Here is a 55,757-nt window from a genome sequence, read left to right as displayed (position 1 = left end):
TCGGCCTTGGCGTCCGCCTTGGCCTTGGCGTCAGCGTCGGCCTTGGGCTTGGCGGGGTCCGGCCTGGTGGTGTCGATGGCGGCCACTGCCGGAGCGGCCACGGCGGCCGGCTTGGCCGCCGGTTTTACGTCCTCGACGATTTCTTCCTTGCTATCCAGTGCAGCGTTGGCCGGCACGGCGGACACCGGCGCAGGCGCCGGGGCGGCCTCGGCCACCGGCTTGTCCTTGGAGGGGATCTTGATCTCGATATCGCTGGCCAGCGGCTTGGGCTCGGAATCGAGCAGCATCGGCAGGCCGACGGCCACGCCCAGCGCCAGCAGGATGGCGCCGACCAGGCGGCGGCGCGCGCGTTTCTTTTCCGGCAACACCGGATCGTCCTCCTCGCGGTCGCGCGAGCGGCGCTTGGGGCCATCGGCCGACGAGGCGCGCTTGGAGCGGGCGCGCTCCGTCATCGCCTGGTCATCCGCGCTGGTGTAATAGCCGCTGTCCTGGCTGGCGTCTTGCTTGTTTTTACCGGATTTCGAGAACAAGCCCATGCGTGATTTCAGTCCTGTGCGTTCAATGGAGTGAGGATTTTCGTGCCGCCATGACACCGGCCACGGTCAGGAAAGATCCAAAGACCACAATTCTATCATTCTCCCCGGCCCGGCTGATGGCATTTGCGTACGCGGCAGCGGGATCGTCGAACACATTGATGGTGCGTTCGTCGCGCTCCGGCTGCACCGCCAGCACCTTGGCGGCCAGCTCGGCGGCGCTGGCCGACCGCGGCGACGGCAGCGTCGCCAGGCACCAGTGGTCGACGTGCTCGGACATGGCGGCGATCACGCCATCGATGTCCTTGTCGTGCATGGAACCGAACACGGCGAAGGTGTAGCGGTGGAAACCCATGTTGCCCAGGTTCTGGTTCAGCGCCGCGGCGGCATGCGGGTTGTGGGCGACATCGAGGATGATGGTCGGCCGGCCCGGCAGCACCTGGAAGCGGCCTGGCAGCTCCACCGTGACCAGGCCGGTGCGCACTTCCTGCGCGCCCACCGGCAGTTCCAGCTTCAGCGCCTCCAGCGCGGCCAGCGCGGCGCAGGCGTTGAGGATCTGGTTGGCGCCGCGCAGGCTCGGGTAGGCCAGCGAGTTGCGGCGCTGGCTGCGGCCGCCGTAGCTCCACTGCTGCTTGTCGCCGGAGTAATTGAAATCGCGGCCCATCAGCCACAGGTCGGCGCCGATGGCGTTGGCGTGGTCGATCAGCGACTGCGGCGGCACCGGGTCCGAGCAGATCGCGGTCTTGCCGGCGCGGAAGATGCCGGCTTTTTCGAAGCCGATCTTCTCGCGCGTGTCGCCCAGGTAGTCGGTGTGGTCGATGTCGACGCTGGTGACGATGGAGACGTCGGCGTCAACGATGTTGACCGCGTCCAGGCGGCCGCCCAGGCCCACCTCCAGGATGACCACGTCCATGCCGGCTTGCGACAGCAGCTTCATGATGGCCAGCGTGGTGAATTCGAAGTAGGTCAGCGCCGTGTCGCCACGGGCGGCTTCAACCGCGTTGAAGGCGGCCACCAGCGTGTCGTCGCTGGCCATGTCGCCGTTGATGCGGGCGCGCTCGTTGAAGTCGAGGAAATGCGGCTTGATGTACAGGCCGACCTTGTAGCCGGCGCGCATCAGGATCGATTCCAGCATGGCGCAGGTCGACCCCTTGCCGTTGGTGCCGGCCACCATGATGACCGGGCAACTGAAGCTCAGCTGCAAGCGTTCCTTGACGGCCAGAACGCGGTCCAGGCCCATGTTGATGACGGTTTCGGCGTGGCGCGATTCCAGCAGCGCAAGCCAGGCGGGCAAAGTAGTTGGGAGGTTCGACATGATGAGACTCTGAAATGAAAACGGCGCGCAGGCCGGATGATATCCGATTGCGCGCCGTCGCGTGGGGCACCGTCATTCCGGCGAAAGGCGGTATCCATGCTGAACAAGCGTTCTATGGGTTCCGGCTTTCGCCGGAACGACGGCGCTGGTTTAAGCCAGCACTTCCACTGGCTGATTTTGCAACAGGGCCAGCAGGCGGGCGATTTCCTCGCGCATCTTGCGGCGGTCGACGATCATGTCGACGGCGCCCTTCTGCACCAGGAACTCGGCGCGCTGGAAGCCTTCCGGCAGCTTCTCGCGCACGGTGTTTTCGATCACGCGCGGGCCGGCGAAGCCGATCAGCGCCTTCGGCTCGGCGATCACCACATCGCCCATGAAGGCGAACGAGGCCGACACGCCGCCCATGGTCGGGTCGGTCAGCACACTGATGAACGGCAGTTTCTTTTCCGACAACTTGGTCAGCATGGCCGTGGTCTTGGCCATCTGCATCAGCGACAGCAGGCCTTCCTGCATGCGGGCGCCGCCGGTGGCGGTGATGCAAATGAACGGCACTTTCTGCTCCAGCGCCACCTGGGCGCCGCGCACGAAGCGCTCGCCGACCACGGAGCCCATCGAGCCACCCATGAATTCGAATTCGAAGCAGGCCACCACGGCCGGCAGGCTCATGATCGAGCCGCCCATGACGATCAGCGCGTCGGTCTCACCGGTGGCTTCCATCGCCTGCTTGAGGCGGTCCGGGTATTTCTTGCTGTCCTTGAACTTCAGCGTGTCGACTGGCAGGGTGTCCATGCCAATTTCATAACGGCCGCCGGCGTCCAGCAGGTTGTCGAGGCGTTCGCGGGCGCGGATGCGCATATGGTGGTCGCATTTCGGGCAGACGTGCTGGTTCGATTCCAGGTCGGTGCGGTACAGCACGGCCTCGCACGAAGGGCATTTGACCCACAGGCCTTCCGGCATGGTCTTGCGGGCGCCGGCGTCGGACCGCTGGATGCGGGGGGGCAGCAGTTTTTCCAACCAACTCATAAATTCTCCTTGCAGCTTACTCGTGGCCCGAAGTGTAGCCGTTTCCGCGCCCCCTGTCGAACTTTAGAGTACATCCACTAGGCCGCCAGAGGGAGCTTGCCCTCCTTTCAACATAGCGAATAGTTATCTATGTATCAAGGTGAGCAGCCGGGGTGTGCGTGACGTCAGGCGTCGAGGGCGGTGCGGATGGACGTGGTGAAGGCTTGCACGGCGGCGACCGCGCCGTCTTTGCCGGCGGTTTCGATTTCCTGGATGATGCGGCTGCCGATGACCACGGCATCCGCCACCTCGGCCACGGCGCGCGCGGTGGCGCCGTCGCGGATGCCGAAGCCCACGCCCACCGGCAACTTCACATGCTTGCGGATCGCCTGCAGGCGCTTGGCCACGTCCACCGTGTCGATATGGCCGGCGCCGGTCACGCCCTTCAGCGAAACATAGTAGCTGAAGCCGCCGCCAACCTTGGCCACCTGCTGAATACGCTGCTCGGTCGAGGTCGGCGCGAGCAGGAAGATCAGGTCCAGTCCGGCCGCGCGCATGGCCGCGGCGAACTCCTCGCACTCCTCCGGCGGATAGTCGACCACGATCGCGCCATCCGCGCCCACCGCCTTCGACTGCGCAATGAACGCGGCCGCGCCGATGCGCTCGATCGGATTGGCATAGCCCATCAGCACCACCGGCGTGGTCTGGTTGGTCTTGCGGAACTCGGCCACGTAGCCAAACACATCATGGATGCCGACGCCGTTGGCCAGCGCCCGCTCGCAGGCGCGCTGAATCACCGGCCCCTCGGCCATCGGATCGGAAAACGGCACGCCCAGTTCGATGATGTCGGCGCCGCCGGCCACCAGCGCGTGCATCAGCGGCACGGTCGATTCCCGGCCCGGATCGCCGGCGGTGATGAAGGTGACCAGCGCGGTCTTGTTGTGCGCCTTCAAGGCGCTGAAGGTTGCTGCAATCTTGGACATGGTCGGTTTCCTTAGTTGAAGTTCAGACCCATACGCTCAGCGACCGTATGCATGTCCTTGTCACCCCGGCCCGACAGGTTGGCCAATACAATCTGATCCTTCGGCAGCGTGGCCGCCAGCTTGGCCGCGTAGGCCAGCGCGTGCGACGACTCCAGCGCCGGAATGATGCCCTCGATGTGGCAGCAATCATGGAAGGCCTGCAACGCCTCCTGGTCGGTAATCGACACGTACTCGGCGCGGCCGCTGTCCTTCAGATACGCGTGCTCCGGCCCCACGCCCGGATAATCCAGGCCGGCCGACACCGAATGCGTCTCGATGATCTGGCCGTTCTGGTCTTGCAGCAGATAGGTGCGGTTGCCGTGCAAAACGCCTGGATAACCCTTGGTCAGCGAGGCCGCGTGCTTGTCGCCATCCAGCCCCTCGCCCGCCGCCTCGACGCCGACCAGGCGCGTGGCCGTCTCATCGATGTACGGGTAGAAAATGCCCATGGCGTTCGAGCCGCCGCCGATGCAGGCCACCACGTAATCCGGCTGGCGGCCAGTCATCTCCGGCATCTGCACCAGGCACTCCTCGCCGATCACCGACTGGAAATCGCGCACCAGCATCGGATACGGGTGCGGGCCGGCCACGGTGCCGATGATGTAGAAGGTGTTTTCAATATTGGTGACCCAGTCGCGCATGGCCTCGTTGAGCGCGTCCTTGAGCGTCTTGGAGCCGGACTCCACCGGCACCACGGTCGCGCCCAGCAGCTTCATGCGGTAGACATTCTGCGCCTGGCGCTTGACGTCCTCGCTGCCCATGTACACCACGCACTCCAGGCCGAAGCGCGCGCAGATGGTGGCGGTGGCCACGCCGTGCTGGCCGGCGCCGGTCTCGGCGATGATGCGCGGCTTGCCCATGCGCTTGGCCAGCAGCGCCTGGCCAATGACGTTGTTGATCTTGTGCGCGCCGGTGTGGTTCAGGTCTTCGCGCTTGAAGTAGATCTGCGCGCCGCCGGCCAGCGCGGACCAGCGCTTGGCGTGATAAATCGGCGATGGCCGGCCGACAAAGTGCTTGAGCTCGTAGCGGAACTCTTCGAGGAATGCGGGGTCTTTGCTGTATTTCGCGTAGGCCTCGTTGAGTTCGGACAGCGCGTAGGTCAGGGTTTCGGCGACGAAGCTGCCGCCGTAAGGACCGAAGTGGCCTTTGGCGTCAGGAAGTTGGTAATCCTTGGCGTGAAACAGCGGTTTCATGATGGTTGGGGCTTTCTAAAATGGCATCTCCGGCCCGCACCGCCGCGACAAAGTCGGCGATCTTGCGGGCATCCTTGATCCCCTTGGACGCTTCGACACCAGAGCTGATGTCCACAGCGTAGGGGCGTACACCGGCCACCGCGTCAGTCGCGTTGTGTACGCTCAAGCCACCACTCAAAACGACCCGAGGCGCGAGATCTTTTGGAACGAGAGACCAATCAAAACCCTTTCCTGCACCACCGTAGGCGTCCACATACGTATCCAGCAACAGGCTGGTGAACAGGGGACTGGCGGCGCGGTTTGCCTGTTCGTATTCTAGCAGTTCATCCGCGCGCGTGTCAGGTTTGACGCGGAAGACTTTGATGAACTGGCGGTGGGCGGCGGCGGCGATGGCGGCGGCGGCGGCGATCGTTTCATCGCCGTGCAGTTGCAATAGGGACACCGGCGCGCTGCGCGTGATGGCCGCCACCTCGTCCGGCGTGTGGTTGACGAACAGGCCAACGGTGGTGATGAACGGCGGCACGACGCGCAGCAGTTCGGCCGCGCGCTCGGGCGTGACGTAGCGCGGACTTTTAGGGTAGAACACGAAGCCGATGGCATCGGCGCCGGCGGCCACCACGGCCTGGATGTCTTGCTCACGGGTTAAACCGCAGATTTTGATACGGGTACGCATAAATATCCTTTCGGGCGCGGATGGCACCGCCGAAACCCGCACACCGCTGCGCCCAGGGTCAGACCCCGTACGGGGTCTGACCCTTCCGTTCGGGGTGCTTTTTCAGAACCAGGGCAGCTGGCTGCCGGGTTCCTGCGGCAGCGCCCACTTGTCATCGTAATCGATTTTGGCCAGGTATAACCCGTCCGGCATGAACGTCGGCGCGGCCAGCTGGCGGTTTTTCGCGGCCAGCAGTTCGCCCATCCAGCCGACGTCTTCCCTGCCCTGGCCGATGTACACCAGCGAACCGACCAGGTTGCGCACCATGTGGTGCAGGAAGGCGCTGGCCTTCAGCGTGAAAATGATCAGGTCGCCCTGGCGGCGGATCTGGATGTCATGCATCAGCTTGACCGGCGACTTGGCCTGGCAATGCGCGGCACGGAAGGTCGTAAAGTCATGCTCGCCGATCAGCGGCTTGACCGCCTCGCGCATGCGCTCCACGTCCAGCGCGTGATGGTAAAACCCGGCGCGGCCGTTCAGCAGCGCGGAGCGCACCTGGTGGTTGTACAGCACGTAATGGTAAGTGCGGGCGCGCGCGCTGAAGCGGGCGTGGAAGAAGTTCTCTGCGGTCGGATCGCCTTCCAGTTCCTTGGCCCAGCGCACGCCGATCGACGGCGGCAGGAAGGCGTTCACGCCGCGCACCCACGCATGCGGCAGGCGAGTCAGGTCGGTATCGAAATGGACAACTTGCTCCGAGGCGTGCACGCCGGCGTCGGTGCGGCCGGCGCAGGTGGTGGCCAGCGGCACGGTGGCGAACTCCTGCAGCGCCTGCTCCAGCTTGTCCTGCACCGTGAGGCCGTGGTCCTGTTTCTGGTAGCCGTGCCAGGCCTGGCCGTCGTACTGGAGCCCGATTGCGATCCGTTTCAATTGCTGCCCAATCTAAATGTCTGAGTCAGCCATTATATAACGGCGCGATGCCTATCCCAGCTGGGCCTTCATGGCGTTGGCCTTGGCCACCTGCTCGTCGTTACCACCGCGCAGCACCTCGTCCAGCAGCTCGCGCGCGCCTTCCTTGTCGCCGATTTCCTGGTAGGCGACGGCCAGGTCCAGCTTGGTGTCCATCTCCATGTGCAGCGCCGACAGCGGTTCGCTGCTGGCGGGCGCGGCGGCGGTGGCGGTGGCGGTATCGTCGGCAAAGCTGCCCAGGTCGAGGTCGATGCTCGACAGGTCGAATTCCTGCGCGCCCGGCGCTGGCGCCGGCGTGATGGTTTCCACATCGCCCGGCAGGTCCAGCGCGGTTTCAAAGTCCTGCGGCGTGGCGTCCTTCGGCGGTTCGGTGAAGGCCGGCACTTCCGGAATGTCGAAGCCGGCCAGGTCCAGATCCAGCGGATCGACGGCGGTGAGGTCGTTGGCGGCCGGCGCCGGCGCCGGCTCGGCGGGCGCCGGCGCCGGGGACGGCAGGTCGAGGCCGAAGTCCATGCTCATGTCGTCGGCAGGCGCGGACGGCGCCGCTTCGGCAGCCGGGGCCGGCATGTCGATGGCCGGCGATGGCGCGGACACGGGCTCGAAATTCAGGCCCCCCAGGTCGAAGTCCATCAGGTTGTCGGCCGCGACCGAGGCGGGCGAGACGGAGGCGTCGGCGGCTTGCGGCAACGCGGTTTCCAGATCGTCGATCACCGGATCGGCGCCAAAGTCCGGGCTGTGCGACACCGGCGCCGACCGCACCGCATCCTGGCTCAGGTCGAAGTCCAGCGGCGACGCGGCCACGTCCGGTGCTGGCGCCGGCGCCTCGGCGGCGAAGGTGTTGCCAAAGTCGCTGCCGAAGTCCGGCGCCGCAGCGGCGGCGGCAGCGGCTGCGGCAACCCCGGCTACGGCGGCGGTCGCCACCGGCGCGGCCGCGAAGCCGCCCTCGTCCTTGCCGGCGCTGTACAGCGGATTCGACGGGTCCAGCACCTTGCCCAGCGCGGCCGCGTGTTCCCACTCGTCGCCCTGGCCGCGCGTTTGCGCGTACAACTCGGTGGCCTGGGTCTCGAAGGCGCGCGCGTCCTTGCGGGCCGAATAGATTTCCAGCAGTTTCAGGCGCACGGCGTGGCGTTCCGGATGGGTGCGCAGCGCTTCCTTCAAAATCTCTTCCGCCTGGGCGTCGCGGCCGTAGGCGATGTAGACGTCGGCTTCCGCCACCGGATCGACCTCATTGGTATCCAGCTGGCTGGCCGACGGCGCGAAGTTCGAGTTAAACACGCTGTTGTTGGTGTCGATGCTCTGGCCGCCCGCTTCGTCGATCAGCGGCTGCGGCGCCGGCGCGGCCGGCTCGCCCAGGATCGATGGCTCGTCCTGCGGCACCACGAACTTCTTGCGGCGGCGCGAGGCCATGATGGCCAGCGCGCCGGCCAGCACGGCGGCGGCCGCCACGCCGACGTAGGTGATGTTGTCCATCAGCGTTTCGAACAGGCTCGGCTCGGCGATCTTCTTCGGCGGCAGCACCAGCGTGCGCTTGGGCTTGGGCTCGGCCGGCGCCTCGGCCGGCGCGGCAGCGGAAGCCGACGCGGCCGGCTTGACGTCCGCCGCCGTCTTGCTCTTCACCGCCATCAGCTTTTCCAGATCGTTGACGTTCTTTTCCAGCTCCTTGACGCGGGCGGCGGCTTCGTCCACCTGCTTCTGCTTGGCGATCTTGTCCTCTTCCGCCGCCACGCCGGTCTTGCCGGCTTGCGGCTTGTCGGTGGTGGCCTTGGACAGGGTCAGCTTGTCCTGCGCGGTGTTGGTGGCGTTGGGCTTTTCTTCGACCTTGGCGCTGATCTTGCCGGCGGCATTCTGCGACGGTTCGGTTTCCTTGGCGGCCGAGCTGGCAGCCACCTGGCCGGCCAGCTTGGCGCGGTAGGCGTTGAAGTCGGCCGCGTGGGCCACCACCACGCCATGCGCGTCGCCCTCGCTGCCGACGGCGCGGATCTGTTCGGCGTCCGGCACCGCCAGGATCTGGCCCGACTTCAGGCGGTTCATGTTCTTGCCGGCGAAGGCTTCCGGATTGGCGCGGTACAGCGCTACCAGCATGGTGTCCAGCGAGACGTCGACCGGCTTGACCTGGTTGGCGATGCGGGTCAGGTTGTCGCCCTGCTTGACGGTGTACTCGGCAACGGCGGCCTTGGCCGGCTTGTCGGCGCGCTGCGGCCGGGCCGGTTCCGCGCGCGCTGGCGCAGCTGTCGCGGATGGCGTAGATGGCGCGGCGGCGGGCGCCTGCGCCTGCGTTTGTGCTTGCGCGCTGCGGTTGGCCACGTCGACCGGCGCGGTCACCTGCGGCGCCTGGGTCGAACGCATGTCCGGCGGATCAAGCAGGAAGGTGTATTCACGCACCATGCGGCCGCCGTTCCAGCTCAGCTCCAGCAGCATGTCGACGAACGGTTCGTTGATGGCCTGCGACGAGCTGACCTTGATGATCTGGCGGCCGTTGCGCGGTTCGATTTCAAACCGCAGCGAGCTCAACGCCGGGTTGAAGTCGATATTCGCCTGGCGGAAGGCATCGGTCGGCGCCAGCTTGGCCACCAGCGCGCTGGCTTCGTCGGCCGAGACGGCCGTCAGTTCGATTTCCGCCCGCAGCGGCTGGCCCAGCGCCGACAGCACCGTCAGCTTGCCCAACCCCGCCGCATTGGCCGTGGCGGCCACTAGCACCGCGCTGGCGACAGCGCTGGTGAGCGTTTTCAACGCAAACGAAACAATGCGGGGGCGATTTTGTACAGGCATAGTGGGCGGGTTTTTATGGTTGTCAGTTGGAAAATGTTACTTTCCCAGATATGTCAACATAACATCATGCTTTTGACTGTGCAAGTTTAAACGAGAAAAAGGGGTTTCTCCTATGAGAACACATAGGAAAAACCCCTTCTCTTGTGACCTTGCACCCCACAGCCGGCCGCACGACGCGGCGTGCGCGGAGATAGGGTCAGACCCCGTACCGGGTCTGCCCCTGCCTGGCGGTGCGGGTTTACTGGTCCAGCACAATGCGCAGCATGCGGCGCAGCGGCTCGGCCGCGCCCCACAGCAGCTGGTCGCCCACCGTGAAAGCCGACAGGTAGTCCGGCCCCATGCTCATCTTGCGCAGACGGCCCACTGGAATCGTCAGGCCGCCGGTCACCGCGGCCGGCGACAGGTCCTTCATCGACGCCTCGCGGGTGTTCGGCACCACCTTGGCCCACTGGTTGGCCGAGGCGATGATGTCGGTGAGCTCGTCCAGCGGCACATCCTTGGTCAGCTTGATGGTCAGCGCCTGCGAGTGGCAGCGCATGGCGCCGATGCGCACGCACAGGCCATCGACTGGAATCGGCTTCGAGCCGAAGTCTGCGCCCAGGCCCAGGATCTTGTTGGTCTCGGCGCCGCCCTTCCACTCTTCCTTCGACTGGCCGTTGCCCAGATCCTTGTCGATCCACGGGATCAGGTTGCCGGCCAGCGGCACGCCGAACTGCCTGGTTTCCTCGGCCGACAGGCCGTGCTGGGTCGCCAGCACCTGGCGGTCGATTTCCAGAATGGCCGAGGCCGGATCATCCAGCAGCGGCTTGACCGCGCCGTTGATGGTGCCGAACTGGGTCAGCAGCTCGCGCATGTGCTGCGCGCCGCCGCCCGAGGCCGCCTGATAAGTCATCGACGTCATCCACTCGACCAGGCCCTGCTGGAACAGGCCGCCCAGGCCGATCAGCATGCACGACACGGTGCAGTTACCGCCGATGAAGTTCTTCACGCCCTTGCCCAGCGCATCCTTGATGACGTGCATGTTGACCGGGTCCAGCACGATGACCGCGTCCTTTTCCATGCGCAGGGTCGACGCGGCGTCGATCCAGTAGCCGTTCCAGCCGGCCGCGCGCAGCTTGGGGAACACTTCGGTGGTGTAGTCGCCGCCCTGGCACGAGATGATGATCTCGCACTTTTTCAGTGCGTCGATGTCGGTGGCGCTTTTCAGCTTGGTTTCATTCTTCGCCATGGCCGGCGCGTTGCCGCCGGGATTGGACGTGGTGAAGAACACCGGTTCGATGTGGGCGAAGTCGCCCTCTTCCTGCATGCGTTGCATCAGGACCGAACCGACCATGCCGCGCCAACCTACCAGACCTACGAGTTTCATTTTGCTCTTTCCTTGTAAATTATCTATCCCATCGTCATTCCGGCGAAAGCCGGAATCCATAGAACGCTTGCTCAGCATGGGTCCCGGCCTGCGCCGGGACGACGCGTATCAGCCGAGGGCTTGGACCACCGCGTTGCCCATCTCTTCGGTGCCCACCTTGGTGGTGCCTGCCTCGTAGATGTCGGCGGTGCGCAGGCCCTGGGCCAGCACTTTCTTGACGGCGGCCTCGATGCGGTCGGCCTGCTCTGCCTTGTTCAGCGAGTAGCGCAGCATCATGGCGGCCGACAGGATCGTCGCCAGTGGATTGGCGATGCCCTTGCCGGCAATGTCCGGCGCCGAGCCGTGCGAAGGTTCGTACAGGCCCTTGTTGTTGGCGTCCAGCGAGGCCGACGGCAGCATGCCGATCGACCCGGTCAGCATGGCGGCGGCGTCGCTCAGGATGTCGCCGAACATATTGCCGGTGACGATGACGTCGAACTTCTTCGGCGCGCGCACCAACTGCATGGCCGCGTTGTCGACGTACATGTGGTCGAGCGCCACGTCCGCATATTCCTTGTGGACGTCGGTAACGATGTCCTTCCAGAACTGGAAGGTTTCCAGCACATTGGCCTTGTCCACCGAGGTCAGGCGCTTGCCGCGCTTTTGCGCGGCCTGGAACGCCACGTGGGCGATGCGGCGGATTTCGCCTTCCGCGTAGCGCATGGTGTCGAAGCCCTCGCGCTGGCCCTTGAACGGACCGTCCGGGCACTCGCGCACGCCGCGCGGCTGGCCGAAGTAGATGTCGCCGGTCAGTTCGCGCACGATCAGGATGTCCAGGCCCGACACCACTTCCGGCTTCAGCGTCGAGGCGCCGGCCAGTTCCGGATACAGGATGGCCGGCCGCAGGTTGCCAAACAGGCCGAGGTTCTTGCGCAGGCCCAGGATGGCCTGCTCGGGACGCAGCGGACGGTCCAGCGTGTCGTACTTCCAGTCGCCGACGGCGCCGAACAGCACGGCGTCGGCGTCCTTGGCCAGCTTGAGCGTGGCCTCGGGCAGCGGGTGGCCGCTGGCCTCGTAGCCGGCGCCGCCGACCGGCGCGGTTTCCATCTCGAAGGATTCACCCAGCGCGTTCAATACCTTGACCGCTTGGGTGACGATTTCCGGGCCGATGCCATCGCCCGGGAGGATTGCGATTTTCATGTGGTTTCTTTAGATGACGTTAGCCAACCAGGGTTGGTTTGCCAGATGGCGTTCTTCGAAGCCGCGGATGGCGTCGGCGTGACGCAGCGTCAGGCCGATATCGTCGAGCCCGTTCATCAGGCAGTATTTGCGGAAGGCGTCGATCTCGAATGGGTAGGAGACGCTGCCATTGCTGGTGGAAATGCGCTGCTGCTCAAGGTCGACCACCAGCTTGTATCCGGGGAAGGCCTTGACTTCGTTGAACAGATGATCGATCTGCGCTTCAGTTAACACGATGGGCAGCAAGCCGCTCTTGAAACAGTTGTTGAAGAAGATGTCGGCAAACGATGGCGCCAGGATCGCGCGGAAGCCGTACTGGTCCAGCGCCCACGGCGCGTGCTCGCGCGAGGAGCCGCAGCCGAAGTTCTTGCGGGTCAGCAGGATCGAGGCGCCCTGGTAGCGCGGCTCGTTGAGCACGAAGTCCGGATTCAGCGGACGCTTGCTGTTGTCCATGCCCGGCTCGCCGTGGTCGAGGTAGCGCCACTCGTCGAACAGGTTGGGGCCGAAGCCGGTGCGGTGGATGGACTTGAGAAACTGCTTCGGGATGATGGCGTCGGTGTCGACGTTGGCGCGATCCAGCGGTGCCACCAGGCCTTCGTAAATCGTAAATTTTTCCATGATTTATTCTGTAGATGATCGGCGCCGCCCGGTCATTCCGGCGCAAGCCGGAATCCATGCACCGAGCGCATGACCGCACACTCGGCATGGGTCCCGGCGTGCGCCGGGACGACGGGGGCGCGCGGGTTTAATGGCCTGAGGCGCCTTGCACCGCCTGCCCCGCGCGCTGGATGTCCTTGCCCATGCCGGAAATGGTGTTGCAGCCGGTCAGCACAAAGGTAGCGATAATGGTCAGAGCGAAGATCTTTTTCATGATGGTTCCTAACGAGTTTTGGTGCGGCGCCTCAGCCGCGTTTTTATAATCAGTGCAGTGCGCGCACGTCGACAAAGTGGCCGGCGATCCCGGCCGCCGCGGCCATCGCCGGCGACACCAGGTGGGTGCGGCCACCCTGGCCCTGGCGTCCCTCGAAGTTGCGGTTGGAGGTCGACGCGCAGCGCTCGCCCGGCTCCAGGCGGTCGGCGTTCATCGCCAGGCACATCGAGCAGCCCGGTTCGCGCCACTCGAAGCCGGCATCCTTGAAGATGCGGTCCAGCCCCTCGCGCTCGGCCTGCTCCTTGACCAGGCCCGAGCCCGGCACGACCAGCGCCAGCTTGACGTTGGACGCGCGCTGCTTGCCGCGCACCACCGCCGCCGCCGCGCGCAGGTCCTCGATGCGCGAGTTGGTGCAGGAGCCGATGAACACCTTGTCGATGCGGATGTCCTGGATGGCCGTGTTCGGCTTCAGGTCCATGTACACCAGCGCCTTTTCCATGGCGTTGCGCTTGACGCTGTCCTTCTCGTGGTCCGGGTCCGGCACGCGGCCATCGACCGGCAGCACCATTTCCGGCGACGTCCCCCAGGTCACCTGCGGCTTGATCTCGGCGGCGTCCAGCGTCACCACCAGGTCGAACCTGGCGCCCGGGTCGGTGTGCAGCGTGCGCCAGTAGGCCACGGCCTGCTCCCACTGCGGCCCGACCGGCGAGAACGGCCGGCCCTTGACGTAGTTGATGGTGGTGTCGTCAACGCCGATGATGCCGGCGCGCGCGCCGGCCTCGATCGCCATGTTGCAGACCGTCATCCGGCCTTCCATCGACAGCGCGCGGATGGCCGAGCCGCCGAACTCCATGCAGTAGCCGGTGCCGCCGGCGGTGCCGATCTTGCCGATGATGGCCAGCACGATGTCCTTGGCGGTGACGCCGGCCGGCAGCACGCCGTTGACTTCCACCAGCATGGCCTTGGATTTTTTCTGCAGCAGCGTTTGCGTGGCCAGCACGTGCTCCACTTCCGAGGTGCCGATGCCGTGCGCCAGCGCGCCGAAGGCACCGTGGGTCGAGGTGTGCGAGTCGCCGCACACCACCGTCATGCCGGGCAGCGTGGCGCCCTGCTCGGGGCCGATCACGTGGACGATGCCTTGGCGCTTGTCGTTCATGTTGAAGTAGGTCAGGCCGTAGGACTTGGCGTTCTTGTCCAGCGTTTCGACCTGCAGGCGCGACACCGGGTCGGCGATGCCCTCGGCGCGCGAGGTGGTCGGCACGTTGTGGTCGGCCACGGCCAGGTTGGCCGACAGGCGCCACGGCTGGCGATTGGCGGCGCGCAGGCCGTCAAATGCCTGCGGGCTGGTTACTTCGTGGACCAGGTGGCGGTCGATGTAGAGGATGGTGGTGCCGTCGTCTTCGGTGCGCACCACGTGGGATTCCCAGAGTTTGTCGTAAAGCGTCTTCATGATGTCTTTTTGGTACTGCTACTTTGGTCCTACTTGATTATGCCATATTGTGCAATGCAATAGCAGCCACCGCGGTCCAGCCTCTTGAGCCCGACGCTTTCTGCATACCGATCCACGTGGTATGACCCCTTTGATACTTTTGCCCCGCCGCAGCTCGCCGTGCGGGATACTGACTGTGCCAACAAAAAAAAAGCCTGCGTGGGACGCAGGCTTTGGTTCCTTCCAACCCGGTCTTCCGACTCAGGCCGCCATGCGTACACTGCCCCTGCAACCGTCCATTAGGAACGATAGGCCAACCACTAGCACCAGCTCGCCCTCGGCAGAGCGCGCCGTGCCGGTAATGCCCTCGACGGTAATCGCGGTCATCGGCTTGATCACCAGGTCGGCCGTGCCGTCCACCGCTTCCACCGCCAGGATGTATGGCTGTGGTGCCGAGACAACAATGCCCACCTTCTCGCGGCAGCTTTCGTAACCCAGCGAGTCGGCCAGCGAGCGCACCGGCAGCGGACGGCCCTGGTCTTTCAGCACCGGGGCGCCGCCCACTTCCATGAACACTTCCGGCAGCTCGACCACGCGCTGTACCACCGCCATCGGCAGCGCCAGCGCGGCGCCCGAGGTCGACACCAGCATGGTCGGCACGATCGACAGCTCGATCGGCAGGCGGATCGAGAACTTGGTGCCCTTGCCCAGCTCGGACTCGATGTGGATCGCGCCGCGGTTCTTTTCCACGGCGGTCTTCACCACGTCCATGCCGACGCCGCGGCCAGACACGCTGGACGCCACTTCCTTGGTCGAGAAACCTGGCAAGAATACCAGCTGATAGCAATCATCGGCGGTCAGCGCGGTCGATTCCGAGATCAGGCCCTTCTGCAAGGCCTTCTGGCGCAGCTTGACCGGGTCCATGCCCTTGCCGTCATCCTGCAGCACGATCATGACGCTGTTGGCTTCCTGCCACGCTTTCAGCTGGATGTAGGAACGGATCGGCTTGCCGGCGGCGGCGCGTTCTTCCGGCGTCTCGACGCCATGGTCCAGCGCGTTGCGCAGCATGTGCACCAGCGGATCGTACAGCGAATCGACCACCACGCGGTCAACCTCGGTTTCCGCGCCCTCGATGTTCAGGTCGACTTCCTTGCCCAGGTCCTTGGCCAGCTCGCGCACCAGGCGCGGGAACTTCTGGAACAGGCGGCCGACCGGCTGCATGCGGGTGGCCAGCGTGGCGCGCTGCAGTTCGGTCGAGTAGCGCGACGCGCGTTCCAGCGTCTCGGCCAGCGTCGACATCAGCGTCTGCGCCTGGCCCTCGAACTTGAACTGCATCAGGCGTTCCAGCAGCACGGCGGCCTGGTTGGCGGCCTGTACCGATTCGCCGGCCACTTCCAGCAGCGCGTCCAGCTTGACGGCGTCGATACGGATCGATTCTTCCTTGGCCGGCGCGGCGTGCGGACGTTCGTCCTTCTTTTCGGCGACCTCGCGGCGCGCGGCCGGCGCGGCCTTGACCTCGGCCGCCACGGCGGCGATTTCAGCGGCGTTGGGCGGCGTCGCCGCGGCCGGGGCGGCGGCCACGGCCGGCGCGGCAGCGGCCACCGGCGCCGGCGCCGAGCGGGTGTAGGAGCCCGGCGGCATCACGGCTTCGTACATGCCTTCCCAGTCCAGGCCGTCGGCCGACGGCGCAGCGGCCGGGGCTGCGGCTACCGGCGCCGGTGCGGCAGCGGCTGGGGCCGGCGCGGGTGCCGGTGCTGGCGCGGCGGCGGCCGGCTTGGCGCCGCCGGAGTCGGTCTTGCCGGCAATGGCGTCATTCAGCAGTTGTTCCAGGTCGCCCGGCAGCGCCGGCAGGCTGCCCGGCTCGGCGCCGTCGTTCAGTTCGGCCAGCTGGTCGGCAACAAAGCCGGACGCCTGCAGCGCCGCTTCGATCGACAGCGGCGTCACCGGCGCGGCGCCGGTGCGCAGCGCGTCGAACAGGTTCTCGGTCAGGTGGCAAGCCGTCACCATGGCCGGCAGGCCCATGAAACCGGCGCCGCCCTTGATGGTGTGGAACGAGCGGAACACCGCGTTCAGCGTTTCTTTGTTGTCAGGGTCACGTTCGAGCCGCAGCAGGTGCTCTTCCACGTTGACCGCAAGATCCATCGCCTCGACGACGAAATCCCTCAGCATATCGTCCATTAGAACCCCAGATCGGCAAGAAGATCGTCAACACTGTCCTGGCTCAGGGCCACGGTCGGAGCCGACGGACCCTGCATCAGAGACACTTCTTTCTGTGCGATTTTCTCGCGCACGCCGGCCGGCGCGTTGTCCTTCAACAGCTGCGCCAGTTCCTGTTCAACCGTCTTGGTGATGTTGACCACTTTCTTGATCAGCTGGCCGGTGATGTCCTGGAAGTCCTGGGCCATCATGATGTCCAGCAGGCGCGCCTTCTCGGCCTCGGTGGCGGCCGACACGGCCACGGCGAATTTTTGCGAGTCGCCGGCCAGTTGCTTGAACTGCTCCAGGCTCAGCTTGCCGGCGAACAGGTCGGCCCAGCGGGTTTCCATGTCTTTCGACTGCTTGGACAGCACGTCCTGCTCGGGCATGCCCTCGTCCAGCGTGTTCAGCACCTTGTTGGCGGCCTGCTCGGTCAGCGTGGCCACGTATTCCAGGCGGTCCTGGGCGTCATTGATCTGGGTGGCGGCCTCGGTCAGCGCCTTGTCGTAACCGAGTTCACGCAGCGAGTCGTGCAGCAGGCGCACGATGCCGCCCAGGCGCTCGAACATCACCTCCTTGCCGTCGCCGGCTTCGCCCTCGGCGTCCCCGGCGGGCTCGGCGGCGGCGGCAGCAGGCGCCGGCGTGGCCGCCACATCGGGCGGACGGGCGGCCGCGACTTCTTCAAACAAGCTTTCCAGGTCATCTTCTGCGCTGGCGGCCGGGGCTGGCGCAGGCGCTGGAGCGGGCGCTGCTGTCTTGCTCTGAGCGGACACTTCTTCAAATAAGGCGTCGAAATCGTCAGCGGCGTTAGTCATAATCCCTGCTTCTCCATATTGAAAAATTTACTGCTTAAACAGCTGTATTTGGAGATACTAACATCGGATAGATCGGCGAGGTATGCCGCAAGACACAAAAGTAGTGCTTTAGTGCAAAAAAAACGTGGCAGACGCATAAAAGCCCACACCCGGCGCCGCTGGATAAAGCGATTTTATTTGATAAACATCAAGTCTTTCCATCCTGTTAATAATGTAAATCGGGACTACAATAAAGCTGTGCGTTGAGAGATAAGGAGGTTCATCATGTACCGCAAAATCCTGATCACCACCGACGGCTCGGCCGTCTCCAGCAAAACCGCCTGCGCTGGCGTGCAGTTTGCCGAGCAGCTGGGGGCCGAGGTGCTGGCCGTGTTCGTGGCGCCCGAGTACCAGTACCCGATCTACGTGGAAATCATTCCGCCCAGCTATCCGAGCGAGGCCGATTACCGCGCCGCCATGGAGCGCGCCGGCACCGAGCATACCCAGGACGTGGCGGCCTCCTGTGCCAAACGCGGCGTGCGCTGCGCAACGCTGACCGCCTTCCACGAAAGCGCGGCGCTGAAAATCGTCGACGTGGCGCAACAACATGGCTGCGACCTGATTTTCATGGGCTCGCACGGCCGCAGCGGCTGGGGCCAGTTGCTACTGGGCAGTGTAACCAACAAGGTGTTGCAGCACTCCAAAATCCCGGTGCTGGTGCACCGCCTGATCCAGGAACCGGGCGGCAAATAACATCCCACGGGCGGCGGTTTGTAGTAAGATCACAAGCTTGATTCAAGAATAATAAAACTTACTATTAATCACTGATAAGCGGCCCTGCCATGATTCGTATAGTGATTGCGGACGACCACACCATCATGCGCGAAGGGCTCAAGCGCATTCTCGACGGCGCGCCGGACATCGACATCGTCGGCGAGGCCATCGACGGTTTCGAAGTGCTGGGCCACGTGCGCCAGGGCGGCTTCGACCTGCTGCTGCTGGACCTGTCCATGCCCGGCCGCAGCGGCGTCGACCTGATCCGCCAGATCAAGGCCGAGGCGCCCAAGCTGGCCATCCTCATCCTCACCATGCACGAGGAGGAACAGTACGCGGTGCGCGCCATCCGCGCCGGCGCCCAGGGCTATCTGACCAAGGAAAGCGCCGGCACCCAGCTGGTGGGGGCGATCCGCAAGGTGGCCTCCGGCCGCCCCTACATCTCCACCGAGGTGGCCGAGCAGCTGGCGCTCAACATCATGATGCCGCACGAGTCGCTGCTGCACAAACAGCTGTCGGACCGCGAGTTCGAGGTGTTCTCGCTGCTGGTGGCCGGGCGCTCGATCACTGAAATCGCCAACAGCCTGCACCTGAGCGTCAAAACCGTCAGCACCCACAAGACCCGCATCATGCAGAAGATGGGTATGAGTTCGCTGTCGGAGATGGTGCAATATGCAGTCGCGCACCGGTTGCTGTCACCGTTCAAGACCTGACTGGCAAGCTCCTCAGTAGGACTAGTCCTACAAATATCAGCCCTACTCCTACCTGTAGATTCAGCCATTGCTGATATCTATCGCACGCTTGTGTTGGCATACTGAAACCATACCGCTCAGATACCTGCCCACAGGAGACCACCATGCTGTCTACGCAAACGTCTGAAATTCGTCCGGCCACGACGGCGCTGCAATCGTCGTCGATGGAAGCGGGCCGCCAGCGGCAAGGGCGGCTCTGGTCGAACCTCAAGGAAGTCTGCGACCTGCTGCACATCCCGGCCGCCAGCTCGATGGTCAACGAGGAGCTGCTGTTCCAGCACGTGCAGTTCAAGACCGGGCAGCGCATCCACACCATCGGCCAGCCGTTCGACACGCTGTACATCGTCAACTCCGGCTTCCTCAAAACCGTGCTGATCGACGAATACGGCAACGAGCAGGTGCTCAGTTTCCCGATGAAGGGCGACATGCTGGGCGTGGACGGCATCCACACCCGCCACTACTCGTCGGAGGCGGTGGCGCTGTCCGACTGCGACCTGATCCTGCTGCCGTTCAAGAAGCTGACCGCGCTCGGCCGCATCCACCTGGAACTGGAAAACATGATGTACGGCGTCATGAGCCGCGAGCTGGTGCGCGAGCAGGCCATGATCGGCATGCTGGGCGCGCTCAGCGCCGAGGCGCGCGTGGCGCGTTTCCTGGTGGCGCTGGCCGAGCGCTTCGCACAGATGGGCTACTCCAGCAAGCTGTTCAACCTGCGCATGACGCGCCACGAAATCGGCAGCTACCTGGGCCTGACGCTGGAAACCGTCAGCCGCACGCTGTCGGCCTTCAACGAGATCGGCCTGATCAGCGTGGACCAGCGCACCATCGGCATCAAGGATCCCGAGGCCCTGAAAACCTTGCGCCGCCTGCCGCCATCGCGCACGCGGGGCAAGCCCGCCACCGCCAAGACCAAGGGTGGCGATACCGTACCGTCCGGCCAGTTGCTGGCGGCTTTGTAGCACCGCAGTGTTTCAAGTACTACCTCCCGCATTACCCAGCCTTGGGCCCGGTCGCTGACCGGGCCGTTTTTTTATCGTCCTGGTAAGCAAAACCGCAAAAACGCTTGCATTCCTGCGCGCCTTCCTGAATAATGAATGCAAATACGAATCATTCTTATTAAGGAGAAGCGAAGATGATGACGACCACCCCCGCGCTGCCCGCCGCCGCCCATTCCGTCACCGCCGCCGCCGCTACGCAAGCAGCCAAGCCGGTCAAGCGCGTCAGCAGCGCCGGCCTGATGGACGGTGGCCGCGAGCTGGAGATTGAACACGGCGGCCGCGTCTACCGCCTGCGCATCACCCAACTGAACAAGCTGATCCTGACCGCTTGATCTCTGCTTTCATTGTGCGTGACAGGGCGCGCCGCCGCGCGCCCGCTTCCCTCCGAGTCGCCAGCCCTCGCCAGCCACACTCTCTTTCCACACCAGGAGCGTCTGATGGCCATCGACTATAGCAACCCGATTTTCCTCGCCCCATCGCATGGCGGCCACAATCCCGAACTGATGCTGTCCGCCGTGCTGCATCTGATGTCGCACTACACCGCCGGCCGCGACGACGCTGGCGGCTGCGTCAAGCTGGCCTCGGTGATCGAGCGCCACCTGAAGGCGCTGGCCAGCCTGCCGGACCTGGCGCCGGTGCTGAGCGCGACCTGCGCCCAGCTGTCGGAGCAATGGGCCGGCGAGGTGGAGCGCAATATGCACGAGCAGGACAAGACAAACTTCCTGCGCCGCATCATGGCGCGCGCGCGCACCGCGCCGTCGGTCGCGTGAACGGAGTCCGCTGACATGTGCGAGAAACACGATCCGCTGGCGGCCATCATCGGTGCCGCCATGCCGCAGGCGGCGGGACCGGTGGCGCAGCCAGGCCCGGTCATCCACAATGTCCTCACGGCGCTGAGCGCGGAGCCGGAAGCGCAGGCCTCGCGCCGCCGCCGCTTGTGGGAACTGGGCCATGCCTGCCACTGCCCGCTGGTGGGCGTCGGCTTTCCGCTGGGGGTGCTGCGCAAGCTGGTGGACAAGGCCAGCAGCGGCAAGGTGGTGGCCGACGATTACGAGGTGCACGTTGGCGCCGTGACCGAATGCGCCACGCGCAACCGCCTGTCGGAGGCGCTGCAGAAGGAACTGGAGCGCCGCTATGCCGCCGTGCTGCTGCGCTTTCGCGGCGCCAAGAGCACCGCGCAGGTGGCCGCGCTGTGGCGCGCCGCCGTCGGCAATGGCGATGTGGCCGGCGCGTTCTGGGCCGGCCTGACGCATCCGCGCTGCACGCCGGAGCTGGAGGAGCAGATGTGCCGCGACCTGCACATGGTGCAGCATCAGGCCGGCGCCTGCGTGCGCGCGGACCTGAACAAGTTCAACGCCACGCTGGACGAGAACAGGCGTTTGACGCATGAGCTGGCCAAAGCCCAGCAGCGCGCCACGGCCTTGCTGGCCGAGAAGACCACCGACGCCGAGCGCCACGCGGCCCAGCTGATGCAGCTGCGCGCGCAGGTGGTGGGCAAGGACAGCATGATCGATTCGGTGCGGATGGAGCTGGAGCAGCTGCGCGCATCGATTCCGGGCCTGGAGACGCGCGCCAGGCTGGCCGAGCGGTTGGGGCAGATGGAGGAGCGCGAGCGGGCGATGCGTCAACAGATCGCCGAACTGAAGCTGGAGCTGGCGCGCGCGCAGGAGGCGCCGGCGCCGCTGCAGGCGGAGGCGCGCCAGGTGGTGGAGCATGTGATGAAGATGCCGCTGAGTTTGCGTGAGCGCGCGGTGTTGTGCGTGGGCGGACGGAATGGGAATGTGGCCAGCTATCGCGAGCTGATCGAGCGCGAGGGGGCGCTGTTCAGTCATCATGATGGCGGGCTGGAGGACAATGCCAACCGGCTGGAGGCGAGCCTGGCGGCGGCGGACCTGGTGATTTGCCAGACCGGCTGCATCAGCCACAGCGCGTACTGGCGGGTGAAGGATTATTGCAAGCGCAACGGCAAGCGCTGCGTGTTTATCGATAATCCGTCCATTTCCAGCCTGGCGCGGGGATTGGAACAGGCTGGCGCGGATTAGGCCTTAACCCGCAACCCCAGAGCATGGGTCTGACCCCGTACGGGGTCAGACCCCGGTGTGCGAAGTGCGGGGTAGTTTTCAATACACATCGCGGCGGTAGCGGCCTGCGGCCGCCAGTTGCTCCACCCCGTCGTCTCCCAGCACGTGACGCAGGGTGCGGTCCACGCCCGCCGCCATCCCTTCCAGACTGCCGCAGATGTAGATGGCCGCGCCTTGCGCTATCCACGCGCGTACCGCTTCGGCCTGCTCCCCCAGCCGATCCTGCACATAACGGCGTTCGCCCTGGTCGCGCGAGAACACCATGTCCAGCTTGTCCAGCACGCCTTCGCGCTGCCAGCCGTCCAGCTCGGCGCGGTAGTGGTAATCGTGCGCGGCGTTGCGCTCGCCGAACAGCAGCCAGTTGCGCCCCTGCCCCGCCAGCGCGCGCGCTTTCAGGTGGCCGCGCAGGCCGGCGATGCCGCTGCCATTGCCGATCAGGATCAGGGGCCGCTCGGCATTCCCTTCCAGCCGGAAGCGCCGGTGCTGTCGCAGCCGCAATGGCACCACCTCCCCCAGCGACGCTTGCTGCGTCAGCCAGCCGGACGCCGCGCCGTGGCGCCCGTCCTCGTGCGTGTGCAACCGCACCAGCAGGTGCACGCGCCCATCGGCCGGTATCGACGCGATCGAGTACTCGCGCGCGCGCGACGGGTCGGCCGGCGCGGCCACCTGCACCAGGTCGCCCGACTGCCATGCCGGCAGCGCGCCGTTGGCCGGCTCCAGCTCCAGGTGGTAGATCGGCGCGCCGGCGCTGCCGGCGTTTAGCCGCACGCGCTCGCGCAGGCGCCATTCCTCGAACGCCGGCGCGCTCCAGTCCGGCGCGTCGCTGGTGCCGGCCAGATGGCTCAGTTGCTGGCGCCAGAGGCCGATGGCCTCGTCCGCGCTGCGGTTCACTTCCACGCGCGGGAACAGGCTCTGCGCGCCTTGCGCCTGCAGCCACTGGTCCAGCGCGCGGCCGAAGCCGCAGAAGTGCGTGTAAGCGCTGTCGCCCAGCGCCAGCACCGCGTAGTGCAGTTGCGGCAGCGGCAGCGCGGTCGTCATCAGACGGCCGGCGAACCCGGCCGCGGCGTCCGGCGCGTCGCCTTCGCCGTAGGTGCTGACCAGGAACAGGATGCGCTCGGCGCCCTGCAAATCTGCGGCGCCCAGCTCGGACAGCTCGCACAGCCGCGCCGGAATGCCGGCCAGCTTCAGCGTGGCCGCCGTCTGTTGCGCCAGTTCCTCGGCGTTGCCGGTCTGGCTGGCGTAGCTGACGATCCAGCCGGGCGACGCCGCCGCTTCGGCCCGCGCGCGCGCGGCGGCCAGGCGCTTGCGGCGCACGCGCAGGTACGGCGCCAGGCACACCAGCGCGTAGCCCACGCTCATGCCGGCCACCATCATCCATCGGGTCGGGTCGTTGGTCCAGATCATTCGTCTAACATCCCGCGTAAATGCGTGCTCAGGTATTCGGTGAAGCCGCCGTCCGGCTGGCGCACGACAAAGCGCGCGGCCAGGCCTTGCAGCTCGGCCAGATGCAGGCCGTCGCGCCAGCCCAGCACAGTCAGCGCGGTGGACCAGGCGTCGGCCGCCATGCACTGCGCGTGCACCACCGTGACCGAGGCCAGGTCGTTGGCGATCGGCATGCCGCTGCGCGGGTCGATGGTGTGCGAGTAGCGCCGGCCGTGCAGCTCAAAGTAGCGGCGGTAGTCGCCCGAGGTGGCAACCGCCAGGCCGTGCAGCGCCAGCACCAGCTGGTCCGGCACGGCGGCGCCCGGCGCGGCGTCGCTGACCTGCTCCAGCATCACCCACCACGGTTGCCCGTCCGGCTTGACGCCGGCGCCGCGCAGCTCGCCGCCGACCTCGACCAGGTGGTGCGCGAAGCCCTGCGTTTTCAGATAGTAGGACAGCCGGTCGACGCTGTAGCCCTTGGCCACCGCCGACAAATCCAGCTGCACGCCGCCCGGCTGCAAGGCCTTGCGGCTGTCGCGCTGCAAGCGCAGCGGCCGCGCCGCCAGTTGCGCGCGGGCGACGGTGATTTCATCGGCCGCCGGCGGCACGAAGTCGGGCTGGTCGAAGCGCCCCCACGGGCCAAAGCCCCACAGGTTGACCAGCGAGCCGGCGGTCGGGTCGTAGGCGCCGCCCGAGGCGCGCGCCACGTCCATGGCGAAGGACAGCACATCGAAAAACGCCGGCGGCAGGCGGTGCCAGCTGTCGGCGGGCGCGCGGTTGAAGCGGCCCAGGTCGGACCCGGTTTCCCAGTGGCTCATTTCGGCCACGATGGCGTCGAGCTGCTGTTGCAGCCCGTCCTGCAAATGCGCGCAGGGCGCGTCCGGCGCCGCCACCAGCCGCACCGACCAGCTGGTGCCCATGCTGCGGCCGGCGTAGTCACGGAGCACGCCGCCTTCCGGCGCCGGGTCGTCGGCGATGGTGTGCGGCAAAAGAACCCGGCGCATGCCAGCCTTATTCCGGCAGGATCTCGACCACGGCCGAGTAGCTCAGGCGGCGCGGCGGCATCTGCGGCGGCTGGCCTTCGACCCGCTTCACTTCCGGCCAGCTACTGCTGATCATGTACTGGCCGGCGGCCGGCAGCGTCAATGTCAGTTCGCCCTTGTCGTTGGTGGTCTGGCGGATCTCGCCCAGCGTGCCACGGAACTTCACGCCGCCCTGGAACAGGCTGACGCCCAGGTTGGCGGCCGGCTTGCCGTCCACCAGGAAGCGCCAGGTCACCTTGTCGCCGCTGTGCAGCTCGGTCGGATTGGTGGCCGGCACCAGCTCCAGACCCTTGCCGGTCGGCTTGAACACGTTCATGTCGGTCTTGCCGGTGGAGACGAAGGTTTCCAGGCGGCTTTCCTGGCGCGACACTTTGACCTCGGTGGCGTCGGCCGGCACTTCCTTCGCCAGCGTTTCCTCGGTGGCGCGGAAGCGCTTCATATTGCCTTCCTTGTCCTTGTAGCTGCCCATCACGCTGGTGTTGACCAGCGCCACCTTGTAAGTACCCGGCTTCGGCAGGTTGAGGTCGAAGGTGCTGCGCAGCTTGCCGCTGTTGACGTTCTGCGGCTGCAAGGAGCCGCCGTCCGGCGCGCTGATCTGCAGCCCGTCCAGCTTCAGCGAGAAATCGATGGTGAACAGGTTCTCGGCCACGGCGGCGTCAAACGTCACCCAGGCCGAGCCGTCGCGGCCCGGCTCGACTTCGGTGGTCGACGGCAGGATGTAAGGCTTGTGCGCCTGCGCGCTCAGCGACACCACCGACAAGCCGGCCAGCGCCAGCGCGATCAACGATTTTTTCAATGTACGCATATCCCGTCCGTTGTTATGGTTTGACCTGCACGACCACCGCGCCCAGCTCTTCCTTGCCCTGGCCGCTCACGTTCTGCGCCGACTTCGGTGGCCACTGCAGCGGCACCTTGACCACTTCGCGGCCGCCGGCCTCGCGCGCGGCCTCCACCAGCACCGTGTACTGGCCGGCCGGCAGCTTGTCCAGCGCGCCCTTCGGCGCGTTCAGCGTGAGCTCGCCCGGCGCCTTGGTGGCGCCCGACACGCCATCCATCGGCATCGTCAGCTCGCGGCCGGTCTTGCGCCACCACTGGCGCATGTCCTTGAGCCACTTGGTGCCGGCGTTGTCGCGCTTCTTGGTGTCGTACAGCACGGCCAGGTTGGCCACCACCTGCTGGTCGGCGTTCTCCACCCAGGCGGCGATGTACGGGCGGTGGTATTCCGCCACATTCAGTTGCGGCACGTCGAGTTTCAGCGCCAGATCGGCGGCCATGGTCGAAGCACTGGCAAGCGGCAAACTCAGGGCGATGGAGTAGCGTAATTTCATGGAGATCCTGTCCTCAGATTAATGGATAAACAGCAGTGCGATTACTACGGGTATCAGCACACCCAGGCCCACCATCGGCCAGGTGAACGGCCGGTTGGCCGCGTGGAACTTCAAAATCAATAAACCGGTGACGCAGAACACCAGGCACAGCACGGCAAAGATGTCGATGAACCAGTTCCACGCCGGGCCGGTGTTGCGGCCCTTGTGGACGTCGTTCAGCCATGAGATCCAGCCGCGGTCGGTGTTTTCGAATTCGGCCGCGCCATCCTCCAGGCCGATGCGCACCCAGGCGTCGCCGCCGGCCTTGGGCATGGGCAGATAGACTTCGTCGGTGGCCCACTCGGCGCTGCGCCCGCCCGGCTGCACCTGGAAGGTGTCGGCCAGCCATTGCTCAACCGGCGCCGGCAGCGGCTGCTTGGCGCCGTCGTGCTGTTCGGCGTAGCCGCGCAGCTGCGCCGTCAGCGGCGCCGGCAATTGCGCCTGCTTGCGGGTGATGACCGGCTTGGCCTCGATCTGCGACGCGTGGTTGAGCGTGATGCCGGTGACCGAGAACAGGAACATGCACAGCAGGCACATGGCCGAGCTGATCCAATGCCACTGGTGCAACTGCTTCAGCCAGACAGCGCGGCTGGCATTGCGGGCGGAACTGGCGCTGGGTACGCTCACGGTGATTCCTTGACGAAAAACATAAATGATAATGATTATCATTTGATGGGTCAAGCCGACTTGTGTATCTATTATGTAAAGCTGCGCACAGTGTGCGCGGGAGGGGCGCGTTATCGTGGGGACAATTTGACCTTTATCATGGGAGGCGCATCATGCCGCTGTATTCGCAGGACCAAATCAACACCATCGCCGCCAAGATCAAGGACGTGCGCTTCGGCATGTTCACCACGGTGGACGGCGATAACGTGCTGACCAGCCGGCCACTGACCACGCAGCAGATCGACAACGAGGGGAATATGTGGTTCTTCACCTCGGACGAGGCGGCGTTCACGCACGATCTGGCCGCGCACCCGGAAGTGAATGTGAGCTTTTCCAATCCGGAGGAGCAGATGTATTTGTCGGTGACCGGGCAGGCGTATTTGCTGAAGGACCGCGCCAAGGCGCGCGAGTTGTGGAGCCCGCTGGTGCGGGCGTGGTTTCCCGGCGGGCTGGATGACCCGCATCTGGCCATGATACGGGTGCGCATCCAGAGCGCGGAGTACTGGGATGCCAGCGCCAGCAAGATGAAGCAGCTGGTGCAGCTGGCCAAGAGCGCGCTGACCGGCCGCGCGCCGGTGGACATGGGCAAGCACACCACGATCTGTCTTTGAACCCCTGACGGCAAGGGGTCAGACCCCGTACGGGGTCTGACCCCGGCAGTTCGCCGTGCGGGGTAAAAGGTATGCTACTTCGACTTGCCCGAACCCCGTCCCCCCTTGGCGTTGTCCTGGCCCTGGTCGTCCTCCGGCTTGGCGCCGCCCTTGTTGCCGCCGCTGGCGCTTTGCTTATTGCGGCTGGCGTCGTTCTTGTGGCTCATCGCGCCGGCGCGGCGCGCTTCTTCCGACGTGAACTCGTGCGCCGTGCCCTTTTCATGCGCGGCGCGCCCGCCTTCAGCGGCGATCTCGCGCTGCTGTTCCGGGTCCATCGATGCGAAGCCGCGTTTGCTGGTGTTGCCTTTGTCACTGGTTGCCATGATGCTCTCCTGAAGTCAGTCGTTGCTCCCGCACGTCACGCGGGAGCAGTCATCCTAGTTCAGGGACCCCACAACCGCAGTAGGACGCCTTCAGCCTTCGATGTAGGAGCTTTGCGCTCACGCATCAGGGAATTTCCAGCACCGCCTCGCCGCTGCTGACGTACACCCGCTCGTCCGGCTGCGCCAGCACCGGATGGCCGCCGGTAAAGGCGCCAAACGATGGCAGCACCATGCGCTGCGGCCCCACCAGAAAACACGGCAGCAATAGCGAGTCCCAGCCCGAGCGCAGCCGGTACACCGGGTGCACATGGCCGGCCAGCACATACGACGGCACCAGCACGTCCGGATGGTGGCAGAACGCGAACGGCCCGACCACGTGCGGCTCGTCCACCAGGGCGATGCCCAGCGCGTCCGGCGGGTCGCCGGCGTGCTTGTCGTGGTTGCCGCGCACCAGCGTCAGCTGCAGCCCCGGATGGCGCTGGCGCCATCCCAGCATCGCCGCCAGCGTGGCCGGCGCGTGGGCCGCGCGCGCGTGCAGAAAATCGCCAAGGAACATGATGTGTCGCACCTCGTATTGCGCCAGCAGCATGTCCAGTGCCGCCAGGTTGGCGCTGGTGGTGCCGCCCGGCACCGGCACGCCCAGCGCGCGGAAGGCGGCAGCCTTGCCGAAGTGGATGTCGGCAATAATCAGCATGCCCTCGCGCGGCCAGTAGGCGGCCTTTTGCGGCAACAGCAGCAGGGTTTCGTTGGCCAGGGTGATCCTCATGGTCCGGCGGCTTTCTCCAGTTCGCGCACCAGGCGGGCGACGCGGTCCGACAGTTTTTCTGTCGTCAGTTTTTCACGGAAGCGCTCGACCATCAAGGCAAAGCCGAACGGTGTGGCCCGCTTGATCGCGTGGAAACGCACGCTGCGCGCCTGCAATTCCAGCAGCGTCGCGCGCAGGCGGCCGAGTTCGAGTTCCTGCTCCAGCACCTCGCGCTGCGCCTGTGTCAGCAACAGGTTGCCGGCGTCATGCTGGCGGAACACGGCAAAGAACAACGAGGACGAGGCCTGCAGCTGGCGCGCGCTCTTGCCCTGCCCCGGATAGCCCTGGAACACCAGGCCGGCGATGCGGGCGATTTCGCGGAAGCGCCGCTGCGACATTTCGGTGGCGTTGAGGCTGGCCAGCACGTCCTCCAGCAGATGCTCGGTGCTGAACAGGCCGACATCGGCGCCGCGCGCCGCGTCCAGCAGCGGCGCCCATTCCAGCGCCTGCGCGGACAGCAGCTCGAAGCCGTAGTCGTTGACGGCGATCGAAAACGTCACCGGCGTCATGCGGCCGACGCGGTAGGCCAGCAGCGAGGCCAGCCCCACATGCACCGAGCGGCCGGCAAACGGGAACATGAACAGGTGCCGCCCCTCGCGGCTGTGCATGGTTTCGATGACGGTGGCGTCCGGCGTTGGCAGCGACGACCAGCGCTGCTGGATGGCCAGCAGCGGCGCCAGCGCGCGCATCTCCGGCCCGTCGTAGCGGCCCTGCGTGGCCAGCCGCAGCTGCTCCAGCGCGGCGTGCGCCAGTTCCGACGACATCGGCATGCGCCCGCCCTGCCAGCGCGGCACCGCGCCCCTGGCGCCGGTGGCGCGGCGCACGTAGGCGGTCATCTCGTGCAGCCGCACAAATTCCAGGATGCGGCCGGCGAACAAAAAGTGGTCGCCCTTGCGCAGGCGCGCGATGAACGATTCCTCCACGCTGCCGAGCCGCCCGCCGCTGACGTATTTCACCTGCAGCGACGAGTCGGACACGATGGTGCCGATGCCCATGCGGTGGCGGCGGCCGAGCGCGGCGTCCGGCACCCGGTAGACGCCCTCCGCGTCCGGCAGCACGCGCCGGTATTCGGGATAAACGGCCAGCGTCTGCCCGCCGCGCGCGACAAAGTCCAGCGCCCATTGCCATTCGTCGTCGCTCAGGTGGCGGAACGACCAGGCGCTGCGCACCTCGGCCAGCAATGCATCCGAGCGGAAGCCGCCGCCCAGCGCGATCGTCACCAGGTGCTGCACCAGCACGTCCAGCGGCTTGTCCGGCACCGGCCGCGCCTCGATGTCGCGCGCGGCGACCGCGTGGATGGCGCCGGCCGCCTCCAGCAGTTCCAGGCTTTGCGTCGGCACCAGCGTCAGGCGCGACACCCGGCCCGGCGCGTGGCCGCTGCGGCCGGCGCGTTGCAGCAGCCGGGCGATGCCCTTGGCGCTGCCGATCTGCAGCACGCGCTCGACCGGCAGGAAGTCGACGCCGAGGTCCAGGCTGGAAGTGCACACCACCGCCTTGAGCTGGCCCTGCTTGAGGCCCTGCTCGACCCAGTCGCGCACTTCCTTGTCCAGCGAGCCGTGGTGCAGCGCGATTAGGCCGGCCCAGTCGGGGCGCGCGTCCAGCATGTGCTGATACCACAGCTCGGCCTGGGAACGCGTATTGGTGAACACCAGCGTGGTGGCGTGCTGGTCAATTTCAGCGATCACCGGCTGCAGCATCTGCACGCCGAGGTGGCCGCCCCACGGGAAGCGCGACGGCTGCTCGGGGATCAGCGTGTCCACCACGATCTGCTTGCCGACGTGGCCCTCGATGATGACACCGTCCGGCATCAGCACCTCGCGCGCGCGCTCCAGGTTGCCCAGCGTGGCGGACAGGCCCCACACCAGCAGCGCCGGGTTCCAATGGCGCAGCCGCGCCAGCGCCAGCTGGGTCTGCACGCCGCGCTTGTTGCCCATCAGCTCGTGCCATTCGTCGATGATGATCATCTGCAGGTGCTTGAAGCGCTCGGCGGCGTCCGGGTGGCTGAGCAGCAGCGTCAGGCTTTCCGGCGTGGTGATCAGCGCGTCCGGCAGGTGCTTGTTCTGGCGCGCGCGCTGGGCCGAGCTGGTGTCGCCGGTGCGCGCCTCGACCTGCCAGTCGGGCGCGGCGGCCTGCAGCGCGCGCAGCGTGTCGGCGGCCAGTGCGCGCATCGGCGTGATCCACAGCACGCGCAGGCCGGTCTTGGCGGCGCCGGCCTCGGACGGCAAACGCCGCACGCGGGCGCGCAAGGCGTTGGCGCGGCCGGGCGGACGTTCGCCGTAGCCGGCCCGTTGCAGCGCGGCGAACCAGACGGCGTAGGTCTTGCCGGCGCCGGTGGTGGCGTGCAGCAGGCCCGAGCGGCCGGCCGCGGCCGCCTCCCACACGGCGCGCTGGAACGGGAATACCGTCCAGCCGCGTTCGGCAAACCAGTCGTCCGCGTTCATGAGGCCACAAGCAGGCTTTTCAGCGACTCCAGCGTGTCGGCCTCGTCCACCGATTTATCTTCGCGCCGCCGCAGGATGCGCGGGAAGCGCACGGCGATGCCCGACTTGTGGCGCGGCGAACTGGCGATGCCCTCGAAGCCGATCTCGAACACCATGCTCGGCGTGACGCTGCGCACCGGGCCGAATTTCTCGATGGTGGTCTTGCGGATCGCCTGGTCCACCTGGGCGATCTCGGCGTCGGTCAGGCCCGAGTAGGCCTTGGCGAACGGCACCAGCTTGCGCTCCTCGTCCCACACGGCGAAGGTGTAGTCGGTGTACAGCGAGGCGCGGCGGCCGTGGCCGGCCTGGGCGTAGATCAGCACCGCGTCCACGCTGTAGGGGTCGATCTTCCACTTCCACCACGTGCCCACGCTCTTGGTGCGGCCGACGCCGTAGCGCGCGTCCACCGCCTTCAGCATCATGCCCTCGACGCCGCGCTCGCGCGACTGGTTGCGGATCTCGGCCAGCTGGGCCCAGCTGTCGGCCACGATCAGCGGCGACAGGCGCAGTTGCGGCGCGCCCTGCAGGCTGCCGATCAGCTGCTCCAGCAGCATGCGCCGCTCGGCTTGCGGCAGGTCGCGCAGGTCGCGGCCGTCCAGCTCCAGCAGATCGTAGGCCACCATCACCGCCGGCAATTCGCCCAGCAGCCGCGCCGACACCTGCTTGCGGCCCATGCGCTTCTGCAGGTCGGCAAACGGCGCTGGCGCGTTGCCGCCATGCCAGATCAGGATTTCGCCGTCGATCACCACGCCGTCCGGCAGGCGCAGCGAGGCCAGTTCCGGGAAGCGTTCGGTGATCAGGTCCTCGCCGCGCGACCACAGCCAGTTCTTGCCCTCGCGCCGCACCAGCTGGGCACGCATGCCGTCGTACTTCCATTCCACCTGCCAGCCGGTCAGCTCGCCCAGCGACGACGGCGCCCGCTCCAGCTGGTGCGCCAGGAAGAACGGGTAGGGCTGGCCGCCGCGCTGCGCCAGCTCTGCCGGCGCGTGGGCGGCGGTCAGCTGCTGGAAGCCGGCGGCGGTCGGGCTGACGCTGCCGTCGGTCCAGCCCATCAGGCGCTGGGCGATCAGTTTGCTGTCGAGGCCGGCGATGGCGCTCAGCGCGCGCGTCACCAGCAGCCGCGAGACGCCGACGCGGAAGCCGCCGCCGATCAGCTTGGTCAGCAGGAAGCGCTCGCGCGTGTCGAGCTGATCCCAGTAGGTGAACAAGGCGGTGCGCACGGTGTCTGGCGCGGCGCCGCGCAAGGGAGCGATGCCCAGTTCGATCCAGTCGGCCAGGCCGATCTCGCTCGGATGCTGGGGCGGCGGCAGCACCAGCGCGATGGTCTCGGCCAGGTCGCCCACCGCGTGGTAGCACTCGTCGAACAGCCAGTCGTCGAGGCCGGCGTATTCCATCGCGTACTGGCGCAGCAGCTTGGTCGGCACCGCCTGGCGCGGCTTGCCGCCGGCCAGGAAGTACACGGCCCAGGCGGCGTCCTGCGGCGCGGCGGTGGTGAAATAGGTTTGCAGCGCCGCCAGCTTGCGGCTGGTGGACGTGGTCTCGTCCAGCGCGGCGTACAGGCGGGCGAAGTCACGCATGTTCGGCGCCCTCCGAGGCCGGGAAGGTGGGGCCGGCGGCGGCATTGGCGTTGGCGTCCTCGGCCTCGTCGTCGCCGTATTCGGTATCGAAGCCGCTGGCCTGCAAGCCCTGCGCCTGCAGCCAGCGCACCAGCACCGCGATCGCGCCGTGGGTGACGATGACGCGCTGGGCGCCGGTGGCGCTGATCGCCTCCAGCAGGCCCGGCCAGTCGGCGTGGTCGGACAGCACGAAGCCGCGGTCGACGCCACGGCGCCGGCGGGCGCCGCGCAGCTGCATCCAGCCGCTGGCAAAGCCATCGCTGAAATCGCCAAAGCGCTTGACCCACGGCGAGCCGGCGGCCGACGGCGGCGCCAGCACGATCGACTTGCCGATCTCGCTCTTCGGCACGTCGCCCACCATCACGCTCTGCGGCAGCCACACGCCCTCATCGCGGTAGACCTGGTTGAGCGTCTGCACCGCGCCGTGCGCGATGATCGGGCCGATCGACGGCTCCAGTCCGCTCAACAGCCGCTGCGCCTTGCCGAAGCTGTAGCCCAGCAGCACGCTGGCGCGGCCCTGCTCCGCATTGGCCGCCCACCAGGCGTTGACGTCGTCAAAGATTTGCTGTTCCGGCTGCCAGCGGTAGATCGGCAGGCCGAAGGTGGATTCGGTGATGAAGGTATCGCAGCGCACCGGCTCGAACGGCGTGCAGGTGCGGTCCGCCTCGACCTTGTAGTCGCCCGACGCCACCCACACCTCGCCGCGGTACTCCATGCGCACCTGCGCCGAGCCGAGCACATGGCCGGCCGGATGCAGCGACACGGTCACGCCGTTGTGCACCACCCGCTCGCCGTACGCCAGCCCGGTGATGTTGATCGGCCCCAGCCGCGACCGCATGACGTTGACGCCCGGCGCCGCCGCCAGGTAGTGCTGGTGGCCGCCGCGCGCGTGGTCGCCGTGCGCGTGGGTGATGACCGCCCGTTCCACCGGTCGCCACGGGTCGATGTAAAACTGGCCAGGCACACAGTACAGGCCTTCCTTGCGGACGATCACCATATCTCCGGACATACACGGCTCTCTCGGGTAACGATGGCCGATTGTCCTATGCGGATATGCGTCAGTCTGTCAGCCAACGCACCGATGCTACAGCGGATCGACCACTTCCGCCATGAAGGTGGTGTTGTCATCTTCCTCACCCACGATGCAGATGCGTTCTTCGCCGATCATCAGGATGGCGTCGATATCGATGACGGGAGCTGGTGGCGGCCCGGCTGGCTTCGATTTGCTGCGCCGCGGTGGCTCTGCGTTCTTTTTTCTGGTGGACATGGTTTCCCCCGCTTGGTTGTACACGCGCTGCCCACCAGAGTACCCCGCGCGCGGCCGTTGCGCTATCGGATACTGCCTACAAATAGGGTAGGAAGTCTTCGTAATCTGGCCGGATGGGCTACCATATCGGCTTCGGCGCGCCCGCGCTTATTTTCTGAACAACACACCATGACCTTCACCCTCAGCGACACCGCCTACGGCACCGACAGTGCCGACGCCAAAAACGCCATGTACAACGATTTGCGCCCGCAGCTGCAAGGCCTGGTGCACGGCGAATCCGACCTGATCGCCAACACCGCCAATTTCAGCTCGCTGGTGTTCAACAGCATGCCGGGCCTGAACTGGGCCGGCTTCTACTTCCTCAAGGGCGATGAGCTGGTGCTGGGACCGTTCCAGGGCAAGCCGGCCTGCATCCGCATCAAGAAAGGCCGCGGCGTCTGCGGCACCACCGTGGTCGAGGGCAAATCGATCGTGGTGCCGGACGTGCACGCCTTCCCCGGCCACATCGCCTGCGACGTCAACTCGCGCTCGGAACTGGTGGTGCCGGTGCGTGGCCCGGATGGCGCCATCGTCGGCGTGTTCGACCTGGACAGCCCGCTGCCGAACCGTTTCGACCAGACCGACGCCGAGGGCATCGAGTCGCTGGTCAAGGTGCTGGAAGCCACGCTGGCCTGACCTTAATGCGGCGCCCGCGCGCGCGCCAGCAGCAACTGGCGTTCGCGCTGGTTGTGCGTCAGCGCCGCGGCGCGCTCGAATTCGCCGCGCGCCTCGTCGTGGCGGCCCAGCCTGGCCAGCAGGTCGCCACGCACGCTGGGCAGCAAATGGTAGTTCTTCAACGCTGGCGCCGCCAGCAAGCCGTCCACCACCTCCAGCCCCGCCTGCGGACCGTATGCCATCGACAGCGCCACAGCGCGATTCAGCTCGACAATCGGCGACGGCGACAGTTGCGCCAGCGCGTCGTACAGCGCGGCGATGCGCGCCCAGTCGGTGTCCGCCGCCTGGCGCGCGCGCGCGTGGCAGGCGGCAATCGCGGCCTGCAGGCCATACGGACCCAGGCCGCGCCCGGCCTGCTCGGCGCGCGCCAGCGCCGCCAGCCCGCGCCGGATCAGCAACTGGTCCCAGCGCGCGCGGTCCTGCTCCAGCAGCAGGATCGGCGCGCCGTCCGGTCCCACGCGGGCGCGGGCGCGCGAGGACTGGATTTCCATCAGCGCCACCAGTCCGTGCACCTCTGGCTCGTCCGGCTGCAACCCGGCCAGGATGCGTCCCAGCCGCAGCGCTTCCTCGCACAGCGCCGGCCGCATCCAGTCGGCGCCGGCGCTGGCGGAATAGCCCTCGTTGTAGATCAGGTAAATGACTTGCAGCACCGACCCCAGCCGCTCGCCCAGCTCGTGCGCGCGCGGCGCTTCGAACGGCACTTTGGCCTCGGCCAGCGTACGCTTGGCGCGCACGATGCGCTGCGCCACGGTTTTTTCCGGCACCAGGAAGGCGCGGGCGATTTCCTCGGTGCTCAGGCCGCCGAGCATGCGCAGCGTCAGCGCCACCCGGCCATCGGTCGGCAGCACCGGATGGCAAGCCACGAACACCAGCCGCAACAGGTCGTCGCCGATGTCGTTTTCCAGCGCGTTGGCCACCGCCGCTTCCAGGTCCGGTGCGGCGTCCTGTAGCTGATGGTCGATTTCGTAGCTGATCGCCGCTTCTTTTTCCTGGTGCAGCTGGCGGTGGCGCAGCACGTCCAGCGCGCGGTTCTTCGCCACCGTGGTCAGCCAGGCGGCCGGCTGCTCCGGCACGCCGCTGTCCGGCCAGCGCTCCAGCGCCAGCACCAGCGCGTCCTGCGCCAGTTCCTCGGCCTGGCCGACGTCGCGCAGCATGCGCGCCAGCACGGCGATGATTTTGGCGGACTCCATCCGCCACACCGCCTCGACGATCTTGTGGACGTCAGCCGCCACGGGCCGCCTTGCTGAAGGCGTTGCGCAGGCCCGCTTCCAGCAACTCGGCGCGCAGGCGCTCCTCGGCCTTGATCATCTCCGGCGTGAACTCGACGTGGTCGATGCGCTCGCAGGCCTCGCGGATTTCCAGCGTCAGGTCGCCCGGCTGCGGGTACGGGTAGGCCTTGGCCCAGGCGATGGCCGCCTCGCGCGAGGCGGCCTGGATCATCCAGTAGCCGGCGATCAGCTCCTTCACTTCCGTGAACGGGCCGTCCACCACCGAGGTTTTGGAATTGGCGTAGTGGACGCGGGCGGCGGTGCCGCTGCCCTTGAGCCCCTCGCCGGCCAGCAGCACGCCCTGCTGCACGCCGGCCTCGTTGTAGGCGTTCATGACGTCGATGACTTCCGGCGGCGGCACGGCGTCGGCCTCGGCGTCGGCGTCCGAGCGCAGGAAGATCACGTAGCGCGTCAGCGCCTCGTCGCGCCGCGGCAGCGTGCCGGCCGCCGTGCCGCGCTCGTCGAAGCCGACGCAGTTGCCGGGGCAGCCGGCGTCGCGGATTTCATACACCGCGCCGCTGTCGAACAAGGGCCACCACCGCACCTGCTCGATGATGTCCTCGCGCGACTCGGCCTCCAGCAGCACGAAGCCGGCCACCAGTTCCTTGGGCGGGAACGGGCCTTTCAGCTCGCTCCACGCGCCGTTGCGCCGCTGCAGCCGCACCGCCTCGGCGCTGGGACGCAGAAACGTGCCCGGCTCCAGCGCCGGCGGCTGTATGCCGCGCTCCGTGCTTTGGTTGGCGCGGCGCAGTACCATGAATTCCATACCATCGTGCTCCAGAATAAACGTAGCCGATAAGGTATCACAGCCGCGCGCGCAAAGCCTCTTCCTGCGCCACCAAGGCCGGCGTGGCGGCGTCGCCGAAGTCGCTCATTTCGAACACCTGGCGGATCTCGATGTCGGACGGCGTCTCGAATGGGTTCGGGCAGCGCTTCATCCACTCGATGGCCTCCTCCTTCGACTTCACCTGGATCAGCCAGAAGCCGGCGATCAGTTCCTTGGTTTCGGCGAACGGACCGTCGGTCACGGTGCGGGTCTGGCCGTCGAAGTGGATGCGCGCGCCCCGCGAACTCGGGTGCAGGCCCTCGCCGGCCAGCAGCACGCCGGCGTTGACCAGTTCCTCGTTGAACTTGCCCATCGCCGTCAGCAGCTCGGTGCTGGGCATCTTGCCCGCTTCGGAGTCCGCGGTGGCCTTGATGATGATCATGAATCGCATCGCTGGCTCCTCACTGGCAGTCGGCTTGCTGTTTCATCGCTTCCATCATCTCCGCCGGCGTCATGTCCTTGATGTGGGTGGCCAGCGACCAGTGGTGGCCGAACGGATCGATCACCTGGCCGTAGCGGTCGCCCCAGAACATGTCGGCCGGCGGCATGCGCACCGTGGCGCCGGCGTCCACCGCCTGCTGGAAGGCCTGGTCGATGTCGGGCACGATCAGGTGCAGCGTGACCGGACTGCCCTTCAGCGCCTTTGGCCCGAAGCCGCCGTACTCGGGAAAATCGTCGGCCAGCATGATGGTGGAGGCGCCGATGCTGATGGCGGCGTGCATCAGGCGGCCATTCTCGCCGGGCATGCGCATCTGCTCGACGGCGTTGAAGGCTTTTTTATAGAACTCGATGGCGTCGGCGGCGCCTTCGCATACCAGGTGGGGAATCACGGTCACAGTGGTCATGGCAGTCTCCTTGGGTTGAACAACTTACTCTACCCCCACGACGGACCGGCGCCACAAAAATCGACACGGTTTTTTAAATATTTTTGAAAAACAGCGAAAACGTGGTGGACGCGCCCGGCTGACTGTCGACCGAAATATTACCTCCGTGCAACTCCATGATGGCGCGCACGATGGACAGGCCCAGCCCGGCCGAATGGGCCTGGTCGGAGCGCGCCTGGTCGGCCCGGTAATAGCGGTCGAAGATGTGCGGCAAGTGTTCCGGCGCGATGCCGGGACCGGTGTTGCGCACCGCCACCACCACGCCGCCGTCCACCGCGCGCGCCGAAAGGTGCACCTCGCCGCCGGCCGGCGTGTAGCGGATGGCGTTCGACACCAGGTTGTTGACGGCGCGCTGCAGCAGCACCGGGTCGATCTCGGCGCGCAGCGGCGCCGCCTCCACCGTCATGCGCACGCCCACGTCCTCGGCCAGGATGTCGAAATAGTCGTGGATGCGCTGCAGTTCCACCTGCAGGTCGAGCGGCTCGCGCTGCAGCGCCAGCTGGGCGTTGTCCACCCGCGCCAGGAACAGCGTGTTCTCGATCATGCGCGCCAGCCGCTCGTACTCCTCCGAGTTGGACGCCAGCAGCGCCTGGTATTCCTCCACCGTGCGCGGGCGCGCCAGCGCCACCTGGGTTTCCACCATCAGCGTGTTGACCGGCGTGCGCATGTCGTGCGCCAGGTCGGCGGCGAAACCGGACAGGCGCTGCACGCCATCCTCCAGCCGGTCCAGCATGGCGTTGAAGGCCTCGCCCATCTGCCGCAGCTCGACCGGGGCGTCGTCCACCGACAAGCGCGTGTTGAGGCGGTTGGTGTTGATGTCGTCCGCCTTGGCGATGACCGAGCGGAACTGGCGCATGCTGTAGCGCACCACCGCGTAGCCGAGCGCCGTGGCCAGCAAGGCACCGCCGCACAGCGCCATCAACAGGTCGGCCACGTAGGCGCGCAGCAGCTTCAGCCGGTCCGAGCGCTCGCGCGCCAGCGTGATCTGCACCGGCTCGCCGCCGGCGCCGCTGGCCGGGTTGACGCCCACCAGGCCGGCCGCGCGCACCATGCGGCCGATGCCGACCGCCGGCTGCCAGTCGTGGATGTCCTCCAGCGTCGGCGCGCGCTGCGCCGGCACGCTGTCGACGTGCGGCAGCGGCCGCGAGGTGACCGAGGTCTGCACCAGCGGCTTGCCGTCGGCGCCGTTCACGCGCAGCATGAAGTCATTGTGGCCGCTCAGCGTGTCGGTCAGCGGCCGGGCGTCGCGGGCGATGGCCGACACCGACGGCAGCTCGGCCAGCACGCGGCGGATCTGGTCGACCTTGGCGATCAGCTCGACGTCGTCGCGGCGCGCCATCTGCCGTTGCAGCGTCTGGTACAGATAGGCGCCCACCGCCACGAAGACGGTCACCGCCACGGCCGACAGCAGCAGCGCCACGCGCAGCGTCAGCGACAGCGGGCGGCGCTTCACGAGCGCGCTTCCAGCAGGTAACCCATGCCGCGCACGGTCTGCACCAGCTTGACCGGGTACGGGTCGTCGATCTTGACCCGCAGGCGGCGGATCGCCACGTCCACCACGTTGGTGTCGGAGTCGAAATTCATGTCCCACACCATGGACGCGATCTGCGTGCGCGACAGCACCTCGCCGTGGCGCTTGGCCAGCAGGTGCAGCAGCGCGAACTCCTTGGCGGTCAGCTCGATGCGCTGGCCGTTGCGCGCCACGCGCCGGCGCAGCACGTCGATTTCCAGGTCGGCCACGCGCAGCACCTCGGCCTCGCGCACCGGGCCGCGCCGCATCAGCGTTTTGACCCGCGCCAGCAGCTCGGCGAAGGCGAACGGCTTGACCAGGTAGTCGTCGGCGCCCAGTTCCAGGCCCTTGACGCGGTCGGCCACGTCGTCGCGCGCGGTCAGGAACAGCACCGGCGTTTCCTTGCGCTCGCGCAGCCTGGCCAGCACCTGCCAGCCGTCCATCTGCGGCAGCATCACGTCCAGCACGATCAGGTCGTAATCCAGCTCCTGCGCCAGCGCCAGGCCGTCGACGCCGTTGCGCGCCAGGTCGGCCACGTAGCCCGATTCCTGCAGGCCCTTGACCAGATAGTCGCCCGCTTTGGGCTCGTCTTCAACAATCAGTATTTTCATGATGGCGTCATTGTCGGTTGTTTGTTGCCGCTTGAGGATTACAAATTTGTCATTTGAGCGTCATCTTGCTGTCAGCGCGCGCTCCGTACACTGGTTCCATCGTCACTTCACCCCGAAAGGAAACCATCATGTTCAACGTACTGCGCACCTCCGTCATCGCCGCCGCCCTGTTCGCCGGCGCCGCCCACGCCGCCACCGCCCCGCAGCAGGCATTCGGCATGGCCGCCGCCAAGGCCGGCGCCGACCGCCAGGTCACCATCGGCGCCGACACCAAATGGGTCAACGTCGACAACGGCGACACCGTGACCTTCAACGTCGACGGCAAGGCCTTCACCTGGCACTTCGACACCCTGCACCAGGAAGAGGCCTTCGACCTGGCCAAGATCGCCCCGGCCGGCGTGGCCGCCGGCAAGGTCACCGTGTACGTCGCCAGCAACCCGCTGTACCGCGGTTAAGCCGATGCGCGCCGCCGCCCGCTTTGCCCGCCTGGCCGCCCTCGCCGTCCTGCCGTTCGCGGCGGCGGCGGCCAGCGCCCAGGACCACCACCAGCATGGCGGCGAGCCGGCGCCAGCGCCTGCGACGTCGGCGCCGCCGGTGTTCGTCGCCAGCAGCGCCAAGCCGTTCGCCGCGCTGATGGACGACGCCATGGCCGTGATGGACGCCGGCATGCGCCAGGCGCCCATGAACGGCGACCCGGACCACGACTTCGTCAGCATGATGATGCCCCATCATCAGGGCGCTGTCGACATGGCAAAAGCAGTGCTTCTGTCGACCCAGGATCCGGAAATCCGCAACCTGGCGCTGGGCATCATCGCTGAGCAGCAGGTTGAAATCCAGGTCATGCAGGCCTGGCTGCAACACCACCCCACCAAGGAGACTCGCAAATGAGGAAACCCGCCTTCGCGGCGGCCATCGGCGTGGCGCTCAGCGCCCACGCCCTGGCCGCCATTTCGCCGCTGGACCGCGTCTACACGGCCGACCAGAACACCAATACCGTGTCGGTGTTCAGCCCGGCCAGCAACACGCTGCTGGGGCAGATCAAGCTGGGCAACAGCCGCCCGGACGTGCTGTCGCCGCTGTACCGCGGCGAGATCAATGTCCACGGCCTGGGCTTTTCGCCCGACCACAAGACGCTGATCGCCATCTCCAACGGCTCCAATTCGGTCACCTTCATCGATACCGCCACCAACCAGGTCAAGGGCAAAACCTACGTGGGGCGCTCGCCGCACGAGGGCTTCTTCACCGCCGACGGCAAGGAAGTGTGGGTGGTGGTGCGCGGCGAGGACTATATCTCGGTGATCGATCCGCTCACGTTCAAGGAAACCCGCCGCATCCAGACCGCGCTGGGTCCGGGCATGGTGCAGTTCCATCCGGACGGCAAGCTGGCGTTTGCCGTGTCCAGCTTCACGCCGTCCGTGGACGTGATCGACGTGGCCTCGCACACCATCATCAAGCGCATCAGCGTGGTCAGCCCGTTCTCGCCGTTCCTGCAGTTTACGCCGGACCATGGCGAAATCTGGATGACGCACAAGGACGTGGGCAAGGTCACGCGCATCAGCACCACAACGCTGGAGGTGACCGGCGTCATCGATACCGGCTTCATCACCAACCACCTGGCGTTCGCCACCGTGGGCGGCGAGGTGCGCGCGTACGTGACGGTGGGCGGCGAGAATGTGGTCAAGGTGTACAGCACCGGCCCGACCGCGCGCCTGCTGGCCACCATTCCGACCGGCGCGCTGCCGCACGGTGCGTGGACCTCGGATGACAACAGCCGCGTGTACGTGGGGCTGGAGAATGGCGACGGCGTGCAGGTGATCGATACCGCCAGCAACAAGGTGATCGCCACCATCGGCGGCGGCCAGGCGCCGCAGGCGCTGGTGTATCTGTCCAATGTGGCGCGGTCGGGCGGCGATGCGGCCAACCTGGTGCCGCGCGTGAATCAGGATGCGGTGAATATCCAGCTCAAGCCGGTGGCTGGCGAGGGCAAGGGCTTCGTGGTGGTGCGCAGCCTCGGCGTGGTGGAGTCGATCGAGGCGTTCTTGTACAAGCTGAAGCCGGATACGCAGTATAACGTGTATGCCGGCGGCGGCATGGCGCCGGTTGGCAGCTTCCGCACCAATGCCATGGGCATGGCCAACGGCACCATGATCGGGCCGGGCCATGCGGATGGGGCGATCACGGTCAAGGAGGCCGGCGGCGCGGCGGTGCTGGTCAGCGCGCGCTGACCCCGCACGGCCCGGCGGGGTCTGACCCCGTACGGGGTCAGACCCCTAAGTGGAGCGGCGCGCGTTGTGGTGCAAGCGCGCGGGGTTTGTTTATTTGGCCGCTTCCAGTATCAATGCGGCGATGTCGTCGGCGTGCGAGATCATCGGCAGGTGACTCGACGGCAGTTCAATCGTCTTGGCGCCCATGCGCCTGGCCAGGAAACGCTCCAGCTCCGGCGAGGTGGTGCGGTCGTTGGCCGATACCGCGTAATACGTCGGCTTGACCTTCCACGCCGCCTGCGTGGCGCGGCCACTGAACAGCGTCTGCGCAATCCGTCCCTGCCCCGCGTACAGCACGCGGGCGCGCGCCGGATCGAGGTCGCCGCCAAAGTCGCGCACCAACGCCTCCTCGCTCAATCGCGCAAAGCCGTGCACCTGTACGATATGATTGACTTCGGCCGACGCCGCGCCGGCCAGTCATCGTTTGTTCCCTCTCGACTGATAGGGTTATAAAGTGAAACCAGTATAAGTATCCCTCTCTAACGGCAGGATGACGCCCGGATGACAAACAGATTACATTCCATCGCGGAATAGTGCCTATGGTCAGATTGATACATGCCAGAAACAATTCTTAAGTCAGCCATAACGATTTAAACGATAAAATTATTCACTAATGTAGCAATTGTCTGTCTGTCTGCTACAACGCGTCACCTTGGCATTGATTAGCCTGGCTCATAAGGTCATGCGATGCCGCCGCATTATTCAAAATGCTGCACCGCGCTATATTGTCCGGTCAGTCTGTCCCTGGGGGTAACTTTGTGTTAATTGAAATCGTCCGCGTGGCGCTCCGGCGTCCCTATACATTCGTGGTCATGGCCTTGCTGCTGTTGATCATCGGTCCGCTGTCGGCGCTGCGCACGCCGACCGACATTTTCCCGGACATTAAGATTCCGGTCATCGCCGTGGCCTGGCAGTACACCGGCCAGCCGCCCGACCAGATGGCCGGCCGCGTCTCGACCCTGTTCCAGCGCGCGCTGACCACCACGGTCAACGACATCGAACACATCGAGGCCAACACCATCACCGGCGTGTCGATCGTCAAGATCTTCTTCCAGCCCGGCGTCAACGTGGCGGTGGCCAATGCCCAGGTGACGGCGATCTCGCAGGCGCTGCTGAAGCAGATGCCGGCCGGCATCACGCCGCCGCTGATCATCAACTACAACGCCGCCACCGTGCCGATCCTGCAGGTGGCGCTGTCCGGCAAGGGCCTGACCGAGCAGCAGCTGTCCGACCTCGGCACCAACACCGTGCGCACGCCGCTGGTCAGCGTGCCGGGCGCGGCGATTCCGCTGCCGTATGGCGGCAAGCAGCGCCAGGTGCAGATCGACGTCGATCCGGCGCTGCTGCAGGCGCGCGGCCTGTCGGCGCAGGACATCGCCAACGCGCTGGCGGCGCAGAACGTGCTGACCCCGGTCGGCACGCAGAAGATCGATTCGCTCGAATACACGATCCAGCTGAACAGTGCGCCGTCGGCCATCGCCGACCTGGCGCGCCTGCCGGTCAAGGTGGTCAACGGCGCCACCATCTACCTCGGCGACATCGCCAACGTCCACGACGGCAACGCGCCGCAGACCAACGTGGTGCACGTCGACGGCAGCCGCTCGGTACTGATGTCGGTGCTGAAGAACGGCACCACCTCGACGCTGGCGATTGTCGACGGCATCCGCAACAAGATCGACACGCTCAAGGCCGGCTGGCCGGACGCGCTCAAGGTCACGCCGATCAACGACCAGTCGGTGTTCGTGCGCGCCGCGATTAAAGGCGTGGCGTCGGAGGGCGTGATCGCCGCCGCGCTGACCAGCCTGATGATCCTGCTGTTCCTCGGCAGCTGGCGCTCGACCATCATCATCGCGGTGTCGATTCCGCTGTCGATCCTGGGCTCGATCATCGCGCTGTCAGCCATCGGCGAATCGCTCAACCTGATGACGCTGGGCGGCCTGGCGCTGGCGGTCGGCATCCTGGTGGACGACGCCACCGTGACCATCGAAAACATCAACTGGCACCTGGAGCACGGCAAATCGGTCGAGAACGCGATTCTGGACGGCGCCGCGCAGATCGCCACGCCGGCCTTCGTCTCGCTGCTGTGCATCTGCATCGTGTTCGTGCCGATGTTCTTCCTGGAGGGCGTGTCGCGCTTCCTGTTCGTGCCGATGGCCGAGGCGGTGATCTTCGCGATGATCTGCTCGTTCATCCTGTCGCGCACGCTGGTGCCGACCATGGCCAACTACCTGCTGAAACCGCACGACACCGGCGAGGGCCACGCCCACGGTCACGGCGGCGCTGCCGCGCTGCCGCCGTCGCGCAACCCGCTGGTCAACTTCCAGCGCGCCTTCGAGGCCCGCTTCGAGCGCCTGCGCGCCGGCTACTACGGCATCCTGGAATCGGCGGTGGCCAACCGCAAGAAATTCATCATCGGCTTCATGGTGGTGGTGCTGGCCTCGTTCTCGATGGTGCCTTTCCTGGGCAGTAACTTCTTCCCGTCGGTGGACGCCGGCCAGGTGCTGATCCACGTGCGCGTGCCGGTCGGCACCCGCATCGAGGAGACCGCCGCCCGCTTCGCCAAGATCGAGCAGGCCATCCGCCGCGTGATTCCGTCCAGGGAAATCGTCACCATGACCGACAACATCGGCGTGCCGGCCAGCGCGATCAACATCACCTACAACAACACCGGCATGATCGGCACCCAGGACGGCGACTTCCAGATCGCCCTCAGCGAGGACCACGCGCCGACCGCCGACTACGTGCGCCAGCTGCGCAAGGCGCTGCCGGAAGAGTTCCCGGACACCACCTTCTCGTTCCCGCCGGCCGACATCGTGGGCCAGATCCTGAACTTCGGCGCGCCGGCGCCGATCGACATCCAGATCCGCGGCGGCAAGATCGACGGCAACTACGCCTACGCCGAGAAGCTGCTCAAGCGCATCCGCGCCGTCAAGGGCGTGGCCGACGCCCGCATCCAGCAGTCGAACAAGGCGCCGGTGTTCAACGTCGACATCGACCGCACCCAGGCCCAGCAACTGGGCCTGAACACGCGCGACATCACCAACAGCATGGTGGTCAACCTGGCCGGCTCGTCGCAGGTGGCGCCGACCTTCTGGCTGAATCCGGCCAACGGCGTCAGCTACCCGATCGTCATGCAGACGCCGCAGCCGACGCTGGACTCGCTGTCGTCGCTGGCCAACCTGCCGGTCGGTAACGGCGCCACCACCAGCACCGCCACGCTGGGCGGCGTGGCCAAGTTCCAGCGCGCCACCCAGTCGGCCGTGGTCAGCCAGTACGACATCGCGCCGATGGTGCAGATCTACGCCACCACCCAGGACCGCGACCTCGGCGCCGTCGCCAAGGACATCAACAAGATCCTGGAAGAAACCAAGGCCGAGCTGCCCAAGGGCTCGTCGGCGCAGATGCTGGGCCAGGTCAAGACCATGGACCGCGCGTTTGCCGGCCTGCTGTTCGGCCTGCTGGGCGCGGTGGTGCTGATCTACTTCCTGATCGTGGTCAACTTCCAGTCGTGGCTGGACCCGGCGGTGATCGTGTCGGCGCTGCCGGCCGCGCTGGCCGGCATCGTCTGGATGCTGTTCGCCACCAACACCACGCTGTCGGTGCCGGCGCTGACCGGCGCCATCATGTGCATGGGCGTGGCCACCGCCAACTCGGTGCTGGTGATCTCCTTCGCCCGCGAGCGCCTGGAGGAACTCGGCGACGCCACAAAGGCCGCGCTGGAAGCCGGCTCGGTGCGCTTCCGTCCGGTGCTGATGACCGCGCTGTCGATGATCATCGGCATGCTGCCGATGGCCCTCGGCCTCGGCGACGGCGGCGAGCAGAACGCGCCGCTGGGCCGCGCCGTCATCGGCGGCCTGATCTTCGCGACCACCGCCACCCTGCTGTTCGTGCCCGTGGTGTTCAGCCTGGTGCACCGCAAGCACGCGCCCACCTCACTCTCCAACGACCAACCTATTTCCGGAGCACCTGTCCATGTCTAACACTTCTCGTACGGGTCACAAGCCGCTGGCCCTGGGTCTGCTCGTCGTCGCCGCCGCGCTGATCGCCGCCGGCATCATCAGCCGCCACTCGGAGGCGGAACAAGTCAACGTCGCCAGCGCGCCGATCGTGCCGACCGTCAACGTGCTGGCCGCCACCCAAATCACCGGCGCGCCGCTGGAACTGCCGGCGCGCATCGAGCCGTGGCAGCGCGCGCCGATCTACGCCCGCGTCAGCGGCTACCTGAAGAGCTGGAGCGTCGACATCGGCGCGCCGGTCAAGGCCGGCCAGGCGCTGGCCGACATCGAAACGCCCGACCTCGACCAGCAACTGCTGCAGGCCAAGGCCGAACTGGCCAGCGCGCGCAGCAACCTGACGCTGGCGGCCAGCACCGCCAAGCGCTGGCAGGGCCTGCTGGCGGCAGACGCCGTGTCGCGCCAGGAAGCCGATGAAAAGGCCGGCGACCTGGCCGCCAAGCAGGCCGCCGTCAGCGCCATGCAGGCCAATGTCGACCGCGTGCAGGCGCTGCAGCACTACACCCGCCTGGTGGCGCCGTTCGATGGCGTGGTCACCACCCGCAACACCGACGTCGGCGCGCTGATCAGCGTCGGCGGCGCGCCCGGCTCGGAACTGTTCGTGGTGTCCGACATCAGCCGCCTGCGCGTCTACGTCAACGTGCCGCAGCGCCAGGTGGCCGCGATCAAGGTCGGCGACAAGGCCGAGCTGAGCGTGCCCGAGCGTCCGGGCAAGACCTACACCGCCACCGTGCAATCGCTGTCGCAGGCCATCAACGCCAGCTCCGGCGCTATGCTGGTGCAGCTGACCGTGCAGAACGACAGCCGCGAGCTGCTGCCGGGCGGCTACGCGTCGATCCACTTCGACGCGCCGCTGAGCAGCGCCGCGCTGAGCATTCCGCCAAGCGCGCTGATCTTCAACAAGGCCGGCACCCAGGTGGCCACCGTGGGCAAGGACAACCGCGTGGTGATGAAGCAGATCACCGTCGGCCGCGACCTCGGCAACGTGCTGGAAGTGGCGTCGGGCATCGACCGCAACGACCAGGTGATTTCCAACCCGCCGGACGGCGTCGCCACCGGCGACCTGGTGCGCGTGGCCGCCGCCAACAACACCAAGGCCAAGCTGTGAAGATCCTCTATCCGACTACCCTCGCCCTGGCGCTGGCCCTGAGCGCCTGTGCCGACGCGCCGCCGCAGCAGCCGCCGGCGGTGCCGCTGGCCGACAGCTTCCGCGACCTGCCGCCCGGCTGGGCCGACGCCAACGCCAAGGCGCCGGCGCTGCCGGCCGACTGGTGGAAAATGTACGGCGACCCGCAGCTCGACCAGTTGCAGCAACAGCTGATCGCCAACAGCCCCGACCTGGCCAGCGCGCTGGCGCGCTACCAGCAGGCGCAGGCCGCCACCGGCGTGCTTCGCGCGGCGCAATCGCCGACGCTGGGCGCCTCGCTCAACGGCCAGCGCGACCGCCAGTCCGACCTCAAGCCGCTGCGCGGCGCCACCTCGCCGGCCGACTACAACAGCGGCACGCTGCAGTTCGACCTCGGCTACGAAGTCGACCTGTGGGGCCGCATCAGCAAGCAGGTGCGCGCCGGCGTGGCGCAGGAACGCGCCGCCAACGCCGACCTGGCGGCGGCGCGCCTGTCGCTGCAGACCCAGCTGGCCGACACGCTGCTGGCCCTCCGCGGCGCCGACGCCGACCTCAAGCTGCTGAAGGAAACCGAGGTGGCGTACAAGCGCCAGGCCGAGCTGATCACCCAGCGCCACGACGGCGGCACCGCCTCCGGCCTCGACCTGGCGCGCGCTGAAACCCAGCTGGAGTCGACCCGCTCGCTGCTGCGCCAGCGCCAGGCCCAGCGCAATGTGCAGGAACACGCGATCGCCGCGCTGGTCGGCGCCAACGCCGCCAGTTTCTCGCTGGCGCCCAACGAGAACGGCTTCGTCACGCCGGCGCTGCCGGTCGGCCTGCCGTCGCAGCTGTTGCAGCGGCGGCCGGACATCGCCGCCGCCGCGCTGCGCGTGGCCGCCGCCAGCGACCAGGTCGGCGTGGCGCGCACCGCGCTGTTCCCGTCGCTGACGCTGAACGCCTCGGGCGGCTTCCAGTCGAGCGACTTCGGCCGCTTCGCCCAGGCCTCCAACCTGTTCTGGGCGGTGGGGCCGACGCTGGCCGTCAGCCTGCTGGACGGCGGCCGCCGCAAGGCGCAGATCGCCGGCGCCGAGGCCCAGCTGGATGAAGCCGGCGCGCGCTACCGTTCGGTGGTGCTGACCGCGTTCCAGCAAGTCGAGGACCAGCTGTCGCTGCTGACCAACTACGACGAGGCGGCCAAGTCCGACCACTTGGCCGCCGACGCCGCCAAGCGCGCGCTGGACCTGGCCAAGAAGCGCTACGACGAGGGCGCGGCCAGCTATCTGGAAGTGGTGACGGCGCAGACCGCCTACCTGCAGTCGCGTCGCAGCGAACTGGACCTGACGACCCGCTACCGCCAGGCCGGCGTGCAGCTGGTCAAGGCCATCGGCGGCGGCTGGAGCGCCGGCTAATCCCCCTGGCAGGTCTGGCCGGCCTGGCCGCCGGCATGGCGGTACAGCCGGGATTCGGCGGCCAGCGCCAGCAGCTTGGGATCGCGCTCGCGGTTGCGCGGAAACAGCAGCGTGACGCGCTGGCTGCTGGCATAGCGCGGCGCCAGCGGCAGCAGCTGCATGCGCGGGCTGAAATCAGCCACCCGCCCCGGCAGCAGGCTGTAGCCAAGGCCGCCGCCAATCAGGTTGATCAGCGAGAAAATGTCGCCGACCGAGACCGCGATCTCGGGCCGGTAGCCGGCCTGCCCGAAGGCGTGGTCGAAACTCTCGGCGGTGGCGAAGCCATCGGCCAGGCGCACGAATTTTTCGTGGCGCAGATCGAGCAGGTCAATCGCGCCGCGCCCCGCGTACGGCGAAGGTGCCGGCGCCGCCAGATACAGGCTGTCGTCGAACAACGGCACGCTCTGCAACTCGGGATGATGGAAAACCGGCGCCACGCCCACCACGGCCGCATCCAGCACGCCGTCCGCCAGTCCCTGGAACAGTTCGCGGTTGGAGCCCATGGTCAAATCGATGCGCAGTTCCGGCTTGCGTTGGCGCAGCCCGGTCATCAGTTGCGGCACGCAGCGCAGCGTCAGCGAGTACAGCGACCCCATCTTCAGCGACACGGTGTCGAAGCCGGCCACCTCGCGCGCCTTGCGCACGCCCTTGTCGACCTCGCCCAGCGCGCGCTCCGCGTAATTGGCGAAGGCGTAGGCGGCCGGCAGCGGCACCAGCTTGCGCCCCTCGCGCTTGAACAGCGGGCAGCGCAGCCCCTCCTCCAGCGAATGCAGCGCGCGGTGCACGCTGACCGCGCTCTGCCCCAGCAATTCCGAGGCGCGCGTGAGGTTGTTGACCTGCATGAAGGTCAACAACACTTCGAGCTTGCGCAGCGTAATCACGTCGTCGATCATCATGATGTCTGGATCATAACACCATCGTTACGCTGAGCGTAAACATCGGACGGCGGACGGCATTGCTTGTGGCCGGGCCGGGGCCTACGCTGAGGTTTCCGCCATTGCTGACCGAGAGCCCGTCATGAACTGGTTGACCGCCCTGCCCGGCCTGATCCTCGCCGGCCTCACCGCCGGCCGCGCGCCGGCCGCCACCGTGCTGCGCACCGCCGCCCAGACCGATTCCGAGCCCAAGTTTGTCAGGGCCGACCATGACGGCGAAGCGGTGGTCGACGGCTTGTGCGTCGACATCTTTCGCGCCATCGAAAAAACCGACGCCGGGCTGCGCTTCAGCGGCGAGCAGCAATGGCGCCCGTCGGCCCGGATCGAGGCCAACCTGCACGCCGGCCTGCTGGACGTGGCCTGCGGCATGACCGCCAATCCGCAGCGGCCGCAGGAACGCCTGCTGCAGCCAGCGCTGTTCTCGCTGCGCTACGTGCTGCTGGCGCGCGCCGCCGATCCCGCCTCCGTCGCCAACTGGCGCGACGTCGCCGCGCTGGGCGCCGACAACGTGGTGCTGTCGATGCACGGCACCGGCCCCAGCCAGCTGCTGGCCGCCATGCCGGCCTTGCGCGTGGACGCCGGTTCCAGTTCGGTGCGGCACAACCTCGACAAACTGCTGGCCGGGCGCGGCCGCTTCTTCTACTACCGCCAGCCAGGCGCCCATCCGGTGATCCGCCATTACCTGGCGCGCGGCCAGGTGCGGGTGCTGCCGGCGGTGATGCTGGAGGCGCCGGCCTACCTGATGGTGGGCCGGCAGGTGCCGCCCGTCACCATGCGGCGCATCGAGGCGGCGCTGTGCCGGCTGCGCGCCAGCGGTGAACTCGGCGCGCTGAACCGCAAGTGGGCGGTGGCCGACGCCGGCCCGCCGCCCGACTCTGGCCAGCGGGACAGGCAGAGCGGCCGCCATGGCGCTACAATGACGGCGTCAACCGACTTAGCCAAGGAGCATAACGATGGGTGTGAAAACCATGAAGATCGACATCGGTCTTACCGAGAAAAGCCGCGCCAAGATCGCGGCTGGTCTGTCCGGCCTGCTGGCCGACAGCTACACGCTGTACTTGATGACCCATAACTTCCACTGGAACGTCAAGGGTCCGATGTTCAACTCGCTGCACCAGATGTTCATGACCCAGTACAGCGAACAATGGGCCGCGCTCGACCAGATCGCCGAGCGCATCCGCGCGCTGGGCTATCCGGCGCCGGGCACCTACGCCCAGTTCGCCAAGCTGGCGACCATCAAGGAAGTGGAAGGCGTGCCGGCCGCGCTGGACATGGTGCGCCACCTGGTGGCCGCGCAGGAAGCCACCGCCCGCACCGCGCGCAAGCTGCTGCCGGTGGTCGACGAGGCCGATGACCAGCCGACCGCCGACCTGCTGACCCAGCGCCTCGACGTCCACGAGAAAACCGCGTGGATGCTGCGCAGCCTGCTGGAAGAATAAGCGCCTGACCGCCGTCAGAATTCTTCCCACTCCTGGCTGTTGTCGACCGGGGCCTTGCGCGGTGCCGCGGCCGGCGACGGCTTGGCGGCGGCTTGGGCGGCCGGGCGCGGCGTCAGCCTGAGCGCCGGCTGGCGCGGCGCCGGCGCGGCGGCCGCAGCCACGCGCGCGGCCGGTGCCTGGCGGGCGGCCACGCTGCCTGCCACCTGGAACACCGCCACCATCTCGGCCAGCCGCGCGGCCTGTTCCTGCATCGCCTGCGACGCCGCCGCCGCCTCTTCCACCAGCGCGGCGTTCTGCTGCGTCACCGTGTCCATCTCGGCCACCGCCGTGTTGATCTGCTCGATGCCGATTTCCTGCTCGCGGCCGGCCGAGCTGATCTCGCTGATGATGTCGGTCACGCGCTTGACGCTGGTGACGATCTCCTGCATCGTGGTGCCGGCCTCGTTGACCAGCGCGCTGCCGCTGCCGACCTTCTCCACCGAATCGGTGATCAATGCCTTGATGTCCTTGGCCGCCGCCGCCGAGCGCTGCGCCAGGTTGCGCACCTCGGTCGCCACCACCGCGAAGCCGCGGCCCTGTTCGCCGGCGCGGGCCGCTTCCACCGCCGCGTTGAGCGCCAGGATATTGGTCTGGAACGCGATGCCATCGATCACGCCGATGATGTCGGCGATCTTGTCGGACGATTCGGTGATCGAGCCCATGGTGTCGATCACGCGCGTCACCAGCTCGCCGCCCTTGACCGCGATGTCCGAGGCCGACGCCGCCAGCGTGTTGGCCTGGCGCGCGTTGTCCGAATTCTGGCGCACGGTCGACGTCAGCTCCTCCAGCGAGGACGCGGTTTCCTCCAGGCTGGCGGCCTGCTGCTCGGTGCGGCGCGACAGGTCGAGGTTGCCGGCAGCGATTTCGCTGGACGCGGTGGCGATGGCGTCGCTGCCCTCGCGCACGCTGCGCACGGTGCTGGCCAGCCGTTCCTGCATCGCGCCCAGGCCCTCCATCATCTCGCCCATCTCGTCCTTGCGGCCGTGCTCGATGTGGTTGGCCAGGTTGCCGCCGGCCATGGCGTGGAACAGCGCCAGCGCCTGGTCCAGCGGATTCATCACCGCGCGCAGCAGCAGCAGGCCGGACACCGCCGCCAGGCCGATGCCGACCACGATGGCGGCGATCGCCAGCACCATGTTGCGCTGGTAGGCGGCCTGGCTGGCCTCGTACTGGTCGGCGGTGGACTTGAGCTGGTAGCTGGTGAGCTTTTCCGAGCTGTCCGTGTACAGGCGGAACAGGCGCGTGACCTCGCTCAGCATCATGCGGTCGATCTCCGGCTTGTTCTTCTCGGTGATGGCCTTGATGGCCACCAGCAGGCCATCCTTGACCAGCGCCTCGCGCTGCGTGGCCACCTGGTCGGCCAGCGCCTTTTCGCCCTCGCCGAACGGCAGCGAGTAATAGCTCTTCCAGAATTTTTCGCTGCCGTCGATGAAGTCCTGGGTGCGCTTGAGGATGTCCGGCACGTTGGCCGCGTCCGGCGCCATCGCCACCCGGTCCAGCGACAGGCGGGCGCGGTCGATCTGGATCTGCGCCTCGTAAATGGCTTTCATCGACACCATGGAATTGCTGTACACATCCTTCAGCACAGTGTTGGATGTATGCAACGCCTGGATGCCGCGCACGCCGATAAAGATGATCAGGATCCCCAGCAAGGCCATGGTGCCGATGAGCCGGGTACGAATAGTGAGGTTAGCAAACATAGTCTTTGTCCAGTCGCGGGTAATTCGATGGCGGCCCTGTGCGGGCAAGGCGTGCGCCACGAGCATGCGCTACGGCGGGGGTGCGGCCGTCTTGATTAGGCGCCATCCGGCGGAAGCGGACGGGCGGCGCCGAGGAGAGTGCGATCAGCTTAGCGGAATAATTTCCATATAACAAGTGATAGTCCGGCCTCCGTCTTTCGGCGCAGACAGCGCCGACGGCCCGTCAGGCGTGCCCGGCCGCCTGGCGGCGCGCCGCCTTGGCCTGGTACATGGCCTGATCGGCGGCCTCCAGCAACTGCGCCGGGCTGTCGCCGTGCGCCGGGTACAGCGCCACGCCGATGCTGGCGGCGGCCGCCAGCCGCAGGCCCTGGATCTGGTAAGGCTCGGCCAGCAGCGCCGACAGCTTGGATACCACGCGCGCGGTGTCGGCAGCGTCGGTGTCGGCCAGCAGCACGGCAAACTCGTCGCCGCCGAGGCGCGCCGCCAGGTCAGCCTTGCGCAACTGCGAGCGCAGCCGCGCCGCCGCGCCGATCAGCAGCTCGTCGCCTACCGCGTGGCCATGGGTGTCGTTGATGGCCTTGAAGCGGTCCAGGTCCAGGTACAGCACCGCCAGCGGCGCGCCGCTGCGCTGGCTGATCGCCAGCTGGTGCACCAGGAAGTCGTGCAGCATGGCGCGGTTGGCCAGGCCGGTCAGGCTGTCGTGCGTGGCCTGGTGCCGCGCCTTCAGCAGCATGGCCGAGGCGCGCGCCAGCGCCTCGCCCACCGCGTCCGCCTCACGCATGCCGTACGCCGCCGGCGCCACCGCCTCGCCGGCCCCCAGCGCCAGCGCCGGCGCCACCAGCCCGTGCACGGCGCGGCGGATGCGGGTGCCGATGCGCCACGCCGCCAGCAGGCCGGCGCCGAGCAGGCCAACCGTCACCAGCACCAGCGACCACAGCTTGTGCCGCATCTCGGCCTTGAGCGTGACCAGCGGAATGCCGATCGCCACCGTCCAGCCGGACTGGGGGGCGCGCGCCATCACCGCCAGGATCGGCTTGCCGTCCAGCGTTTCGGTCTCGAACGCGCCTTCTTGCTGGCGTCGCACGCGCTCGCGCACCAGCGGCAGCGCCGGGGTGCCGACGAAGCGCTCCATGTCGGCGGTGCGCGCGACGATGCGGCCGCCGCGGTCGATGATGCTGGTGATCCAGTGCGGCGGATACTGCTGCTGCCGCAGGATGGCGCCGAAGCGCTCGACCGCGATGGTGGCGGTCAGCGCGCACCAGGCGCCGTCGCGCGAGGTCAGCGGAATGCCGACCGCCACCATCGGCCGCCGCGCCAGCGGGCCGAAGAACAGGCTGGAGATGAAGGTGGCGTCGTGCTCGCGCATGAAGCGCAGCGACGCCGAATCCGGCTCGCGCGGCAGCGCGGCGCCATAGGGACGGAAGGTGTTCATGCGCTGCTGGCCGCCGGCGTCTTCCAGCACCAGGTTGAAGATGTTCTGGCGCGCGCCGAGCTGGCGCGCCTGCGCATCGAAGGCGCGCAGGTCGCGCAGCGTGAAGTCGGGCGAGGTCGACAAGCCGACCAGCGCCGACTCCACCACTGCCAGCTCCCGGTCCACGTCCATGGCGTTGGCGCGCGCGGTGGCCAGCGCGCTGTGCGTGAAGTTGTCGTAGCTCAGGCGGTAGTCGTAGCCGATCAGCAGCGCCGCCAGCAGCGCCGCCAGCAGGGCCGCCGGCAGGATGCAGGCCAGCACCAGGCACATCAGTTTGAAACGTATCGACGGAACGTACTTCAGCGGCAAGCGCGGCATGCGGGCATCCTGTGTGAATAGTTGCATTTTAGTTGCAATTTTACAATAAGTCAGTGCTGGCTTGCCGTATGGGAGGCGCGGTCCACGGCGGAGTATGCCTAGACTGTCAGTCTTTTCGATTGCAGAGATGGGCATGGAAACAAAACGCGCGCTGCCGGAGCGGCCCTGGCTGATCGTGGTGCTGCTGGCGCTGGGACAGATGATTTCCTTCCTCGACCGCAGCAGCCTGTCATCGGCGCTGGCCGACCACGGCTTCGTCCAGCAGTTCGGCCTGAGCAGCGTCGAGCGCGGCTGGCTGAGTTCGGCCTTCTTCTGGTCGTACGGGCTGATGCAGATGCCGATGGGCTGGCTGGTGGACCGCTACGGCGTCAAGTGGCCGTACGCCGTCTGCCTGACGGTGTGGTGCGTGGCCGCCGCCACCACCGGCCTGGTCGGCACGCTGCCGGCGCTGATCGGCGTGCGGCTGCTGATCGGCATGGCCGAGGGCGTGGTGCTGCCGGCCACCTACCGCTACCTGGCCAACCGCTTCGCCGAACACCAGCGCGGCACGGCGCTGGGCATCTTCTCGATCGGCGGCAAGATGGGGCCGGCGCTGGGCGGGCTGATCGGCGCCTGGCTGATCGTCCACCAGTCGTGGCAGACGATGTTCTTCGCCACCGGCCTGGCCGGGCTGCTGTGGCTGTGGCCGTGGCTGACGCAGCTGCGCAACGACTACCCGTCGCGCGGCGAACTGGCGGCGCGGGCGGCGCAGGCGGCGACGGTGCCACTGCGGCGCCTGCTGGCCAGCCCGGTGATCTGGGGCGGCCTGCTGAACAACTTCTGCTACGGCTACTTCTACATTTATTGCATGACGTGGATGCCGGCCTATCTGGTCGAGCAGCGCGGGCTGTCGCTGCAGCGCTCCGGGGTGTACACCTTCTTCAGCTTCGCCGGCATCGCCATCGTCGCCGCGCTGGCCGGCTGGTCCGCCGACCGCCTGATTGCCCGCGGCCATGACGCGCTGCGGGTGCGCAAGGCCTTCATCGTCACCGGCTTCATCGGCGCCACCACGGTGCTGCTGGGCGCCTACGCCGACACGCTGCAGATGGCGCTGCTGTGGAACGTGGTATCGCTCTCGCTGCTGGGGCTGGTCACCGCCAACAACCTGGCGCTGACCAAACTGACGCTGATCCCGCAGCCGGCGGTCGGCCTGAGCACCGGCCTGCTGCAGGTGGCGACCAGCCTGGCTGGGGGCGTGTCGGCCAGCCTGTCGGGCTGGCTGCTGCACATCAGCGGCGGCTACGCGCTGCCGATGCAAGCGATCTTCGTGTTCCTGCTGCTCGGCGCCGCCAGCACGCTGCTGCTATTCCGCCGCCAATGGGCCCCGGCCGCAGCCTCATAACACCGGGGTCAGTGCCGACATTCGGACATTTGTCCGAATGTCGGCACTGACCCCGGTGTGGTTTTAGTGGCCTTCGGCGGCGTTGAACATGGTTTTGGCGTAGATCAGGCCCAGGCCGTAGCCGCCGCCGTGGGCGATCGAGGTGGCCACCGTTTCGTTGTAGGTTTCGCCGCGGGCCCAGTCGCGTTGCAGTTCCAGCAGGTATTGCAGCGAGGTCATCGGGCGGGCGCCGGCTTGCACCATGCGCGCCACGGCGCGTTC

At 67.0% G+C, this 55,757-nt stretch carries 53 protein-coding genes and 1 pseudogene (1 of these 54 running past the window's edge); 17 read left to right on the top strand and 37 right to left on the bottom strand.

Annotated features, from left to right (window positions below):
• From FHW58_RS00270 to FHW58_RS00200, 15 genes are all read right to left on the bottom strand, one after another.
• Positions 1-536, bottom strand: the 5' portion of a protein-coding gene (locus tag FHW58_RS00270) for an SPOR domain-containing protein (protein WP_179671104.1). It extends 493 nt beyond the left edge of the window; 536 of the gene's 1,029 nt are visible here — the first part of the coding sequence; its start codon is at positions 534-536; the stop codon falls past the left edge of the window.
• 22 nt (positions 537-558) lie between these two features.
• Positions 559-1,848: a bifunctional tetrahydrofolate synthase/dihydrofolate synthase gene (gene folC, locus FHW58_RS00265; RefSeq protein WP_179671103.1), complete on the bottom strand. Its 1,290-nt coding sequence runs from the start codon at positions 1,846-1,848 to the stop codon at positions 559-561.
• A 150-nt stretch (positions 1,849-1,998) separates the two neighbouring features.
• Entirely contained in the window at positions 1,999-2,871 is an 873-nt protein-coding gene (gene accD, locus FHW58_RS00260) for an acetyl-CoA carboxylase, carboxyltransferase subunit beta (protein ID WP_179671102.1), read from the bottom strand.
• A gap of 164 nt (positions 2,872-3,035) precedes the next feature.
• Entirely contained in the window at positions 3,036-3,833 is a 798-nt protein-coding gene (gene trpA / locus FHW58_RS00255; protein ID WP_179671101.1) for a tryptophan synthase subunit alpha, read from the bottom strand.
• Positions 3,834-3,844: 11 nt separating this feature from the next.
• On the bottom strand, positions 3,845-5,065 hold the full coding sequence (trpB, locus tag FHW58_RS00250) for a tryptophan synthase subunit beta (protein WP_179671100.1): 1,221 nt from the start codon (positions 5,063-5,065) through the stop codon (positions 3,845-3,847).
• Positions 5,025-5,780 (bottom strand): phosphoribosylanthranilate isomerase, encoded by a 756-nt coding sequence (locus FHW58_RS00245; protein WP_373996613.1) that lies wholly within the window; start codon positions 5,778-5,780, stop codon positions 5,025-5,027. The genes trpB and FHW58_RS00245 overlap by 41 nt, the downstream gene beginning before the upstream one ends.
• Before the next feature lie 60 nt (positions 5,781-5,840).
• Positions 5,841-6,644 (bottom strand): tRNA pseudouridine(38-40) synthase TruA, encoded by an 804-nt coding sequence (gene truA, locus FHW58_RS00240; protein ID WP_179671099.1) that lies wholly within the window; start codon positions 6,642-6,644, stop codon positions 5,841-5,843.
• A 51-nt stretch (positions 6,645-6,695) separates the two neighbouring features.
• Positions 6,696-9,413, bottom strand: coding sequence for a FimV/HubP family polar landmark protein (locus tag FHW58_RS00235; RefSeq protein ID WP_229264999.1), 2,718 nt, complete (start codon positions 9,411-9,413; stop codon positions 6,696-6,698).
• A gap of 277 nt (positions 9,414-9,690) precedes the next feature.
• Positions 9,691-10,818 (bottom strand): aspartate-semialdehyde dehydrogenase, encoded by a 1,128-nt coding sequence (gene asd / locus FHW58_RS00230; protein WP_179671097.1) that lies wholly within the window; start codon positions 10,816-10,818, stop codon positions 9,691-9,693.
• Between the two features lie 108 nt (positions 10,819-10,926).
• A complete protein-coding gene (gene leuB, locus FHW58_RS00225; protein ID WP_179671096.1) occupies positions 10,927-11,997 on the bottom strand; it encodes a 3-isopropylmalate dehydrogenase in 1,071 nt (356 codons plus the stop codon).
• Positions 11,998-12,006: 9 nt separating this feature from the next.
• A complete protein-coding gene (leuD, locus tag FHW58_RS00220) occupies positions 12,007-12,654 on the bottom strand; it encodes a 3-isopropylmalate dehydratase small subunit (RefSeq protein ID WP_179671095.1) in 648 nt (215 codons plus the stop codon).
• 127 nt (positions 12,655-12,781) lie between these two features.
• Entirely contained in the window at positions 12,782-12,907 is a 126-nt protein-coding gene (locus FHW58_RS00215; protein WP_179671094.1) for an entericidin A/B family lipoprotein, read from the bottom strand.
• Positions 12,908-12,956: 49 nt separating this feature from the next.
• Positions 12,957-14,360, bottom strand: a complete 1,404-nt coding sequence (leuC, locus tag FHW58_RS00210) for a 3-isopropylmalate dehydratase large subunit (protein ID WP_179673215.1) — start codon at positions 14,358-14,360, stop codon at positions 12,957-12,959.
• A 237-nt stretch (positions 14,361-14,597) separates the two neighbouring features.
• Entirely contained in the window at positions 14,598-16,514 is a 1,917-nt protein-coding gene (locus tag FHW58_RS00205) for a chemotaxis protein CheA (RefSeq protein WP_179671093.1), read from the bottom strand.
• Positions 16,514-17,347, bottom strand: a complete 834-nt coding sequence (locus tag FHW58_RS00200) for a protein phosphatase CheZ (RefSeq protein ID WP_179671092.1) — start codon at positions 17,345-17,347, stop codon at positions 16,514-16,516. The genes FHW58_RS00205 and FHW58_RS00200 overlap by 1 nt, the downstream gene beginning before the upstream one ends.
• A gap of 264 nt (positions 17,348-17,611) precedes the next feature.
• Here FHW58_RS00200 and FHW58_RS00195 point away from each other — a divergent pair, with 264 nt between their 5' ends.
• The 6 genes from FHW58_RS00195 (at position 17,612) to FHW58_RS00170 (ending at position 21,892) form a co-directional block, all read left to right on the top strand.
• A complete protein-coding gene (locus FHW58_RS00195; RefSeq protein WP_179671091.1) occupies positions 17,612-18,079 on the top strand; it encodes a universal stress protein in 468 nt (155 codons plus the stop codon).
• Between the two features lie 89 nt (positions 18,080-18,168).
• Positions 18,169-18,813 carry a response regulator transcription factor gene (locus FHW58_RS00190; RefSeq protein WP_090176109.1) on the top strand — a complete coding sequence of 215 codons (645 nt, stop codon included), beginning with the start codon at positions 18,169-18,171 and terminating at the stop codon, positions 18,811-18,813.
• A 203-nt stretch (positions 18,814-19,016) separates the two neighbouring features.
• Positions 19,017-19,811 (top strand): Crp/Fnr family transcriptional regulator, encoded by a 795-nt coding sequence (locus tag FHW58_RS00185; protein ID WP_179673214.1) that lies wholly within the window; start codon positions 19,017-19,019, stop codon positions 19,809-19,811.
• 176 nt (positions 19,812-19,987) lie between these two features.
• On the top strand, positions 19,988-20,182 hold the full coding sequence (hemP, locus tag FHW58_RS00180) for a hemin uptake protein HemP (protein ID WP_373996656.1): 195 nt from the start codon (positions 19,988-19,990) through the stop codon (positions 20,180-20,182).
• A 105-nt stretch (positions 20,183-20,287) separates the two neighbouring features.
• Complete coding sequence (locus tag FHW58_RS00175) at positions 20,288-20,620, top strand: hypothetical protein (RefSeq protein WP_179671089.1); 333 nt, start codon at positions 20,288-20,290, stop codon at positions 20,618-20,620.
• Between the two features lie 15 nt (positions 20,621-20,635).
• Entirely contained in the window at positions 20,636-21,892 is a 1,257-nt protein-coding gene (locus tag FHW58_RS00170; protein ID WP_179671088.1) for a DUF2325 domain-containing protein, read from the top strand.
• A gap of 78 nt (positions 21,893-21,970) precedes the next feature.
• On the opposite strand, the gene FHW58_RS00165 is transcribed toward FHW58_RS00170, so the two are convergent.
• Genes FHW58_RS00165 through FHW58_RS00145 form a run of 5 tightly spaced genes read right to left on the bottom strand, consistent with a single transcriptional unit; the run spans position 21,971 to position 26,390 of the window.
• Complete coding sequence (locus FHW58_RS00165; protein WP_179671087.1) at positions 21,971-23,335, bottom strand: sulfite reductase subunit alpha; 1,365 nt, start codon at positions 23,333-23,335, stop codon at positions 21,971-21,973.
• On the bottom strand, positions 23,332-24,357 hold the full coding sequence (locus tag FHW58_RS00160; RefSeq protein ID WP_179671086.1) for an FAD:protein FMN transferase: 1,026 nt from the start codon (positions 24,355-24,357) through the stop codon (positions 23,332-23,334). Before FHW58_RS00160 ends, FHW58_RS00165 begins: the two co-directional genes overlap by 4 nt.
• A gap of 7 nt (positions 24,358-24,364) precedes the next feature.
• Positions 24,365-25,201: a DUF4198 domain-containing protein gene (locus tag FHW58_RS00155; protein WP_179671085.1), complete on the bottom strand. Its 837-nt coding sequence runs from the start codon at positions 25,199-25,201 to the stop codon at positions 24,365-24,367.
• Between the two features lie 13 nt (positions 25,202-25,214).
• Positions 25,215-25,724 (bottom strand): DUF2271 domain-containing protein, encoded by a 510-nt coding sequence (locus tag FHW58_RS00150; RefSeq protein WP_179671084.1) that lies wholly within the window; start codon positions 25,722-25,724, stop codon positions 25,215-25,217.
• Positions 25,725-25,742: 18 nt separating this feature from the next.
• On the bottom strand, positions 25,743-26,390 hold the full coding sequence (locus FHW58_RS00145) for a PepSY-associated TM helix domain-containing protein (RefSeq protein ID WP_373996612.1): 648 nt from the start codon (positions 26,388-26,390) through the stop codon (positions 25,743-25,745).
• Positions 26,391-26,542: 152 nt separating this feature from the next.
• Between FHW58_RS00145 and FHW58_RS00140 the strand changes: the two genes are divergently transcribed.
• Positions 26,543-27,040: a pyridoxamine 5'-phosphate oxidase family protein gene (locus FHW58_RS00140; RefSeq protein ID WP_179671082.1), complete on the top strand. Its 498-nt coding sequence runs from the start codon at positions 26,543-26,545 to the stop codon at positions 27,038-27,040.
• A gap of 74 nt (positions 27,041-27,114) precedes the next feature.
• On the opposite strand, the gene FHW58_RS00135 is transcribed toward FHW58_RS00140, so the two are convergent.
• The 6 genes from FHW58_RS00135 to FHW58_RS00110 form a co-directional block, all read right to left on the bottom strand.
• Positions 27,115-27,402, bottom strand: a complete 288-nt coding sequence (locus tag FHW58_RS00135; protein WP_229264998.1) for a KGG domain-containing protein — start codon at positions 27,400-27,402, stop codon at positions 27,115-27,117.
• Between the two features lie 124 nt (positions 27,403-27,526).
• Complete coding sequence (gene pdeM, locus FHW58_RS00130; protein ID WP_179671081.1) at positions 27,527-28,168, bottom strand: ligase-associated DNA damage response endonuclease PdeM; 642 nt, start codon at positions 28,166-28,168, stop codon at positions 27,527-27,529.
• Positions 28,165-30,648, bottom strand: a complete 2,484-nt coding sequence (locus FHW58_RS00125) for a ligase-associated DNA damage response DEXH box helicase (RefSeq protein WP_179671080.1) — start codon at positions 30,646-30,648, stop codon at positions 28,165-28,167. The genes pdeM and FHW58_RS00125 overlap by 4 nt, the downstream gene beginning before the upstream one ends.
• Complete coding sequence (locus FHW58_RS00120) at positions 30,645-32,264, bottom strand: ATP-dependent DNA ligase (RefSeq protein WP_179671079.1); 1,620 nt, start codon at positions 32,262-32,264, stop codon at positions 30,645-30,647. The genes FHW58_RS00125 and FHW58_RS00120 overlap by 4 nt, the downstream gene beginning before the upstream one ends.
• Positions 32,257-33,312 (bottom strand): ligase-associated DNA damage response exonuclease, encoded by a 1,056-nt coding sequence (locus tag FHW58_RS00115; RefSeq protein ID WP_179671078.1) that lies wholly within the window; start codon positions 33,310-33,312, stop codon positions 32,257-32,259. The genes FHW58_RS00120 and FHW58_RS00115 overlap by 8 nt, the downstream gene beginning before the upstream one ends.
• A 75-nt stretch (positions 33,313-33,387) precedes the next feature.
• Positions 33,388-33,570: a hypothetical protein gene (locus FHW58_RS00110; protein WP_179671077.1), complete on the bottom strand. Its 183-nt coding sequence runs from the start codon at positions 33,568-33,570 to the stop codon at positions 33,388-33,390.
• A gap of 168 nt (positions 33,571-33,738) precedes the next feature.
• Between FHW58_RS00110 and FHW58_RS00105 the strand changes: the two genes are divergently transcribed.
• Positions 33,739-34,245: a GAF domain-containing protein gene (locus FHW58_RS00105; protein ID WP_179671076.1), complete on the top strand. Its 507-nt coding sequence runs from the start codon at positions 33,739-33,741 to the stop codon at positions 34,243-34,245.
• A 2-nt stretch (positions 34,246-34,247) separates the two neighbouring features.
• Here the strand turns inward: FHW58_RS00105 and FHW58_RS00100 are convergent, their stop codons facing one another.
• The 6 genes from FHW58_RS00100 to FHW58_RS00075 all read right to left on the bottom strand — a co-directional run bounded on the left by FHW58_RS00100 (position 34,248) and on the right by FHW58_RS00075 (position 39,383).
• Positions 34,248-35,474, bottom strand: a complete 1,227-nt coding sequence (locus FHW58_RS00100) for an RNA polymerase sigma factor (protein ID WP_179673213.1) — start codon at positions 35,472-35,474, stop codon at positions 34,248-34,250.
• A 31-nt stretch (positions 35,475-35,505) separates the two neighbouring features.
• On the bottom strand, positions 35,506-36,318 hold the full coding sequence (locus tag FHW58_RS00095; RefSeq protein ID WP_179671075.1) for a YciI family protein: 813 nt from the start codon (positions 36,316-36,318) through the stop codon (positions 35,506-35,508).
• A gap of 37 nt (positions 36,319-36,355) precedes the next feature.
• Entirely contained in the window at positions 36,356-36,769 is a 414-nt protein-coding gene (locus FHW58_RS00090) for a YciI family protein (RefSeq protein ID WP_179671074.1), read from the bottom strand.
• A gap of 10 nt (positions 36,770-36,779) precedes the next feature.
• A complete protein-coding gene (locus tag FHW58_RS00085; RefSeq protein ID WP_179671073.1) occupies positions 36,780-37,223 on the bottom strand; it encodes a VOC family protein in 444 nt (147 codons plus the stop codon).
• Between the two features lie 73 nt (positions 37,224-37,296).
• The gene (locus FHW58_RS00080; RefSeq protein ID WP_179671072.1) at positions 37,297-38,715 is read right to left on the bottom strand and encodes a heavy metal sensor histidine kinase; all 1,419 of its coding nucleotides are present in this window, start codon (positions 38,713-38,715) and stop codon (positions 37,297-37,299) included.
• Positions 38,712-39,383, bottom strand: coding sequence for a heavy metal response regulator transcription factor (locus tag FHW58_RS00075; RefSeq protein WP_179671071.1), 672 nt, complete (start codon positions 39,381-39,383; stop codon positions 38,712-38,714). Before FHW58_RS00075 ends, FHW58_RS00080 begins: the two co-directional genes overlap by 4 nt.
• Before the next feature lie 128 nt (positions 39,384-39,511).
• Here FHW58_RS00075 and FHW58_RS00070 point away from each other — a divergent pair, with 128 nt between their 5' ends.
• Genes FHW58_RS00070 through FHW58_RS00060 form a run of 3 tightly spaced genes read left to right on the top strand, consistent with a single transcriptional unit; the run spans position 39,512 to position 41,608 of the window.
• Positions 39,512-39,838 (top strand): CzcE family metal-binding protein, encoded by a 327-nt coding sequence (locus FHW58_RS00070; RefSeq protein WP_179671070.1) that lies wholly within the window; start codon positions 39,512-39,514, stop codon positions 39,836-39,838.
• Positions 39,839-39,842: 4 nt separating this feature from the next.
• Positions 39,843-40,271 carry a DUF305 domain-containing protein gene (locus tag FHW58_RS00065; RefSeq protein ID WP_179671069.1) on the top strand — a complete coding sequence of 143 codons (429 nt, stop codon included), beginning with the start codon at positions 39,843-39,845 and terminating at the stop codon, positions 40,269-40,271.
• A complete protein-coding gene (locus tag FHW58_RS00060) occupies positions 40,268-41,608 on the top strand; it encodes a hypothetical protein (RefSeq protein ID WP_179671068.1) in 1,341 nt (446 codons plus the stop codon). The genes FHW58_RS00065 and FHW58_RS00060 overlap by 4 nt, the downstream gene beginning before the upstream one ends.
• Before the next feature lie 90 nt (positions 41,609-41,698).
• Here FHW58_RS00060 and FHW58_RS00055 read toward each other — a convergent pair whose 3' ends face one another.
• Positions 41,699-41,986 carry an alpha/beta fold hydrolase gene (locus tag FHW58_RS00055; protein WP_179671067.1) on the bottom strand — a complete coding sequence of 96 codons (288 nt, stop codon included), beginning with the start codon at positions 41,984-41,986 and terminating at the stop codon, positions 41,699-41,701.
• Between the two features lie 368 nt (positions 41,987-42,354).
• On the opposite strand from FHW58_RS00055, the gene FHW58_RS00050 reads away from it, so the two are divergent.
• The 3 genes from FHW58_RS00050 to FHW58_RS00040 are packed head-to-tail and all read left to right on the top strand — an operon-like array spanning position 42,355 to position 48,174.
• Positions 42,355-45,627, top strand: a complete 3,273-nt coding sequence (locus FHW58_RS00050; RefSeq protein ID WP_179671066.1) for an efflux RND transporter permease subunit — start codon at positions 42,355-42,357, stop codon at positions 45,625-45,627.
• Complete coding sequence (locus FHW58_RS00045) at positions 45,620-46,768, top strand: efflux RND transporter periplasmic adaptor subunit (protein ID WP_179671065.1); 1,149 nt, start codon at positions 45,620-45,622, stop codon at positions 46,766-46,768. Before FHW58_RS00050 ends, FHW58_RS00045 begins: the two co-directional genes overlap by 8 nt.
• Positions 46,765-48,174: an efflux transporter outer membrane subunit gene (locus FHW58_RS00040; protein WP_373996610.1), complete on the top strand. Its 1,410-nt coding sequence runs from the start codon at positions 46,765-46,767 to the stop codon at positions 48,172-48,174. The genes FHW58_RS00045 and FHW58_RS00040 overlap by 4 nt, the downstream gene beginning before the upstream one ends.
• Here FHW58_RS00040 and FHW58_RS00035 read toward each other — a convergent pair.
• Positions 48,171-49,109 (bottom strand): LysR family transcriptional regulator, encoded by a 939-nt coding sequence (locus tag FHW58_RS00035; protein WP_179671064.1) that lies wholly within the window; start codon positions 49,107-49,109, stop codon positions 48,171-48,173. The two genes, FHW58_RS00040 and FHW58_RS00035, sit on opposite strands and share 4 nt — an antisense overlap.
• 121 nt (positions 49,110-49,230) lie before the next feature.
• Here FHW58_RS00035 and FHW58_RS00030 point away from each other — a divergent pair, with 121 nt between their 5' ends.
• Together FHW58_RS00030 and FHW58_RS00025 are read left to right on the top strand one after the other, a co-directional pair.
• Positions 49,231-50,220, top strand: coding sequence for an ABC transporter substrate-binding protein (locus FHW58_RS00030; RefSeq protein ID WP_179671063.1), 990 nt, complete (start codon positions 49,231-49,233; stop codon positions 50,218-50,220).
• The gene (locus tag FHW58_RS00025) at positions 50,117-50,587 is read left to right on the top strand and encodes a Dps family protein (protein ID WP_373996609.1); all 471 of its coding nucleotides are present in this window, start codon (positions 50,117-50,119) and stop codon (positions 50,585-50,587) included. Before FHW58_RS00030 ends, FHW58_RS00025 begins: the two co-directional genes overlap by 104 nt.
• A 14-nt stretch (positions 50,588-50,601) precedes the next feature.
• On the opposite strand, the gene FHW58_RS27755 is transcribed toward FHW58_RS00025, so the two are convergent.
• Both FHW58_RS27755 and FHW58_RS00015 read right to left on the bottom strand, forming a co-directional pair.
• Entirely contained in the window at positions 50,602-52,326 is a 1,725-nt protein-coding gene (locus tag FHW58_RS27755; protein WP_179671061.1) for a methyl-accepting chemotaxis protein, read from the bottom strand.
• A gap of 223 nt (positions 52,327-52,549) precedes the next feature.
• Positions 52,550-54,142: a sensor domain-containing diguanylate cyclase gene (locus FHW58_RS00015; protein ID WP_179671060.1), complete on the bottom strand. Its 1,593-nt coding sequence runs from the start codon at positions 54,140-54,142 to the stop codon at positions 52,550-52,552.
• A gap of 106 nt (positions 54,143-54,248) precedes the next feature.
• Between FHW58_RS00015 and FHW58_RS00010 the strand changes: the two genes are divergently transcribed.
• Positions 54,249-55,496, top strand: coding sequence for an MFS transporter (locus FHW58_RS00010; RefSeq protein ID WP_179671059.1), 1,248 nt, complete (start codon positions 54,249-54,251; stop codon positions 55,494-55,496).
• A gap of 63 nt (positions 55,497-55,559) precedes the next feature.
• Here the strand turns inward: FHW58_RS00010 and FHW58_RS00005 are convergent.
• Positions 55,560-55,757, bottom strand: a pseudogene (locus FHW58_RS00005) (hydrolase); the annotation flags it as partial.

Source organism: Duganella sp. 1224, from assembly GCF_013408245.1.
In the GTDB taxonomy this organism is placed as follows: domain Bacteria; phylum Pseudomonadota; class Gammaproteobacteria; order Burkholderiales; family Burkholderiaceae_D; genus Rugamonas.
This window is presented reverse-complemented; position numbering and strand designations above follow the sequence as displayed.

What these genes read in the sequence shown, in the direction of transcription:
- folC (WP_179671103.1), bottom strand. Translation starts at nt 1,848, where the DNA reads ATGTCGAACCTCCCAACTACTTTGCCCGCCTGGCTTGCGCTGCTGGAA.
- accD (WP_179671102.1), bottom strand. Translation starts at nt 2,871, where the DNA reads ATGAGTTGGTTGGAAAAACTGCTGCCCCCCCGCATCCAGCGGTCCGAC.
- trpA (WP_179671101.1), bottom strand. Translation starts at nt 3,833, where the DNA reads ATGTCCAAGATTGCAGCAACCTTCAGCGCCTTGAAGGCGCACAACAAG.
- trpB (WP_179671100.1), bottom strand. Translation starts at nt 5,065, where the DNA reads ATGAAACCGCTGTTTCACGCCAAGGATTACCAACTTCCTGACGCCAAA.
- asd (WP_179671097.1), bottom strand. Translation starts at nt 10,818, where the DNA reads ATGAAACTCGTAGGTCTGGTAGGTTGGCGCGGCATGGTCGGTTCGGTC.
- leuB (WP_179671096.1), bottom strand. Translation starts at nt 11,997, where the DNA reads ATGAAAATCGCAATCCTCCCGGGCGATGGCATCGGCCCGGAAATCGTC.
- leuD (WP_179671095.1), bottom strand. Translation starts at nt 12,654, where the DNA reads ATGGAAAAATTTACGATTTACGAAGGCCTGGTGGCACCGCTGGATCGC.
- FHW58_RS00215 (WP_179671094.1), bottom strand. Translation starts at nt 12,907, where the DNA reads ATGAAAAAGATCTTCGCTCTGACCATTATCGCTACCTTTGTGCTGACC.
- FHW58_RS00205 (WP_179671093.1), bottom strand. Translation starts at nt 16,514, where the DNA reads ATGGACGATATGCTGAGGGATTTCGTCGTCGAGGCGATGGATCTTGCG.
- FHW58_RS00200 (WP_179671092.1), bottom strand. Translation starts at nt 17,347, where the DNA reads ATGACTAACGCCGCTGACGATTTCGACGCCTTATTTGAAGAAGTGTCC.
- FHW58_RS00195 (WP_179671091.1), top strand. Translation starts at nt 17,612, where the DNA reads ATGTACCGCAAAATCCTGATCACCACCGACGGCTCGGCCGTCTCCAGC.
- FHW58_RS00190 (WP_090176109.1), top strand. Translation starts at nt 18,169, where the DNA reads ATGATTCGTATAGTGATTGCGGACGACCACACCATCATGCGCGAAGGG.
- FHW58_RS00185 (WP_179673214.1), top strand. Translation starts at nt 19,017, where the DNA reads ATGGAAGCGGGCCGCCAGCGGCAAGGGCGGCTCTGGTCGAACCTCAAG.
- hemP (WP_373996656.1), top strand. Translation starts at nt 19,988, where the DNA reads ATGACGACCACCCCCGCGCTGCCCGCCGCCGCCCATTCCGTCACCGCC.
- FHW58_RS00175 (WP_179671089.1), top strand. Translation starts at nt 20,288, where the DNA reads ATGGCCATCGACTATAGCAACCCGATTTTCCTCGCCCCATCGCATGGC.
- FHW58_RS00170 (WP_179671088.1), top strand. Translation starts at nt 20,636, where the DNA reads ATGTGCGAGAAACACGATCCGCTGGCGGCCATCATCGGTGCCGCCATG.
- FHW58_RS00165 (WP_179671087.1), bottom strand. Translation starts at nt 23,335, where the DNA reads ATGATCTGGACCAACGACCCGACCCGATGGATGATGGTGGCCGGCATG.
- FHW58_RS00160 (WP_179671086.1), bottom strand. Translation starts at nt 24,357, where the DNA reads ATGCGCCGGGTTCTTTTGCCGCACACCATCGCCGACGACCCGGCGCCG.
- FHW58_RS00155 (WP_179671085.1), bottom strand. Translation starts at nt 25,201, where the DNA reads ATGCGTACATTGAAAAAATCGTTGATCGCGCTGGCGCTGGCCGGCTTG.
- FHW58_RS00150 (WP_179671084.1), bottom strand. Translation starts at nt 25,724, where the DNA reads ATGAAATTACGCTACTCCATCGCCCTGAGTTTGCCGCTTGCCAGTGCT.
- FHW58_RS00140 (WP_179671082.1), top strand. Translation starts at nt 26,543, where the DNA reads ATGCCGCTGTATTCGCAGGACCAAATCAACACCATCGCCGCCAAGATC.
- FHW58_RS00135 (WP_229264998.1), bottom strand. Translation starts at nt 27,402, where the DNA reads ATGGCAACCAGTGACAAAGGCAACACCAGCAAACGCGGCTTCGCATCG.
- pdeM (WP_179671081.1), bottom strand. Translation starts at nt 28,168, where the DNA reads ATGAGGATCACCCTGGCCAACGAAACCCTGCTGCTGTTGCCGCAAAAG.
- FHW58_RS00125 (WP_179671080.1), bottom strand. Translation starts at nt 30,648, where the DNA reads ATGAACGCGGACGACTGGTTTGCCGAACGCGGCTGGACGGTATTCCCG.
- FHW58_RS00120 (WP_179671079.1), bottom strand. Translation starts at nt 32,264, where the DNA reads ATGCGTGACTTCGCCCGCCTGTACGCCGCGCTGGACGAGACCACGTCC.
- FHW58_RS00115 (WP_179671078.1), bottom strand. Translation starts at nt 33,312, where the DNA reads ATGTCCGGAGATATGGTGATCGTCCGCAAGGAAGGCCTGTACTGTGTG.
- FHW58_RS00110 (WP_179671077.1), bottom strand. Translation starts at nt 33,570, where the DNA reads ATGTCCACCAGAAAAAAGAACGCAGAGCCACCGCGGCGCAGCAAATCG.
- FHW58_RS00105 (WP_179671076.1), top strand. Translation starts at nt 33,739, where the DNA reads ATGACCTTCACCCTCAGCGACACCGCCTACGGCACCGACAGTGCCGAC.
- FHW58_RS00100 (WP_179673213.1), bottom strand. Translation starts at nt 35,474, where the DNA reads ATGGAGTCCGCCAAAATCATCGCCGTGCTGGCGCGCATGCTGCGCGAC.
- FHW58_RS00095 (WP_179671075.1), bottom strand. Translation starts at nt 36,318, where the DNA reads ATGGAATTCATGGTACTGCGCCGCGCCAACCAAAGCACGGAGCGCGGC.
- FHW58_RS00090 (WP_179671074.1), bottom strand. Translation starts at nt 36,769, where the DNA reads ATGCGATTCATGATCATCATCAAGGCCACCGCGGACTCCGAAGCGGGC.
- FHW58_RS00085 (WP_179671073.1), bottom strand. Translation starts at nt 37,223, where the DNA reads ATGACCACTGTGACCGTGATTCCCCACCTGGTATGCGAAGGCGCCGCC.
- FHW58_RS00075 (WP_179671071.1), bottom strand. Translation starts at nt 39,383, where the DNA reads ATGAAAATACTGATTGTTGAAGACGAGCCCAAAGCGGGCGACTATCTG.
- FHW58_RS00070 (WP_179671070.1), top strand. Translation starts at nt 39,512, where the DNA reads ATGTTCAACGTACTGCGCACCTCCGTCATCGCCGCCGCCCTGTTCGCC.
- FHW58_RS00065 (WP_179671069.1), top strand. Translation starts at nt 39,843, where the DNA reads ATGCGCGCCGCCGCCCGCTTTGCCCGCCTGGCCGCCCTCGCCGTCCTG.
- FHW58_RS00060 (WP_179671068.1), top strand. Translation starts at nt 40,268, where the DNA reads ATGAGGAAACCCGCCTTCGCGGCGGCCATCGGCGTGGCGCTCAGCGCC.
- FHW58_RS00050 (WP_179671066.1), top strand. Translation starts at nt 42,355, where the DNA reads ATGCTGCACCGCGCTATATTGTCCGGTCAGTCTGTCCCTGGGGGTAAC.
- FHW58_RS00045 (WP_179671065.1), top strand. Translation starts at nt 45,620, where the DNA reads ATGTCTAACACTTCTCGTACGGGTCACAAGCCGCTGGCCCTGGGTCTG.
- FHW58_RS00035 (WP_179671064.1), bottom strand. Translation starts at nt 49,109, where the DNA reads ATGATGATCGACGACGTGATTACGCTGCGCAAGCTCGAAGTGTTGTTG.
- FHW58_RS00030 (WP_179671063.1), top strand. Translation starts at nt 49,231, where the DNA reads ATGAACTGGTTGACCGCCCTGCCCGGCCTGATCCTCGCCGGCCTCACC.
- FHW58_RS00025 (WP_373996609.1), top strand. Translation starts at nt 50,117, where the DNA reads ATGAAGATCGACATCGGTCTTACCGAGAAAAGCCGCGCCAAGATCGCG.
- FHW58_RS27755 (WP_179671061.1), bottom strand. Translation starts at nt 52,326, where the DNA reads ATGTTTGCTAACCTCACTATTCGTACCCGGCTCATCGGCACCATGGCC.
- FHW58_RS00015 (WP_179671060.1), bottom strand. Translation starts at nt 54,142, where the DNA reads ATGCAACTATTCACACAGGATGCCCGCATGCCGCGCTTGCCGCTGAAG.
- FHW58_RS00010 (WP_179671059.1), top strand. Translation starts at nt 54,249, where the DNA reads ATGGAAACAAAACGCGCGCTGCCGGAGCGGCCCTGGCTGATCGTGGTG.